The organism is Ureibacillus endophyticus, assembly GCF_003628435.1.
GTDB lineage: Bacteria > Bacillota > Bacilli > Bacillales_A > Planococcaceae > Ureibacillus > Ureibacillus endophyticus.
Genome location: NZ_RBZN01000001.1, coordinates 204,926 through 262,596, shown reverse-complemented (window position 1 = coordinate 262,596; position 57,671 = coordinate 204,926). Strand labels below are relative to the sequence as shown.

At 34.9% G+C, this 57,671-nt stretch carries 52 protein-coding genes, 2 pseudogenes and 3 other annotated features (1 of these 57 cut by a window edge); of the genes and pseudogenes, 6 read left to right on the top strand and 48 right to left on the bottom strand.

Features of this window, described 5'->3' with window-relative positions; all coding sequences use genetic code 11:
• Nucleotides 1-12 (bottom strand) — a binding site (T-box leader); it reaches 224 nt to the left of the window's first position.
• A gap of 195 nt (nucleotides 13-207) precedes the next feature.
• Nucleotides 208-1,854 carry an N-acetylmuramoyl-L-alanine amidase family protein gene (locus tag D8M03_RS01210; protein ID WP_121212852.1) on the top strand — a complete coding sequence of 549 codons (1,647 nt, stop codon included), beginning with the start codon at nucleotides 208-210 and terminating at the stop codon, nucleotides 1,852-1,854.
• Between the two features lie 54 nt (nucleotides 1,855-1,908).
• Here the strand turns inward: D8M03_RS01210 and dtd are convergent, their stop codons facing one another.
• The 6 genes from dtd to D8M03_RS01180 form a co-directional block, all read right to left on the bottom strand.
• Nucleotides 1,909-2,355: a D-aminoacyl-tRNA deacylase gene (dtd, locus tag D8M03_RS01205; RefSeq protein ID WP_121212851.1), complete on the bottom strand. Its 447-nt coding sequence runs from the start codon at nucleotides 2,353-2,355 to the stop codon at nucleotides 1,909-1,911.
• Nucleotides 2,356-2,373: 18 nt separating this feature from the next.
• Nucleotides 2,374-4,572 (bottom strand): RelA/SpoT family protein, encoded by a 2,199-nt coding sequence (locus tag D8M03_RS01200; RefSeq protein WP_121212850.1) that lies wholly within the window; start codon nucleotides 4,570-4,572, stop codon nucleotides 2,374-2,376.
• 201 nt (nucleotides 4,573-4,773) lie between these two features.
• Complete coding sequence (locus tag D8M03_RS01195; protein WP_121212849.1) at nucleotides 4,774-5,286, bottom strand: adenine phosphoribosyltransferase; 513 nt, start codon at nucleotides 5,284-5,286, stop codon at nucleotides 4,774-4,776.
• A gap of 16 nt (nucleotides 5,287-5,302) precedes the next feature.
• Nucleotides 5,303-7,636, bottom strand: a complete 2,334-nt coding sequence (recJ, locus tag D8M03_RS01190) for a single-stranded-DNA-specific exonuclease RecJ (protein ID WP_121212848.1) — start codon at nucleotides 7,634-7,636, stop codon at nucleotides 5,303-5,305.
• Nucleotides 7,637-7,784: 148 nt separating this feature from the next.
• Nucleotides 7,785-10,052: a protein translocase subunit SecDF gene (gene secDF / locus D8M03_RS01185; protein WP_121212847.1), complete on the bottom strand. Its 2,268-nt coding sequence runs from the start codon at nucleotides 10,050-10,052 to the stop codon at nucleotides 7,785-7,787.
• A gap of 173 nt (nucleotides 10,053-10,225) precedes the next feature.
• Complete coding sequence (locus tag D8M03_RS01180; protein WP_121212846.1) at nucleotides 10,226-10,552, bottom strand: post-transcriptional regulator; 327 nt, start codon at nucleotides 10,550-10,552, stop codon at nucleotides 10,226-10,228.
• A 91-nt stretch (nucleotides 10,553-10,643) separates the two neighbouring features.
• On the opposite strand from D8M03_RS01180, the gene D8M03_RS01175 reads away from it, so the two are divergent.
• Nucleotides 10,644-12,161 (top strand): putative polysaccharide biosynthesis protein, encoded by a 1,518-nt coding sequence (locus tag D8M03_RS01175; RefSeq protein ID WP_121212845.1) that lies wholly within the window; start codon nucleotides 10,644-10,646, stop codon nucleotides 12,159-12,161.
• On the opposite strand, the gene D8M03_RS01170 is transcribed toward D8M03_RS01175, so the two are convergent.
• The 8 genes from D8M03_RS01170 to D8M03_RS01135 form a co-directional block, all read right to left on the bottom strand.
• On the bottom strand, nucleotides 12,132-12,782 hold the full coding sequence (locus D8M03_RS01170; RefSeq protein ID WP_121212844.1) for a DUF421 domain-containing protein: 651 nt from the start codon (nucleotides 12,780-12,782) through the stop codon (nucleotides 12,132-12,134). The two genes, D8M03_RS01175 and D8M03_RS01170, sit on opposite strands and share 30 nt — an antisense overlap.
• A gap of 160 nt (nucleotides 12,783-12,942) precedes the next feature.
• Nucleotides 12,943-13,203, bottom strand: a complete 261-nt coding sequence (yajC, locus tag D8M03_RS01165; protein WP_121212843.1) for a preprotein translocase subunit YajC — start codon at nucleotides 13,201-13,203, stop codon at nucleotides 12,943-12,945.
• 126 nt (nucleotides 13,204-13,329) lie between these two features.
• Entirely contained in the window at nucleotides 13,330-14,475 is a 1,146-nt protein-coding gene (gene tgt, locus D8M03_RS01160; protein ID WP_121212842.1) for a tRNA guanosine(34) transglycosylase Tgt, read from the bottom strand.
• Between the two features lie 37 nt (nucleotides 14,476-14,512).
• The gene (queA, locus tag D8M03_RS01155) at nucleotides 14,513-15,550 is read right to left on the bottom strand and encodes a tRNA preQ1(34) S-adenosylmethionine ribosyltransferase-isomerase QueA (RefSeq protein WP_121212841.1); all 1,038 of its coding nucleotides are present in this window, start codon (nucleotides 15,548-15,550) and stop codon (nucleotides 14,513-14,515) included.
• A 15-nt stretch (nucleotides 15,551-15,565) separates the two neighbouring features.
• Entirely contained in the window at nucleotides 15,566-16,570 is a 1,005-nt protein-coding gene (gene ruvB / locus D8M03_RS01150; protein WP_121212840.1) for a Holliday junction branch migration DNA helicase RuvB, read from the bottom strand.
• A 12-nt stretch (nucleotides 16,571-16,582) separates the two neighbouring features.
• Nucleotides 16,583-17,203: a Holliday junction branch migration protein RuvA gene (gene ruvA, locus D8M03_RS01145; RefSeq protein ID WP_121212839.1), complete on the bottom strand. Its 621-nt coding sequence runs from the start codon at nucleotides 17,201-17,203 to the stop codon at nucleotides 16,583-16,585.
• Nucleotides 17,204-17,347: 144 nt separating this feature from the next.
• The gene (locus D8M03_RS01140; RefSeq protein ID WP_121212838.1) at nucleotides 17,348-18,199 is read right to left on the bottom strand and encodes a phosphotransferase; all 852 of its coding nucleotides are present in this window, start codon (nucleotides 18,197-18,199) and stop codon (nucleotides 17,348-17,350) included.
• Nucleotide 18,200: 1 nt separating this feature from the next.
• The gene (locus tag D8M03_RS01135; protein WP_170148362.1) at nucleotides 18,201-19,439 is read right to left on the bottom strand and encodes a LysM peptidoglycan-binding domain-containing protein; all 1,239 of its coding nucleotides are present in this window, start codon (nucleotides 19,437-19,439) and stop codon (nucleotides 18,201-18,203) included.
• 143 nt (nucleotides 19,440-19,582) lie between these two features.
• Between D8M03_RS01135 and D8M03_RS01130 the strand changes: the two genes are divergently transcribed.
• The gene (locus D8M03_RS01130; RefSeq protein ID WP_121212836.1) at nucleotides 19,583-20,113 is read left to right on the top strand and encodes a transcription repressor NadR; all 531 of its coding nucleotides are present in this window, start codon (nucleotides 19,583-19,585) and stop codon (nucleotides 20,111-20,113) included.
• Nucleotides 20,114-20,210: 97 nt separating this feature from the next.
• On the opposite strand, the gene D8M03_RS01125 is transcribed toward D8M03_RS01130, so the two are convergent.
• The 21 genes and pseudogenes from D8M03_RS01125 to D8M03_RS01025 all read right to left on the bottom strand — a co-directional run bounded on the left by D8M03_RS01125 (nucleotide 20,211) and on the right by D8M03_RS01025 (nucleotide 36,612).
• The gene (locus D8M03_RS01125; RefSeq protein ID WP_341943796.1) at nucleotides 20,211-20,597 is read right to left on the bottom strand and encodes a thiol-disulfide oxidoreductase DCC family protein; all 387 of its coding nucleotides are present in this window, start codon (nucleotides 20,595-20,597) and stop codon (nucleotides 20,211-20,213) included.
• A 13-nt stretch (nucleotides 20,598-20,610) separates the two neighbouring features.
• Nucleotides 20,611-21,483 carry a prephenate dehydratase gene (gene pheA, locus D8M03_RS01120; RefSeq protein ID WP_121212834.1) on the bottom strand — a complete coding sequence of 291 codons (873 nt, stop codon included), beginning with the start codon at nucleotides 21,481-21,483 and terminating at the stop codon, nucleotides 20,611-20,613.
• 124 nt (nucleotides 21,484-21,607) lie between these two features.
• The gene (locus D8M03_RS01115) at nucleotides 21,608-22,063 is read right to left on the bottom strand and encodes an ACT domain-containing protein (protein ID WP_121212833.1); all 456 of its coding nucleotides are present in this window, start codon (nucleotides 22,061-22,063) and stop codon (nucleotides 21,608-21,610) included.
• Between the two features lie 31 nt (nucleotides 22,064-22,094).
• Complete coding sequence (gene obgE, locus D8M03_RS01110; RefSeq protein ID WP_121212863.1) at nucleotides 22,095-23,384, bottom strand: GTPase ObgE; 1,290 nt, start codon at nucleotides 23,382-23,384, stop codon at nucleotides 22,095-22,097.
• A gap of 10 nt (nucleotides 23,385-23,394) precedes the next feature.
• Complete coding sequence (locus tag D8M03_RS01105) at nucleotides 23,395-23,922, bottom strand: Spo0B domain-containing protein (RefSeq protein ID WP_121212832.1); 528 nt, start codon at nucleotides 23,920-23,922, stop codon at nucleotides 23,395-23,397.
• A 265-nt stretch (nucleotides 23,923-24,187) separates the two neighbouring features.
• Nucleotides 24,188-24,487, bottom strand: a complete 300-nt coding sequence (gene rpmA / locus D8M03_RS01100; RefSeq protein ID WP_121212831.1) for a 50S ribosomal protein L27 — start codon at nucleotides 24,485-24,487, stop codon at nucleotides 24,188-24,190.
• Entirely contained in the window at nucleotides 24,484-24,840 is a 357-nt protein-coding gene (locus D8M03_RS01095) for a ribosomal-processing cysteine protease Prp (protein WP_121212830.1), read from the bottom strand. The genes rpmA and D8M03_RS01095 overlap by 4 nt, the downstream gene beginning before the upstream one ends.
• A 17-nt stretch (nucleotides 24,841-24,857) precedes the next feature.
• On the bottom strand, nucleotides 24,858-25,166 hold the full coding sequence (gene rplU, locus D8M03_RS01090) for a 50S ribosomal protein L21 (RefSeq protein ID WP_097072744.1): 309 nt from the start codon (nucleotides 25,164-25,166) through the stop codon (nucleotides 24,858-24,860).
• Nucleotides 25,167-25,180: 14 nt separating this feature from the next.
• Nucleotides 25,181-25,259 (bottom strand) — a sequence feature (ribosomal protein L21 leader region).
• A 39-nt stretch (nucleotides 25,260-25,298) separates the two neighbouring features.
• Nucleotides 25,299-25,937 (bottom strand): site-2 protease family protein, encoded by a 639-nt coding sequence (locus D8M03_RS17870; protein ID WP_245987380.1) that lies wholly within the window; start codon nucleotides 25,935-25,937, stop codon nucleotides 25,299-25,301.
• The gene (locus D8M03_RS01080; protein WP_170148361.1) at nucleotides 25,910-26,461 is read right to left on the bottom strand and encodes a M23 family metallopeptidase; all 552 of its coding nucleotides are present in this window, start codon (nucleotides 26,459-26,461) and stop codon (nucleotides 25,910-25,912) included. Before D8M03_RS01080 ends, D8M03_RS17870 begins: the two co-directional genes overlap by 28 nt.
• Before the next feature lie 226 nt (nucleotides 26,462-26,687).
• Entirely contained in the window at nucleotides 26,688-27,485 is a 798-nt protein-coding gene (gene minD / locus D8M03_RS01075) for a septum site-determining protein MinD (RefSeq protein ID WP_121212828.1), read from the bottom strand.
• 1 nt (nucleotide 27,486) lies between these two features.
• A complete protein-coding gene (locus D8M03_RS01070; protein WP_121212827.1) occupies nucleotides 27,487-28,155 on the bottom strand; it encodes a septum site-determining protein MinC in 669 nt (222 codons plus the stop codon).
• Nucleotides 28,156-28,181: 26 nt separating this feature from the next.
• Nucleotides 28,182-28,706: a rod shape-determining protein MreD gene (gene mreD, locus D8M03_RS01065; RefSeq protein WP_121212826.1), complete on the bottom strand. Its 525-nt coding sequence runs from the start codon at nucleotides 28,704-28,706 to the stop codon at nucleotides 28,182-28,184.
• A 3-nt stretch (nucleotides 28,707-28,709) separates the two neighbouring features.
• The gene (mreC, locus tag D8M03_RS01060) at nucleotides 28,710-29,630 is read right to left on the bottom strand and encodes a rod shape-determining protein MreC (protein ID WP_121212825.1); all 921 of its coding nucleotides are present in this window, start codon (nucleotides 29,628-29,630) and stop codon (nucleotides 28,710-28,712) included.
• 11 nt (nucleotides 29,631-29,641) lie between these two features.
• A complete protein-coding gene (locus D8M03_RS01055; RefSeq protein ID WP_121212824.1) occupies nucleotides 29,642-30,661 on the bottom strand; it encodes a rod shape-determining protein in 1,020 nt (339 codons plus the stop codon).
• 550 nt (nucleotides 30,662-31,211) lie between these two features.
• Nucleotides 31,212-31,352, bottom strand: a pseudogene (locus tag D8M03_RS01050) (JAB domain-containing protein); the annotation flags it as partial.
• Nucleotides 31,353-31,535: 183 nt separating this feature from the next.
• Nucleotides 31,536-32,738, bottom strand: a complete 1,203-nt coding sequence (locus D8M03_RS01045) for a reverse transcriptase/maturase family protein (protein ID WP_170148360.1) — start codon at nucleotides 32,736-32,738, stop codon at nucleotides 31,536-31,538.
• A 568-nt stretch (nucleotides 32,739-33,306) separates the two neighbouring features.
• A pseudogene (gene radC, locus D8M03_RS01040) lies at nucleotides 33,307-33,837 on the bottom strand (RadC family protein); the annotation flags it as partial.
• A 38-nt stretch (nucleotides 33,838-33,875) separates the two neighbouring features.
• A complete protein-coding gene (locus tag D8M03_RS01035; protein WP_121212821.1) occupies nucleotides 33,876-34,463 on the bottom strand; it encodes a Maf family protein in 588 nt (195 codons plus the stop codon).
• 95 nt (nucleotides 34,464-34,558) lie between these two features.
• Complete coding sequence (locus D8M03_RS01030; RefSeq protein WP_121212820.1) at nucleotides 34,559-35,203, bottom strand: hypothetical protein; 645 nt, start codon at nucleotides 35,201-35,203, stop codon at nucleotides 34,559-34,561.
• Between the two features lie 152 nt (nucleotides 35,204-35,355).
• Complete coding sequence (locus D8M03_RS01025) at nucleotides 35,356-36,612, bottom strand: bifunctional folylpolyglutamate synthase/dihydrofolate synthase (RefSeq protein ID WP_121212819.1); 1,257 nt, start codon at nucleotides 36,610-36,612, stop codon at nucleotides 35,356-35,358.
• A gap of 94 nt (nucleotides 36,613-36,706) precedes the next feature.
• On the opposite strand from D8M03_RS01025, the gene D8M03_RS01020 reads away from it, so the two are divergent.
• Together D8M03_RS01020 and D8M03_RS01015 are read left to right on the top strand one after the other, a co-directional pair.
• Nucleotides 36,707-37,576, top strand: a complete 870-nt coding sequence (locus D8M03_RS01020) for an ATP-grasp domain-containing protein (protein WP_121212818.1) — start codon at nucleotides 36,707-36,709, stop codon at nucleotides 37,574-37,576.
• Nucleotides 37,573-38,367: an ATP-grasp domain-containing protein gene (locus D8M03_RS01015; RefSeq protein WP_121212817.1), complete on the top strand. Its 795-nt coding sequence runs from the start codon at nucleotides 37,573-37,575 to the stop codon at nucleotides 38,365-38,367. The genes D8M03_RS01020 and D8M03_RS01015 overlap by 4 nt, the downstream gene beginning before the upstream one ends.
• 52 nt (nucleotides 38,368-38,419) lie before the next feature.
• On the opposite strand, the gene D8M03_RS01010 is transcribed toward D8M03_RS01015, so the two are convergent.
• The 3 genes from D8M03_RS01010 to D8M03_RS01000 all read right to left on the bottom strand — a co-directional run bounded on the left by D8M03_RS01010 (nucleotide 38,420) and on the right by D8M03_RS01000 (nucleotide 43,585).
• Nucleotides 38,420-39,064 carry a hypothetical protein gene (locus D8M03_RS01010; RefSeq protein ID WP_121212816.1) on the bottom strand — a complete coding sequence of 215 codons (645 nt, stop codon included), beginning with the start codon at nucleotides 39,062-39,064 and terminating at the stop codon, nucleotides 38,420-38,422.
• 9 nt (nucleotides 39,065-39,073) lie between these two features.
• Nucleotides 39,074-40,852, bottom strand: coding sequence for a hypothetical protein (locus tag D8M03_RS01005; RefSeq protein WP_121212815.1), 1,779 nt, complete (start codon nucleotides 40,850-40,852; stop codon nucleotides 39,074-39,076).
• 81 nt (nucleotides 40,853-40,933) lie between these two features.
• A complete protein-coding gene (locus D8M03_RS01000; protein ID WP_121212814.1) occupies nucleotides 40,934-43,585 on the bottom strand; it encodes a valine--tRNA ligase in 2,652 nt (883 codons plus the stop codon).
• A 42-nt stretch (nucleotides 43,586-43,627) separates the two neighbouring features.
• Nucleotides 43,628-43,877, bottom strand: a binding site (T-box leader).
• A gap of 166 nt (nucleotides 43,878-44,043) precedes the next feature.
• Here D8M03_RS01000 and D8M03_RS00995 point away from each other — a divergent pair.
• Nucleotides 44,044-44,253: a hypothetical protein gene (locus tag D8M03_RS00995; RefSeq protein WP_121212813.1), complete on the top strand. Its 210-nt coding sequence runs from the start codon at nucleotides 44,044-44,046 to the stop codon at nucleotides 44,251-44,253.
• Here the strand turns inward: D8M03_RS00995 and D8M03_RS00990 are convergent.
• The 10 genes from D8M03_RS00990 to clpX form a co-directional block, all read right to left on the bottom strand.
• Nucleotides 44,230-45,414 carry a hypothetical protein gene (locus tag D8M03_RS00990; protein ID WP_121212812.1) on the bottom strand — a complete coding sequence of 395 codons (1,185 nt, stop codon included), beginning with the start codon at nucleotides 45,412-45,414 and terminating at the stop codon, nucleotides 44,230-44,232. The genes D8M03_RS00995 and D8M03_RS00990 overlap by 24 nt on opposite strands.
• An 805-nt stretch (nucleotides 45,415-46,219) precedes the next feature.
• Nucleotides 46,220-47,509, bottom strand: a complete 1,290-nt coding sequence (gene hemL / locus D8M03_RS00985; protein WP_121212811.1) for a glutamate-1-semialdehyde 2,1-aminomutase — start codon at nucleotides 47,507-47,509, stop codon at nucleotides 46,220-46,222.
• A 1-nt stretch (nucleotide 47,510) separates the two neighbouring features.
• Nucleotides 47,511-48,491: a porphobilinogen synthase gene (gene hemB, locus D8M03_RS00980; RefSeq protein WP_121212810.1), complete on the bottom strand. Its 981-nt coding sequence runs from the start codon at nucleotides 48,489-48,491 to the stop codon at nucleotides 47,511-47,513.
• Nucleotides 48,488-49,249 (bottom strand): uroporphyrinogen-III synthase, encoded by a 762-nt coding sequence (locus D8M03_RS00975; protein WP_121212809.1) that lies wholly within the window; start codon nucleotides 49,247-49,249, stop codon nucleotides 48,488-48,490. Before D8M03_RS00975 ends, hemB begins: the two co-directional genes overlap by 4 nt.
• Complete coding sequence (hemC, locus tag D8M03_RS00970) at nucleotides 49,242-50,171, bottom strand: hydroxymethylbilane synthase (protein ID WP_121212808.1); 930 nt, start codon at nucleotides 50,169-50,171, stop codon at nucleotides 49,242-49,244. The genes D8M03_RS00975 and hemC overlap by 8 nt, the downstream gene beginning before the upstream one ends.
• Before the next feature lie 19 nt (nucleotides 50,172-50,190).
• A complete protein-coding gene (ccsA, locus tag D8M03_RS00965) occupies nucleotides 50,191-51,018 on the bottom strand; it encodes a cytochrome c biogenesis protein CcsA (RefSeq protein WP_121212807.1) in 828 nt (275 codons plus the stop codon).
• Between the two features lie 152 nt (nucleotides 51,019-51,170).
• Nucleotides 51,171-52,529, bottom strand: a complete 1,359-nt coding sequence (gene hemA / locus D8M03_RS00960) for a glutamyl-tRNA reductase (protein ID WP_121212806.1) — start codon at nucleotides 52,527-52,529, stop codon at nucleotides 51,171-51,173.
• A 461-nt stretch (nucleotides 52,530-52,990) separates the two neighbouring features.
• Nucleotides 52,991-53,575: a ribosome biogenesis GTP-binding protein YihA/YsxC gene (yihA, locus tag D8M03_RS00955; protein ID WP_121212805.1), complete on the bottom strand. Its 585-nt coding sequence runs from the start codon at nucleotides 53,573-53,575 to the stop codon at nucleotides 52,991-52,993.
• Nucleotides 53,576-55,897: an endopeptidase La gene (gene lon, locus D8M03_RS00950; protein WP_121212804.1), complete on the bottom strand. Its 2,322-nt coding sequence runs from the start codon at nucleotides 55,895-55,897 to the stop codon at nucleotides 53,576-53,578. It abuts the gene before it with no gap.
• Between the two features lie 289 nt (nucleotides 55,898-56,186).
• Nucleotides 56,187-57,455 (bottom strand): ATP-dependent protease ATP-binding subunit ClpX, encoded by a 1,269-nt coding sequence (gene clpX, locus D8M03_RS00945; protein WP_121212803.1) that lies wholly within the window; start codon nucleotides 57,453-57,455, stop codon nucleotides 56,187-56,189.
• Nucleotides 57,456-57,671 lie beyond the last annotated feature (216 nt).

Genomic DNA, 57,671 nt, shown 5'->3' with positions numbered 1-57,671 from the left:
CATAGGTGATTTAAATTTTTCACATTAAATTTATCTTAGTCAAGTAAATCATCATTGTCAACTACTTTTAAAATCCTACCAACTAATTCTTCTGGCCTAAAATAGATTAGTACAAATTAAGGGTGGTTTTAGCTTATAATTGAACTTACAATAAGTATTATATGTTAATTCCACTTTTTTTAACCAGTCAATAAAGGTAGGTAAAATATGAAAAAGAAAATAATACCTTTGATACTTACAAGTACTCTACTCTTTCCTACATTTTTCTATAATTCTCATCACACTAATATAGTATATGCAGAAGATAACGAAAATGCAGATTTAATTGTTTCTGCAGAAAAATTATATTTAAGAGAAGGACCCGGTCTATCCTACGCTATTCTTTCTACTTTAACAGAAGGACAAGAATTAGAATTTATTGAGAAACAAAATGATTGGTATCATGTTAAATTTCAAGGTAACGAAGGATGGGTCGCATCATGGCTAACATCATCAAAGGACAAAGTAGAGCAATCCTCTACTAACAAAACGATTATTTCACAAGTCAATCATTTAAATCTAAGGTCTGAACCTAATATTTCATCTCCTGTATTAGGTCAATTAAATATAGGGAATGAAGCAACTATCATTCAACAAAAAGACAACTGGCTTCAAGTTATTTTTAATGGAACAACTGGTTGGGTTTCTACTCAATATGTTTCAATTAATGATAACGACAATTTAATTGAAGAAGAACCTAAAGAGATTGAAAATGAAAATGATAACGATGATAACGAAAAAACACCTTCTGAAGTACAAGTTGAAATTGATCCAAATGCATTTACTATTACAGTCGATGCGGTAAATATCCGAAAGAAACCTGATCTGTCCTCAAAAAAAATTGGTATTGGGAAAAAAGGAGAACAATATGAGGTATTGGAACGGAACAATAATTGGGTAAAAATTCAATTTGGAAAGAAAAAAGGTTGGGTTTATAGTTTTTATGGAAGTTTTAATGTAAATAAAACAGAAACCTCCTCTTCTACCAGTGAAATTACTGATAACTCCCCAACAAGTAATTTTGTAACCATTATCTATAATGGGACAAACCTTCGTGAAGCACCGTCTACTTCATCAAATGTTGTAGTTCGTGCAGATGCAGGTGATACATTTAATATAATTGATACAGATGGTGATTGGTTCGAAGTTGATTTAACTGACGGTAGAACCGCATTTGTTGCAAATTGGGTTGTTTCTTTAAATGATGAAACTGCGAAAATGGAAAATGTAGAAAAGAAAAATAAAAAAGAGAAACGTAAAGAAGGAACATTAAAAGGAGTTACAATCGTTATCGATCCAGGTCATGGTGGAAATGATAAAGGAACTACTGGTGCTCGAGGAACTGAAGAAAAAGAGATTAATATGGAAACTGCTGAATTATTAACTTCTAAATTGAGAGCGAACGGTGCAGAAGTAATTCTTACTCGAGAATCGGATGTTTACGTTGATTTACGGAAGCGAGTATCGATTTCCCATCAATATGAAGCAGATGCATTTATCAGTATTCATTACGATGCAACAGATGATAGTTCAATATCTGGCTTCACAACCTATTATATAAACAATTATCAACAACCATTAGCTCAATTCGTCCATGAAGGTCTTGCTGAAAAAGTAAACTTGCGAGACCGTGGTGTACAACCTGGCAATTATTTAGTTTTACGGGAAAATAAACAAAATGCCATCTTAATTGAATTGGGTTATTTAAGTAATCCTAATGAAGAAAGAATCGTGACAACAGATATGTATCGTGAACAAGCAACACTGGGTATATATCAAGGGATATTAAATTATTTTGATAGTTTATTAGAGTAATGTAAAAGGCTGACTCCGATTTTTTTAGAGTCAGCCTTATTTATTGGATTAATTTTATTTACTTTTGGATTCTACGATAACAGTAACAGGACCGTCATTTACGAGTGATACATCCATCATTGCACCGAAAATACCCGTTTCAACTTTTAATCCGAATTTTCTTAGCTCCTCATTAAAGGCTTCCCATAAAGGCAAAGCCACTTCAGGACGTGCAGCATCGATAAAACTTGGTCTTCTACCTTTGCGAGTATCACCGTATAGCGTAAATTGCGACACTGAGAGTATGTCTCCCCCGTGTTCTATTATCGATTTATTCATTTTGCCCTCTTCATCTTCCCAAAGACGAATTTCAGCAACCTTTTTTGCAACATACTGTACGTCCTCTAACGTATCTGTATGTGTTAATCCAACCAATAATACATAACCATAATCGATGGCCCCTGTAACCTTGTCTTCAACAGTTACAGAAGCCTTTTTACTACGTTGTATAACAACTCTCATATTTATTACCTCAAAATTTTAATTGATAACTCGTTGAACAGAATAAATATCTGGTAACTGTTTAATTCGTTCAACCACTTTGTGTAAACCAGTAATATTTGAAATGCTGATAGTTAAATGAATTGTAGCAATTTTATCATGATCCGCTCTACCTGTTACAGCAAGAATATTCGTTTTTGCTTCTGTAACCGCATGCATAACATCGTTTAAAATTCCCGGACGATCAAAGGCAGATACTTCAATGTCAACTGGATATTCTTTTCGACTAGGTGATTCACTATGCTCCCACTCTACTTCAATAAGTCGGTCAGCTTGATCGCCTTCTTGTATGTTTGGACAATCTGCACGATGGACGGATACCCCACGACCTTTTGTGATAAAACCAACAATTTCATCCCCTGGTACAGGTGTACAGCAACGAGATAAGCGAATTAATAAATTATCGATTCCTTTTACAATAACGCCAGACTCTGCTCTACGCTTCTTCGCAGATGCATTTTGCATTTCTTTTACGATTTTTTCTAGAGCTTCTTCCTGTTCACGCTCTTTACGTTTCTTCTCTGCCAGGCGATTAACAATTTGTAAAGGAGTGATTCCGCCAACTCCTACAGCAGCATATAAATCTTCTTCGTTTGTATAATTTAATTTTTCTAAAACTCGTTTAATGTTTTCAGTAGATAAAACTTCTTTTAAATCATAATCTTGAGCTTTAATTTCTTTTTCAATCAGCTCTTTACCTTTTATGATATGTTCTTCGCGCAGATGCTTTTTGAAGAATTGTTTAATTTTATTTTTCGCTTGTGAACTTTGCGCAATTTTCAACCAATCACGGCTAGGTCCGAAAGATTGCTTAGAAGTTAAAATTTCAATAATATCGCCTGTTTTTAAAGGCGTATCAAGGGGAACCATTTTTCCATTTACCTTTGCCCCAATTGTTCGATTTCCAACTTCCGAGTGTACTCTATAGGCAAAATCGATAGGAACAGAACCTGCTGGAAGTTCGATTACTTCTCCCTTAGGCGTAAAGACATACACCATATCCGAGAATAAATCGAATTTTAATGATTCCATAAATTCTTCAGCATTTGACGATTCATTTTGGAATTCCAAAATTTCACGGAACCAAGTTAACTTTTGGTCAATACTTTCTTTATTGTTATTTACAGATTTTCCTTCTTTATATGCCCAGTGAGCAGCAATCCCGTATTCAGCGATTTGGTGCATCTCTTTTGTACGTATTTGCACTTCTAAAGGATCTCCATAAGGACCAATTACCGTAGTATGTAAAGATTGGTATAAATTTTGTTTTGGCATTGCAATGTAATCTTTAAAGCGGCCCGGCATTGGCTTCCAAAGGGTATGCACAATTCCAAGAACTGCATAACAATCTTTAATACTATCAACTAAGATACGGACAGCAAGTAAATCGTAAATTTCATTAAATTGTTTATTTTGTAAAACCATTTTTCGATAGATGCTATAAATATGCTTTGGTCGACCATATATTTCAGCATCTATTTCTACAGATTTCAATTGGGATTTTATTTCATCCATTACATTATCCAAATAAGCTTCTCGCTCAACTCTTTTACGTTTCATGAGGCTGACGATTCGGTAATATTGTTGTGGATTTAAATAACGTAGTGCTGTATCTTCAAGCTCCCATTTAACTTTAGAGATTCCTAGGCGATGAGCAAGTGGTGCAAAGATTTCTAATGTTTCATTGGAAATCCTACGTTGTTTTTCGGCAGATAAATGTTTTAATGTTCGCATATTATGAAGACGGTCTGCAAGTTTAATTAAGATAACTCGGATATCCTGCGCCATTGCAACGAACATTTTTCGGTGATTCTCAGCCTGTTGTTCTTTTTTCGATAAATATTTAATTTTCCCTAGCTTTGTAACCCCATCGACTAACATTGCAACTTCTTCGTTAAATTCCCGAACTAAATCTTCACGAGTTACAATTGTATCCTCTACAACATCGTGAAGAAAGCCTGCTGCTACAGTTTCAGGATCCATTTGTAGTTCTGCTAAAATCCCCGCTACTTGAATTGGATGGATAATATACGGTTCACCAGAACTACGGAGCTGTTCTTTATGTGCCTCATTCGCAACTTCGTAAGCCTTTTTTACGAAGGCGACATGTTCATCATTCATATAAGTTTTGACCTGCGCGAATACATCCTCGGGCGTCAAAATTTGCTCTTTCGCCATTAGTTGTCCACCTTGTTAAAAATAATTTTTCAAATTTGATATATAAACTTAATTGTATAAAAACTATGTATAAAAAGTAAAGACAAGTCATAAAATCATTTTGCGATTCCGACAATTTAGAACATTTTTCGAACTTTTTACTCTCTAGTTTATGAAAAACCTCTTTCAAAGTGATAAATATCATGAAAGAGGTTTTTGTAATTAATATTCAATTAATGTTTTTACTGGGAAATCACCAATTTTATTTCGACCGTTTAACTCTTTTAATTCAATAATAAATGCACAACCGGCAACAACACCACCTAATTTTTCAATTAGCTGAATTGTAGCATCAACTGTACCACCTGTTGCTAATAGGTCATCTACAATTAATGCCTTTTGACCAGGCTTAATTGCATCTTTATGCATCGTTAAAACGTCTGTACCGTATTCTAGTCCATATTCCACTTTTACAACTTCACGAGGTAGTTTTCCTTCTTTACGAACAGGTACAAAACCAACCTCTAATGCATAAGCAACAGGGCAACCGATAATGAAACCACGTGCTTCAGGACCAACAATAACATCTGCACCTACTTCTTTCGCGAATTTTACGATTTCATCTGCTGCATATTTGAAAGCAGGGCCGTTATCCATAATTGTTGTAATATCTTTGAAGCTAATACCTTCTTTCGGCCAATTTTCCACTGTTGTTACATATTGTTTTAAATCCATTATTTATTTGTCCTCCTTAGGAATAATTATATTCCTTCATTCGATCGTTAAACCATTGTTTCAATTCTAAGTATGGTGCGTATAAAAGGGTTTGTTCAATTGCAATTTGTTGCTCTCTTTTTTTATAGCACTGTGCTTCACTTAATGCCCGTTTTGGTGCATTACTATCTACAGTTGTCAGACCATTATCTATTTTAACAAATCCTAACTCAAAAAACACGTTTGTCATGAATTTTATTACTTCAGTATTTAAGCCAATATGTTTTGAGAGTTGATCGATATGTAGTCTTAAATTAAATGCTGGTCGTTTTTTTAAGAATGAATAATACCATGCAAAATGTTCTCGCGTTGGCATCCCGTTAAAGAACTTTGATTCCTGCACATGAAAAATTGCATACACTCGCTTTGGCTTAATTGACTGAATAACTTCTTCCAATTTCTCTAAACTATCAGGAAGATCGAGAAGTACGATGTATTGTGAGTTTACCAACATAGTATCTCCATCATTCAATAAATTAATTGAAGTTTGGATGATTGGTTGAAACATTTCAATTGTCGTTTCATTGAATGCAATAACTGAACATTTATTTAAAGGAATCGTATTCATCCATTTTTGTGCTAAACTCTTTCCACGATAATCAAACAATTGCCACTCATTCGATTGTACATCTTCTATCATAAATTGTGGCTTTTTCTTACCTTGCCATTCATTAATTTGTAAATCTCCTACAACAGAAATGTTTACTCCGTATGAAATTTCTTCATGTAAATAGCCTTTACTAAAACCAATGGCATCGATTGTTCCATATTTATCTTCTAACTCCATTTTCAAATGGTCTTCCCCTGCACCAATTTTACGCATAGAACGTACTTGAACATCCTGCAACGCAAAAATAGGTTTGGCAAAGCCCGTTCCAAATGGGCCCAGTTTTCGAATTTCTTCAATGGATTCTACTGTTATTTCATCTATTTCAACTGGAACATCAATGAATAATTTAGGGACAAGCATTTCCTCAGTTAAACATTCTTTAGCTTGTTTATGAAGGCGACTACGTAGTTCATCTACATATTCTAATGGGAATGTCATACCGGCTGCCATAGGATGTCCACCAAAATGCGGCAGTATTTCTCGATTTTTCGCTAATTCATTATATAAATGAAATCCTTCAATACTTCGACCTGAACCCTTTGCAGTACCTTTTTCAATATCAAGGGATAATACTATAGTGGGCTTATAATATTTTTCTACAAGTCTTGAAGCAACTATTCCTATAACTCCTGGATTCCAGCCTTCTTTCGCAACTACAAGTACAAGTGAATCCGAGATAACTTCATTTTTTTCAATCATTTCGATAGCTTGTTCTGTAATCTCACTGACAATTTCTTTTCGTTCAGTATTTTTAGAATTAAGCAGTTTAGCACCTTCTACTGCATCGATATCATTTTCACTCATTAAAAGCGCAACTCCAGGATCTGCATCTCCTAATCGACCAATCGCATTTAATCTCGGGCCGAAATAAAAACCGATGACCTCTTCGTTAATCTCGTTTTGTTTCACACCAGCAATATCGCATAATGATTTCACCCATGGATTAGGAGAAATTTTTAAATGCTTTATTCCTTGTTTAACAATATAACGATTCTCACCAACAAGTGGTACAAGGTCTGCTATTGTCCCTATTGCTGCAAACTCATATAGATGTTCAGGTACTTCACCATACAAAGCATGAGCTAATTTAAATGCAACCCCTACTCCTGCTAAATCTCCAAAAGGATAGTGTCCTTCTGGGACTCGAGGATGGATGATAATATCTGCCTCAGGTAATACGTCTCCTGCTTCATGATGGTCTGTTACGATTACGTCCATACCAAGTTCTTTTGCAATTCGAATCGGTTCGATGCCACTAATCCCATTATCAACCGTAATAATTAATTGTACCCCGTCTTCATATGCTTTTCGGAAAAGCTCTTCATGGGGACCATATCCATGAGTAAAACGATTCGGTATACAAAAATCTACGTCTGCACCTAAATCAAGTAGTACATTCATCATAATCGTTGTACTTGTAATTCCGTCTGCATCATAATCGCCGTAAACTAGTATTTTCTCACCATTATTTAATGCTTCTTCAATCCGCTCTACAGCTTCAGCCATCCCATTTAATAGGAATGGATCATGTAGCTGGTTTTCGTCCATTTGAAGGATTGATTTCGCTTTTGTCGGCGTTTCATAACCCCTTGCTATTAATATTTTAGCTGCAAGAGAAGATATATTTAATTCATTTTGTAATTGAGTGATAGTTTCTTCTTGTGGTTGATGAACAATCCACTGTTTTTTTGATTCGATCATTATGTCACTTCCTCAATGACTAATTATACAAAAAAATATCGTTCTCTACTAACTTATAAATCATTTAAAATATTAGAAATTCTTTTTTTGCTTATAAAAATAAAAAAAGACAAAGTGCAATAAACACTTTGCCTCTTTTCTAGAAAGTTTACACAACTGGCTCGTCTGAACCCCATTGTTGTTTTTCTTTTTTCTCTACAACAGTACCTTTTTTACCCATTTCACGAGTTTTTAAAGAGTACCAAATTTGAGCTGCAATACAAATTGATGAGTACATACCTGTAACTAAACCAACAAGCAATGCTATTGAGAAGTTACTAATTGCTGGAGCACCGAAAATTAATAACGCAACGACTACAATGATAACTGTTAGAACGGTATTAATTGAACGTGCCATTGTTTGACGAAGGGATTTGTTTACAATATCTGCAAGTTCTTCCTTCGATGTAATTTTACCTTTCCGGTCAATATTTTCACGAATTCGGTCAAAGGTAACAATTGTATCATTAATTGAGTAACCAACAATCGTTAAAATGGCCGCAATAAACGTAATATCTACTTCTATTCGGAATAAACTAAAGATTGCTACCATAAAGAATACGTCATGTAGTAATGAGATAATTGCCCCAATACCCATTCTCCATTCGAATCGGAAGGCAACGTAAATAATGATTCCTAAAGCTGCAATTGCAAGAGCTTTAATTGCGTTTTTAACCAACTCTCGCCCTACTGTTGGTGATACAGTACTTACACTCGGTTCATGACCATAATCTTTTAATACTGAAGCTTTTAAATCTAAAATCTCTTTTTGACTTAAATCTTCCTTATATCGAATGCTAGCATTATTTTGTTCCTCACCAGAAATAATTACATTTTCAGATGGGAAGCCAATCTTATCAATATACTCCGTTATCTCTTCTTGAGTAATTGATTTATCTGCTAAAATTTCTACTCGTGTACCACTAGAGAAGTCAATACCTAGGTTTAATTTGAATACACCTAAAATAATTGCCCCAACTAGTAAAATAATTATTGAAAACGAGTAAAATTTCTTACGATTATGAACGAAATCGAAACGATCGTAATTCGTTGATAAGTCTAATGATTCTAAACCTTCTGAAGCATCGTGAATTTTAGATTTGCGAACACCGTAAAAGAATGGACTATCGAAGTAACCACTTTTTACTAGTAAACCAAGTAAAATTCGTGATAACCATACAGCTGTTACGAAACTTAGAACAATTGATATCATTAAAGTTGTTGCAAAACCTTTAACTGAACTTGTCCCAAAGAAGAATAAAACCGCAGCAGCAAGTAATGTTGTTAATTGTGCATCCACAATGGCAGATAACGATTGTTTCATACCAAGATGGAATGCTTCTTTTGCCGTTTTACCTACACGTAATTCCTCACGAACACGCTCAGCACTTAGAATGTTTGCATCCACTGCCATACCGATTCCAAGTACAAGGGCAGCTATACCAGGTAAAGTTAGAACAGCATTAATACCATTAAAGACTAATAAAACTAAGTATGTAAATACCGATAATGTAATGATAGAAATAAACCCTGGTAAACGGTAATACAATAACATGAATACGAAGATAAGTAGAACACCAATCACACTTGCAAATACAGTACTTTTTAACGCTTGTTCACCAAATTGTGCACCGACAGATGTTGAATAAATTTCTGTTAATTTAACTGGTAGTGCACCAGCGTTTAAAACACTTGCAAAATCCTTTGTTTCTTGAACTGTAAAACTACCGCTAATCATAACATCCGTTGTGTTTAACACTTGACTAACTGTTGCAGCAGAAACAAATTTTGGATTTGGTTTTTGAGACTCAGCTGCGTATGAATCTACACCTTCTTGGAAATCAAGCCAAACTACTAAAAGATTTTGTCCAGCAGGCATTTGAGAAATTTTCCCAGTAACATCCGCAAATTTTGATGCATCTTTTAAAGTCAATGTTACGATTGGACGATTTTGTTGGTCGAATGAAGCTTTTGCTCCACCTTCTTTTAAATCTGTACCATCAAGTAACACATTGTCGTTAACATCACGGAAAGTTAAATTTGCCGTACTAGAAAGCAATTCCCGCGCAGATGATTGATCGTCAATCCCCGCAAGTTGAACACGGATTCGATTTTCTCCCTCAACCTGAATACTTGGTTCACTTACACCAAATTGGTTGATACGATTCGAAAGGGCTGTTGTCGTATCCGTCAAAACATCCTGAGTTATTTTTTGACCTTCTTTTAGAGGTTCAACTTCATATAAAACCTCAAATCCACCTTGTAAATCAAGCCCGAGTTTTACGTCCTTTAAAACTCCCTGTACTGTTGTTCCCATTGCTGCTAATATAACTACAACAACAAGGACAAAAGTAAAAATCCGGCTTTTTAATTTCATTTTAAAAATCCTCCTCAATACGTGTGTATAGTCCTCATATACACACAAACACGCATAAGCGAACTGCGCCAAAAAATGATTTTAATCCCACCTTGATTTGGAGGAAAGCCCAAATCAATACATTATGTAACATACTAATTATGAGTTACAGAGGCTAAACTGTCAAACCGTATCTATATGGAATTATCTTCATTTTTTGATGGGTTCGGCTTTAATAATTCATTTAATTCCTCACTACTAATTTCACTAAACCAATTCGCAACTTGAAATTGTTGAATTTGAAAATGACTAATAATTTCTGACGGTTTTATTGTAAATATGGTTGCGACCATTTCATGTAAATGAATCTCTTCAATTTTTTGTTTCCGCCATTTCTTTTGAATACAGAAGTTCCAAATATCTTCTATAGTGACGCTATTATACTCGTAATATCTGATTTCCTCCATTTTACTCTCTAATACTGGTAACACTTTTCTAAAAAGCTCTTCGTACTGAATCATAACATTCACCCCACCAGTAGTTTTAAGTCTCGTCCCCTTTGCATACAGTTATTGTAGCTGATATTTCTTTAAATGAGAAGGGATTGAATGAATGGGATCGTTCGTTAAAGGTACAATTTTTCTGACGTTTGTCATCTTCTTATCGAAGCTTTTTGGCTTTATATATAGGATGCAATTTATGCGCGTTGCAGGAGAAGAAGCGGTAGGAATTTACATGACATCCTATCCAGCTTTTGTTTTTTTTATTTCCCTCTTACAACTAGGCATTCCAATTGCTCTTGCTAAAATAGTGGCCGAGCTTCATGCAAAAAGACGTGATGGACAATTAAAATCTGTAATGCAAACAGCAACGCGATGGTCAATCGTATCAATAATTTTATTCGCACCAGTTCTTTATTTCTTTATTCCATTTTTAGCAGGTACTCTATTACATAATGAAGCAACCAAACTTACATTATATATTGCATTAGGTGCTGTTCCAATCGTTGTTTTCTCAGGATTAATTAGAGGATATTTACAAGGTATTGCTGTCATTTCAGCTACTGCTTGGTCTCAAATGTTAGAACAATTAGTACGCATCGGCTTAATTACAATTTTATTACCACTATTTGCAACACCAGATAACCCAGCACAAACTGCAGCCTATGCAATGGCAATTACTGCAGTAGGTGAATTAATATCTTTCATCTACTTATATATCCACTATTCATTTAAGAAAAAAAGACCAAAACAATCTGAAAATGTAAAGCCTTATCCTGCTATGCCAATGTTGCGTATTGCAGTTCCTTCAGCAGGAAGTCGATTGTTTGGTACATTTACTTGGTTTTTAGAACCTATTGTATTTTTAAAAGCATTAACTGTTTCGGGGTTAACAGCTGTTGGGGCAACAACTTTATATGGAATTATTTCTGGTGTCCATATTCCATTGTTATTATTCCCTTCATTTATTCCGAATGCTCTAGCGATTGTGTTAATACCAGCAGTTAGTGATGCTGTAGCAAGAAGCAATCATCAATTATTAAATGAACGAATTGGCGTTTCTTTGCGTTTATCATCTGTAATTGGATGTTATGCAGCAACTTTCTTCTTTTTACATGGAGACGAGCTGGCAATGAGACTATTCCATTTGGAAGAAAATCGAGGGTTTATGAGAGTATTAGCTCCAATTTTTTACTTTTACTATATCCAAAGTCCGCTACATTCCATTTTACAAGCAATGGATGAAGCTCGACCTGCCATGATGAATTCAATTTACGGGGGTCTCGGTAAATTATTTGTAATGTTTGTACTAGCCTCCCAACCATTTATCCAAGAATTTGGAGCAATTATTGCAATTGGTTTTGGCGTTTTAATTACGTCCTTCTTACACATTGCAACGTTACGCCAACATAAGATGATAGCAGCAGGCTTTAGATTTTTCGTCATTCCGTATGCAATGTTTATTCTAGTTTGTGTGGCTCAAACCTTTGCCCAACCTTATTTTGCTTTTGATTTTTGGACAAATTGTGCCATTACAATTCTTCTACTAACAATCATACTATTATTTACTAATCAACTTAAATGGCAAGACTTCAGCTACTTAAAGTCTATTATTTCCAGACGTTCTTAATTGCACGTGTATTTCGTTATTTTCATAACAACAATAAAAAATGTCTTCAATATCTTTATATCCCTTTTCAGCTAATTGTTGTAAAAGCCAATCTTTATCTTGATTTATATAATTCAAATGATTTTCTACAATATAGCCATCAACGATAAGTGGAAAAATCAATGGATCATCTTTTTTTAAAAAAATTGATAATTTCCCTGAAGGCTCAAGGAATGCATAAGCAATTTGCTGTACAGAAGGAATTCTCTCTTCACGCATCTGTTGGAATAAGTCATCGAGATTATATCGTTGCTTTCTCATCTCTTCCTGATTAATGACACCATTATGCACAATAATAGAAGGATCACCATCGATAAGATCGCGGACTTTTTTACTTTTCAACGTGATGAGAGAATTCAAATATTGAACTGCGAAAAGAATTACGATTGGAAAAACATTTTGTAATACTGGTTTTTCTACTTCATCAATTGCGAATGCAACACATTCCGCAATTAATACAAAAACGACTAAATCCATAATACTTAGTTCGCCAACTTCTCGTTTACCCATTAAACGGAAGACAATTAAAATAAATATATATAAAAAAATGGTACGTAAAAAAAGCACCCAATAAATTTCCACGCTGACTTACCTCCCTTTTCACCCATCATTTTAGGCACAACCAGGAGGGACTATTCAGATAAAATCACTTTCTCCTTTTTTGTTTCTTAAGTACTAGATACATTCAAAATAAAAAAGCTTACTATTGTCAGAACTTGTCCGACAATAGTAAGCTTTTAATTTACTCAGTAATAACGCGACCAATTGCTTGACGCTCGAATTTTAAACGTGTGTTTCCATCTACTTTAATAACAACAGTAGCATCTTCAATCGATTCAACTTCTCCATGAAGTCCACCAATTGTTACAACACGATCTCCTCGTTTTAAACTGTTTTGCATTTGAGCCGTTGCTTTTTGTCTTTTTTGTGCAGGACGAATTAAAATAAACCACATTGCAACGAACATAATAAGGATTGGTAGTAAGCCTGTAAGCGTATCCATGTATAAATCCCCCTTTCTAAATCTCACTTAAATAAGTATAGTATAAAATCAGTATAAAAAGCGATTTCAAAATACTATTTTTATGAAAGAAATGATAATTTTTATAATAGAACCAATATTTTCAACCTAGAAATTCTTTGCATCCGGTTTATTAAATCCGTATTTTTCGAAGAATTCTTCACGGAAGTCACCTAATCGGTCTTCACGAATTGCTTGTCTAACTTGTTCCATTAGTTTTAATAAGAAGTGTAAATTATGATAAGTCGTTAAACGGATACCGAATGTTTCTTCCGTACGAATTAAATGACGAATATATGCACGAGTATAATTTTTACATGTATAACAATCACAATTTGGATCTATTGGGCTAAAATCACGGGCATATTTCGCATTTTTTACCACTAAACGACCTTCAGATGTCATGAGTGTACCATTACGGGCAATACGAGTTGGTAATACGCAATCAAACATATCAACCCCACGAATTGCTCCATCAATTAATGAGTCTGGTGAACCGACACCCATTAAATAACGCGGTTTATTCGTTGGTAATAATGGTGTTGTAAATTCAAGTACACGGTTCATAATATCTTTTGGTTCTCCAACTGAAAGACCACCAATAGCATATCCTGGGAAATCTAGTTCTACTAATGCTTCTGCAGAACGTTTACGTAAATCCTCATATTCCCCACCTTGCACAATACCAAATAAACCTTGATCTTCCGGACGTTGATGCGCTTCTTTACAACGTTTTGCCCAACGAGTCGTACGATCAACAGATGCTAACATATAATCGTAAGTTGCTGGATATGGTGGACATTCGTCAAAAGCCATCATAATGTCTGAGCCTAAATCATTTTGAATTTCCATTGCTTTTTCTGGACTTAAGAAAAGCTTGTCCCCATTTAAATGATTTCTGAAATGAACCCCTTCTTCTTCAATTTTACGAAACTGGCTTAGTGAAAATACTTGGAAACCACCAGAATCCGTTAAAATTGGACGATCCCAGTTCATAAATTTATGAAGACCGCCTGCTTCTTTTACAATTTCGTTTCCTGGACGAAGCCATAAGTGGTATGTGTTCGATAAAATAATCCCGGCATTCATTTCTTTTAATTCTTCCGGTGACATCGTTTTGACTGTTGCTTGTGTTCCAACCGGCATAAATGCAGGCGTTTCAAATGATCCATGGGGTGTATGGACAATCCCTAGTCGAGCACCAGTTTGTTTACATGTTTTAATTAATTCATAAGTTACAGCTGGTTTTGTCATAAAAAATAATTTCCTCTCTGAAAAAAATCCTTTGAAGTTATCGAATTGGGCGAATAAACATTGCATCACCAAAACTGAAAAATCTATATTTTTCCTCTACTGCTTTATTATAAGCATTTAAAATAATTTCTCTAGAAGTAAGTGCACTCACTAACATAACTAGAGTCGATTTTGGCAAATGGAAGTTTGTAATTAGTCCATCAATAGCTTTGTATTCAAATCCTGGATAAATAAAAATGTTTGTCCATCCTTGTTCAGCTCGTATTTCTCCATCGTATTTTTGTGCAATTGTTTCAAGCGTACGTGTTGATGTTGTACCAACAGCAATAACTTTTCCGCCATTTGCTTTTGTACGATTAATTGTTTCTGCTGCACTTTCTGATACGCTATAAAACTCAGAATGCATATCATGATTTTCAATGGAGTCCACACTAACAGGACGGAATGTGCCTAAACCTACATGTAGTGTAATAAAAACTATTTCTACACCTTTTTGTTTAATTTGTTCTAAAATTTCATTTGTAAAGTGTAATCCGGCAGTTGGAGCAGCGGCAGAACCAATTTCTTTTGAATAAACTGTTTGATAGCGTTCACGGTCATCTAATTTTTCATGAATATATGGTGGAAGTGGCATTTCTCCTAATTTATCCAAAATTTCATAAAAAATTCCATCATATGAAAATTCAAATAATCTACCACCGTGATCAAGTTCACCGATACAAGTTGCTTTTAGTAATCCTTCACCAAATGAAATTACTGTACCAACCTTTACTCGTTTTGCAGGTTTTGCTAACGTTTCCCATACGTCACCTTCACCTTGCTTTAATAGGAGTAATTCAATATGGGCTCCTGTTTCTTCTTTTACACCCATAAGTCGTGCTGGCATTACTCGTGTATCGTTTAATACAAGGCAATCACCTTCATGTAATTCATCTACAATATGTTTGAAATAACTATGCTCCACTTCTCCAGTTTTTCGATCCACAATCATTAATCGACTTGATGTGCGATCCTCTAAAGGTGTTTGTGCAATAAGTTCTTCTGGTAAATGGAAATCAAAATCTTCTACTTTCATCGTTTTCTTCCTTTTTTATGTTTGTTCTGGATAAGTATAACCAAAATGTTCATATGCTATTTTCGTAGCAACACGGCCTCTTGGTGTACGTTGAATAAAACCAATTTGTAATAAATACGGCTCATAGACATCTTCGATTGTTATCCGTTCTTCACCAATCGATGCAGCTAGTGTATCAAGCCCCACTGGACCGCCTCTAAATGATTCTATCATGCTAATCATTAACTTATGATCTATATGGTCTAGTCCTTGCGGGTCAACTTGCAACAGTTCTAATGCTTGGTTAGCTAAAGCTAACGTTATCGAACCATCCCCAATTACTTGGGCATAATCTCGTACACGCTTTAATAAACGATTAGCAATACGGGGTGTCCCACGGGAACGCTTTGCAATTTCCCTTGCTGCTAGATGGTCAATTTCGACATCGAATAATTTGCTGCTACGAATAACAATCTCAGTTAATGCGTTTTCATCATAATATTCAAGTCGTAATAAAACGCCAAAACGGTCTCGTAATGGAGCGGATAATGAACCTGCTCTAGTTGTAGCACCGACAAGTGTAAATGGTGGTAAATCAAGACGAATAGAACGTGCTTCTGGTCCTTTTCCCACAACAATATCTAAACAAAAATCTTCCATCGCTGGATAAAGTACCTCTTCTATTGCCCGTGGTAGTCTATGAATTTCATCAATAAACAGTACATCACCAGGTTGAAGTGAGCTAACAATTGCAGCTAGATCACCGGGTCTTTCAATGGCTGGTCCACTTGTAAGTCGAATATTAACATCCATTTCATTGGCAATTATAGCTGCTAATGTCGTTTTCCCTAATCCAGGTGGTCCATAAAGCAAGACATGGTCAAGGCTCTCTTGTCGAAGTTTGGCAGCTTCTATAAAAATAGTTAGATTATCCTTTACCTTTTGTTGTCCAATATATTGTGATATTTTTGACGGTCGGAGTGAAAGTTCAAATTGTTCATCATATTCGTTTACTTCACTAGAAATGATACGATCAGACATTTCTCTCCCTCCTTACTTTGTTTTTAACAATAACTGAAGTGCATGTTTCATATAACTTTCCGTTGTTGTTAATTGTTCATTTTCTTCAAGTTTCGGCTTTATTTTTGCTAACTCTTTTTCTGAGTATCCTAAAGCCATAAGGGCAAGTAGCGATTCTTCTAGTTCATGCTTATTCGGATTTACCCCAAATAACGGCAGTTCATTTTCTGCACTTGGTAATTCAACTTGCTCTAGTAATGAACCTAGTTTTCCTTTTAAATCTAGTATCATTTGTCTCGCTGTTTTTTTACCAACACCAGGAAACTTTACTAAGAACGCTTCATCTTCTAATTCAATTGCTGAAATTACTTGGTTCGGATTTCCACTAGCTAAAATTGCTAATGCACCTTTAGGACCTATACCTGACACTTGAATTAACTTTCGGAACAATTCTCGTTCTTCTAATGTTTTAAAACCAAAAATCAATTGTGCATCTTCTCGAACATGCATATGTACAAAAATCTGTTGTATATCTTCTTTTATTCGAAAAGCAAATGGGTTAGGTGTAAAGATTTGCCAACCTATTCCTTGTTGCTCTAACACTACGTATTCTGGCGTAATTCTAGTAATTTTACCTATGATATAATCGTACATCGATCTCCCCCACATTTCACTTTTAAAATTATAGCATAACATAATCAGACCACGTACTAAACATTCCTTTTAAACAAATAGAAAGACCGCCTATTTCCTAGACGGTCAAAATTCATCTTATAATAGTTTAATAGTAACATAGTTTTATTTTGATTGTAATTTTTCAGTTTCAACAACTAATTGAGGCCAATGTCTTAATGCTTTTTCTGTAAATGGCATTAAATAGTCTAAGAAGGTTTCTTTTTCATAGTCACCTAATTGCAAAACATAAAGCCATTCTCTTAGGAGTTCGTTTGGGTATTGTAAATAAAACAGTTTTTGCCTACAAAGATCATATAAAAATGGATTTTCAGTAAAAAGCTTTTTAATATTGTAATTCATTGTTGGTAATGCTCGGTGCATCCATAGTATCATTTCTTCTGCGGAATCACCAACAACGGCTAAATCAAAATCAATTAATTTCATGGTTTGGTCTTCACAAATTAAGAAGTTATGGTGAACAACATCCCCATGAAGTAAAGTGATTTTCCCACTAACTCTCTGTCTTTTCCTACGCATTTGTTTTAACACCCTACTTGCGTAGAGAACTATGTCATAAAACCCTTCATTTAAATAGGGCAGTAATTCCTTTTCACTCAATATAAAACGTTCAAGTCGTGCATTCCATTTTTGGTATAAATGTTGTCGTGGAATGCGATAATCATTTTTCCAATCAATCAAGTTACTCGTATCATGTAACTCATTTAAAATTTTTAACGCTTGTTTTCGCTGATGTTCATTAGAGAAGTCTGCACTCAAGCTATTATTTTGCCAAACTTGAACGAGCAAATTAGGCTCTTTGCTCTTCTTTAATGGTATAACATATGGAAACTGGATAGATTCTAGTTTATTGTGTATCAGTTTTACTTTTTCATATACTGCATGATTTTCGTACTTTTTTATAAATAAAGTACCTTTAGTCGTCTCATGCTTCCATATATTGTTTTTTATTTGCATATTAATATTTCCAAGGTGTGTAATGTGGTGAATAAGGGTTCATATATGGATAGCTTTGACAGTTCGGATACATTTGTTGAGGCATCATGTTGTCATACATTGGTTGTTGTTGCATCGGCATCATATGGTGTGGCATATGCGGCATCATATGATGAGGACTGTCATAATGGCCATCATAAGCTTGAGACTTCGGTAAGAATTGACTATCTAACTCATACATCTCATGATATTCATCAGCTACTTTTGAATCGTCAAAAGCAAGGTCATGGTGTTCATCCTTCATTTCATCATATGCTCCCATTACCTGTTCAGACTGCTGCAGCTCAGTAGAATCTTTTAACCAATCTGGCAAACCACCTTGTTCTTCTTGTTGTGGGTAGTCCTCTTCCATAATAGGTGAAATATCATAATTTGGTTCGAAATATGGTACACCATAAGGCATCATTCCAGCACTTTGACTTCCACCACATCCGCATGGAGAAGGTTGCATATATTGTTGTTCATGTTGAACATATTGTTCTTGACATCCACATCCACATGGTGGTTTTTGATAATGATGTTGTTCATGGCAACCACACGGCGGCTCGTAATAGTGTTGTTCATGGCATCCGCATGGCATTGGATAGAAATGTGGCATTACTGGAACATAAATGATTTGTGGTTGTGGAACAGGTACATATTCAATTTCCTTTTCCTTATCCGTCACTGGTTGCATATGTGTATGTTGCATATGAATATCTGGCATCTCTATAAAAATTGGCTGTGGTTGAGGCATTGGCATTGGTTGTGGCTGTGGTTGTTGAAAATGCATTTGCGGTGCAAAATCTAAATGGAATTGTGGTGTCATATCAAATTGTGGCATTACAGGTTGTGGCATTGGTTGGACAGGTGCTGGCATTTCTTGTGTCATTTTTTCTTTTGGCGATGGTGGCATCTCCATTTGTGGCATTTCTTGTGTTACCATTTCCTTAGGTGCTGTTTGCATTTCCTTAGGCGCCGTTTGCATTTCTTTTGGTGCTGTTTGCATTTCTTTAGTTGGCATCGGTGCAGTTAGCTGTTCCTTTGTCATATTACTTTTTGTTGGTGTTGCAGAATCAGGTAAAATAATTTCCATACCAGGAACAATATAATCAGGGTTTGCTAAATGTGAATTTAAGCTTTTTAACTCATCGAGACCAATCCCGTATTGTTTAGCAATTCTCCAGAGTGTCTCACCTTTTTGTACAATATGAATTCGCACAAACATCCTCCTTTTCTCGTTTTATAATATGATAAGCAATTGAAAAGGACACAAAAAAATTCTAGGAATAAGTTCCTTCGTGATAAACTATGAATTAGGGAGTAATAGATATACATGAATTTCTCTTTGAAAGAGGTGTGAATATGAAGAAATTATTAGGTGAAGAACGACGTAATGAACTATTATCCTTATTAAAAAATGCAAAAAGACCAATTACAGGGACGGATCTTGCAAAACATTCAAATGTATCTCGGCAAGTAATTGTCAATGATATGAATTTATTAAAGGCACGTAATGAACCAATTATTGCCACTAGCCAAGGTTATTTTTATATGTATAAGGAAGACACTGCTTCAAACTACGAACGCAAAATTGTTTGTCTACATACTGCGGAGCAAGCAGAGGATGAGATGCTAACTATTGTAGATTGCGGTGTTACGTTAAAATCTGTTATCGTAGAACACCCTGTATATGGAGAAATCACTGCTTCTATGATGTTATCAAATCGAAATGATGTTCAAAACTTTATTGAACGTGTAAGTGAAACAAATGCAAATTATTTATCTGCTTTAACAAATGGTACCCATCTTCATGTTATTTCCGCTCCTACTATTGAACAATTGAATTTAGCCGAAGAAAAACTACGAGAAAAAGGTTACCTCGTGGAAGGATAACATTACGAGATCATTCCTCAAAAATAATACAATAGTATATGTGAGCAGATATTAACTAAGCACAAAAATTAGCTGTTAATATCTGCTCATTTTTTATCTAAATAAAACGATCCAAATCCTCTTTAGAAGGAATCATACATGCATTGTTTTGTTTTAATAGTTTGTGACGATTTTTTGCAATGATATCATAAATGATATTTCGTAAAGGTACTGGTACGAGTAAAAATACGTACAATAACTTCCAATATCGGTCAAGCCCTAAAGCAATTCTTAATACGGCCGAAGATTTAGTATAGGCACGATCATTGTCAACTAATACAACACTATCAATCGTTTTTGGAATGTTATGCTTTTCTACTAATTCTCTTCCACTTGTACTTTGAAGTGAAGCAAATTTGAATTGTTTCCTCTTATCACGCTTTATGATAAATTGAACACTTTGACTACAGAAATTACACTCACCATCAAACAGAACGACCTTCATAATAGACCTCTCCTCACTCAGGTGTTAAATATGTATAATATGTACCTAGCGACTTCACTGTACAACCAAGCGCACCTAGCTCCTCCACTGCCCCTTTTACCATTGGCTCATTTTCATCTGCTAATACATCAATAATAAAGAAGTAATCCCCTAAACCTGTTTTTAATGGTCTTGATTCAATTTTACTTAAATCAATTCGACGCCAAGCAAAAACAGAAAGCACTTGATGCAATGCACCGGATACATTTTCTGGTAGAGTTAGCATAAATGTCGTTTTTGATTTTCCTTCTGATGTCTCAATTGGTAGTCTAGAATTCTTTTTAGCTAATACAAAGAAACGTGTGTGGTTAAAATGGAAATCATGAATATTTCTTTCTACAATTTCTAAACCATATTTTTCTGCAGACGAAGTATTTCCTATTGCTGCAATACATTTATCTGGATTTTCTGCCACATATTTAGCCGCAGCTGCTGTTGAGGATGTTTGGTTTAATGGAACCGAACTAAAACGGTAAAACAAGTATTTATGACACTGTGCTAATGCATGGGAATGGGAATAAACCCCTTCAATATTTTGCCAGTTATTTACTTGTTCTTTATTTACCATAAGGTGTTGTTGAATTTTTGATAGCACTTCACCTACAACATATAAATCTGCCTCATGATATAAATAGTCAATTGTTAGCGTAACTGTTCCTTCTAGAGCATTTTCTACCGGAACAACGGCAAAATCAACACGATCATTCGAGACTGCTTCAATACAATCTGGTATTGTTGTAAACGGCATTAACCATTCATTTGGAAAAAGACCTTTAGTTGCTAAATATGTAAAAGAAGCTTCCGGTCCTAAATAGGCAATTCGTTTCTCCCATTGTTGATGTTTCACGTATAAGCCCCCTACTTTTTTAATTATTCAGTAATTTTATCATAAAAAAGAGTCCAATCATATAGACAAGATTACTCGGTTTAAATAAAAAAAGAGAGCAGACTATTTTGCTCTCTTTCCTCACTTATAACGCTCCAGAACTAATTACTTCTGCAGACTCAACAAACTCTAATTTTTTCAGCAATTGAATTAACTGATCTAATTCAATGGCCATACTTGTTACGTCTAGTGATAATGTAACGTTTGCACGTCCTTGAATTGGAATAGTTTGATGAATTGTAAGTACATTACAATGTGACTCTGAGATAATTTCTAACAACTTTGCTAATGCACCTTTTTCATCTTGTAACTGGATAAAGATCGTTAAAATTCTTTCTCTCACAATGGAGTGGAAAGGAAAAACGGCATCTCGATATTTGTAAAATGCGCTCCGTGATAAATCGACCTCTTTTACTGCATCCCATATAGAAGATACAGAACCACTTTGCAATAGATGCTTTGCTTGTAATGTTTTTTGCATTGCATCCGTTAATACATCTTCACGAACTAAATAATACCGTTGATTCGCAACGTTTTTCATACTCTCCCCCCAAAATCCCTAAAAACAAACTCTATTCGATAAATTCAAATTCAAATTCCATTAAACGAACAATGTCACCATCTGTTGCACCACGTTCACGTAATGCATCATCTACTCCCATTGCACGTAATTGTCTTGCAAAACGACGAATTCCATCTTCACGACTAAAGTCAGTCATTTTGAACAGACGCTCTATGCTGTAGCCAGATAAAACAAATGCTCCATCATCATCACGAGTAATTTCGAAGTCTTCTCCTTTTTTCTCGTGTTTATAAAGTACTGTTGTGTCGCTTTCTTCTTCGACTATTTCATGCAATTCGAACTCTGGTGTTACTTCTAGTAAATCTGCTATTTCAAATAATAAAGGCTTTAACCCTTGACGAGATATAGCTGAAACTGGGAATACTTTTACAGTATCGCCAACCTTTTCTTTAAATGCAATTAAATTTTCTTCTGCATCAGGCATGTCCATTTTGTTCGCCACAACAATTTGTGGACGTTCAGTAAGGCGTAAATTATATTGTTTTAGTTCTTCATTAATCGTAACATAATCTTCATATGGGTCACGACCTTCCATTCCGGACATATCGATTACATGGACAATAACTCTTGTGCGTTCGATATGACGTAGAAATTGCATACCTAAACCGACACCTTGGTGAGCACCTTCAATTAATCCAGGTAAGTCTGCCATTACAAAACTTCTGCCGTCTTCTGTTTCAACCATTCCTAAGTTCGGAACGATTGTTGTAAAGTGATAAGCTCCAATTTTTGGTTTTGCCGCTGATACAACAGATAACAAAGTGGATTTCCCCACACTTGGGAAACCTACTAAACCAACGTCAGCTAATACTTTTAATTCTAATATAACATTTAATTCTTGTCCTGGCTCCCCTTTTTCTGCAAGTTCTGGAGCAGGATTTGCAGGTGTTGCAAAACGCGAATTTCCACGTCCTCCACGACCACCACGTGCAATGATAGCAGTTTGACCATGTTCAACTAAATCTGCAATAACTGCTTTCGTTTCTTCATTTATTACCACTGTTCCAGGAGGCACTTTAATCACTGTATCTTCCGCATTTTTACCGTGCATGCCTTTACTCATTCCGTGTTCGCCACGTTGAGCTTTAAAATGACGTTTATAGCGGAAATCCATTAATGTTCTTAAACCTTCTTCTACTTGGAAGACTACATTCCCACCATGTCCTCCATCTCCACCTGCTGGACCACCATTCGGTACATATTTTTCTCTACGGAAAGCGACCATTCCATCGCCACCATCTCCGCCTTTCACATAAACCTTAACGTGATCGACAAACATACTCATACTATCACTCCTGTTCCAAGCTCAAAACATATTTCCATATCTTATTAGTTTGCTCATACGTTTGAACTTTCATATTCGGTAATTCTTGCTGTTTAAACTGTGGGGCTTCCCAATATCCTCTTAAGTCCAAAGTTAACTTGAATTCATTCTTATTAGATTCGACTTCGATAAATAGTTGTTGCTCTGTATATGGATCTAAATGATCATAAACATGAATAATTGTCTTTTCTAAGTATTCTACTATTTGCACATCTTTTTTCATATTAACAGGATGTTCTACATGACTTTTTAAATTAAAGTCTATGGAAGGATATCTCCATTGAAATGTTTGTAGCCACTCTACCGTTTTTGGTAAATTAAGTTTATTTAAATTCGATAAGGTTTTGCAGTTTTCCGAAATATTTTCAATCGTATTTTTTGCTTCGTCTACCTTACCTAATTCTAAATACATTTTAATCAATTGTAGATGGTTCATAAAATCGTGATTTGCAAACCTTATAACTTCACTATTAGAGAGAGAATGAATCTTCATTTTGAACCTCCAAACTAACTTAAAAAACTACTACTATTATCTTTCTAAGTATAACAGTTTTTCTTATATTTTCCTCTCTAACATTCTAAAAGAATTAATACTTTGAGAAAATTTCAATTATCCAGTATACAGATACTCATTTCGTACTAGGAAGTACTCTAATTGTTAATCCTTCTAAATTAGTATGGTACTTATTCCGTACCTTTTAGCATTAAAATCATAAAAAAGGACTGCTGGCTAGCAGTCCTTTTGCATTCGTATAATATTAAGCTTCTTGAGCAACTGGGTATACACTTACTTTTTTCTTGTCGCGACCTAAACGTTCGAATTTAACAACGCCGTCAACTTTAGCGAAAAGTGTGTCATCACCACCGCGGCCTACGTTTGTACCTGGGTAAATTTTTGTACCGCGTTGACGGTAAAGAATTGAACCACCAGTTACGAATTGACCATCAGCACGTTTAGCACCAAGGCGTTTTGCTTCAGAGTCACGTCCGTTCTTTGTAGAACCTACCCCTTTTTTCGAAGCGAAAAATTGAAGGTCTAAAGATAATAACAATTTCATTTCGTTCCACCTCCTACTTGATTGTAGTTGATTCGAATATATTGTCCATAGTTTTGAACCATCGAGTAAACTTGAGCAGTCATAACTTGGACAATAAGCTGTAATTTTGCATCAATATCAGCATCTAATTTAGTAGGAAGATCTACTCGTAAGTAACCTCCACCTTCAGTTGCTTGATCAACTTCCGGTTCAATATTTAAAAGTGCGTAGATAGCATTTACTGTACCAATGGCAATAGTAGATGCACCAGCACATACTAAATCTCTACCAGTTTGATCATATTCAGCATGACCTGAAAATTCAAATGCAGATACATGTCTATTTTCATCGTGATGAATCGTAACCGTAATCATTCGGTTCACCTCATTAATTAAGCGTTGATTGATTCAACAACTAATTTTGTGTATGGTTGACGGTGACCTTGTTTACGACGGTAGTTTTTCTTCGCTTTGTATTTGAATACAGTGATTTTTTTAGCGCGACCTTCTTTAACAACTTTCGCTGTTACAGTAGCACCTTCAACAGTAGGAGCACCTACTTTTACTGTTTCGCCACCTACGAATAAAACTTTATCAAATGTTACTACTTCGTCAGCTTGAACACCTAGTTTTTCAACATAGATTTCTTGTCCAGCTTCTACTTTGATTTGTTTTCCACCAGTTTCGATAATTGCGTACATTTACCTGCACCTCCTCTTAGACTCAGACTCGCCTGTAATGAAAGGTGATCTTAACGATACTTAATAACCTTCCCAGAGCGGTTGTAGCACGGGTGCTACAAACAACATTAAAATACTAACATATATATTTTTTCAAGTCAACCGTTTCATTACATGTTTCTCAAATGCTAGACGATATTTCCTATATCTCCATTCACTTACTAATCTTAAGAAAATAAAAATTGATAACACTAATAAAAATAACGTTTTTGGTAACAAAATAAAAGTAATAATCATTGTTAATATTGTCAAAATAAGTGATATGGATAAGTACATTTCATAAAAACGTGCTTTCGGATAAATCAATAATATTAACGATAGAATAATTCTTCCACCATCAAGGGGCCAAATTGGAATTAAATTAATGCCAAGTAAAATTAATTGGATTTTTAATAAAGGGTCGGCCAATAACGGATCGAGGAAAGGGACAACACATAAACAAAGCAGGGTAGCCATAGGACCTCCAATAGCAATAATAAGCTGCTTGTTTGGCGATAATGAAATCCCACCCTGTAATTCAATTTCACCACCATAAGGCATAATTACACAACGCTCTACCTTAACTTTACATAAAAAAGCAGCAACAATATGCCCTAACTCATGGATTATTAACGATGTTAAGATAAGTGCATAATATGAAACATTCCCAGATAAGATCATTGAAAACAAAATAGGCAAAAATAATGGATGAATTGTCATCCGCATCATGGTTGCGTATGCTCTTTCATCCATTGTAATGTTTCTTCAAGATTTAAAACTCGCCCATCTTGTTCAATTTTCAAATATAGATCCCCTGGTTCTTTATTGGCAATCGTACTACCTCTTTCAATCGAAGTATAAGGTAAGAGAGAAAATGAGTCCACATTTCCATAAGTCACTGTTGTATTATCTTCATAATAAACCGAAATTGTTTTACCTGTTGTCTTAGAATGTCCAGTATAAACAACCAAGCCATTTTCAATAGCAAGAATTGGAATTGTCTCTTCGAAGCTTAATAAATAGCCATTATCATAGGGTTTGATAGCAACAAAAGAAAGCAATTCTTGATTTACTGGCTCAGATGACACAGTAATTTTTGCATCTGATTCTTCACCAAAAATTTCTCGAAGAACATTACGCATTACCGTCAAATCCTCAGAGCTATATACAATTTTCTTTACATCGATATTGATTTGTCCCCGTTCCTGCATCCCATTGCCAATCAAGACAAGTGCACATAGAAGAAAGGCTGCAATCCATTTCCACTTTTTGTTCACTACCTCATCCATTCTGCATTTTTCATAGTATATGAAAAATATGAAAATACGATTCAATGAGATTTAGAAAAATATTAAAATAGTCAACGAGAATGATGCAACCATCGCAGGTCCAAAGAGTTTTAACTTTTTTGGATACCCTCATTCAACTTATAACTAAACAAAGAGAGATGCCTCAGTAACCGTTGAGACACCTCCTAAATTGTTTGTTATTAAACTTTCACTCTTATTTTGAAAAGATAGAAATTAATTTTTTAAACATCCCTTTTTGCTGATCTTCTAAAGTCATAAGCGGGACGGATTCACCTAAAATTCTTCTAGCGATATTGCGATATCCCAAAGAAGCTTTGTTGTTTGGATCCATTACAATTGGTTCACCTTTATTGGATGAACTAATAACCTCTTCGTTATCTATGATTATTCCTAATAAATCAATAGATAAATGAGTTGTGATTTCTGTAATGTCCATTGTATCCCCATTCTTCATTAAATCTTTTCGAATGCGGTTAATAATTAATTTTGGCGGTTCGATCGCCTCTTTTTCTAACAACCCAATAATTCGGTCTGCATCTCGAACAGCAGAGATTTCCGGAGTTGTCACAACGATAGCACGATCAGCACCTGCTACTGCATTTTTATATCCTTGTTCAATCCCTGCAGGACAATCGATTAATACATAATCATATTCACGTTTTAATTCATCTATTAAACTCTTCATTTGCTCAGGCGTAACAGCATTTTTATCTGTTGTTTGAGCAGCCGGTAATAAAAATAGTTTCTCATCTACTCGTTTATCACGAACGAGCGCTTGATGTACTTTACAGCGGCCATTAATAACATCAACTAAATCATAGATTATACGATTATCTAATCCTAAAACTAAGTCTAAGTTTCGTAAGCCGATATCAGTATCAACTAAACATACTTTCTTCCCTTGAAGAGCCAATGCAGTTCCCAGATTGGCAGTTGTTGTTGTTTTACCTACCCCGCCTTTACCTGAAGTTATTACGATTGCTTCACCCACATCAGCTTCCTCCTTTTACCTTATTAAAAAATGGACGTATTTTTCTTACTTCTTGTAAACGTTCATACGAAATTATGCCGTCTCTATTAAGGTATGCAAACAATTGTTCTGAGCTGTTTTGCACAACAGGACTTTCATTTGACATAATTTCAATAGAGTCAGCAATTAAAACGTGGGTAGGTTTAAATTGTGATGCAGCAACAATTGCATCACGATTTCCTTCAATTCCAGCGTGTACTATACCTCTTAAATTTCCTAACACATAAATATTTCCGACTGCCTCTACTTGACCATTCGGATTAACATCACCAATAACTATGATGTCGCCAGCTGATTTCAATACTTGGCCTGAACGAACAATTCCGACATATGTATCGTACTGTTCCGTTATTAGTTTTTCATTACTCTCTATTATTGGTATTACATCACTATGCAATTTTGCAACTTGCATACTACCAGAGTTTTCTACAATATTAATTAGTTCAACTTGCTGTTCATTAGAGAGGTAACGATTCCCTAAATGGAGTTGTACATCTACTATCCCATCAATACTACCTTCTGAAACTTTATGACTAAGTTCCTCTACTAAATCTGCGTAGGCGCACTGATCATCAAGCCGAAGTACTAACCCTTCTTTTGTCCCTTTAATATGGACAAGCTGTTTTTTCATAAAAAGCGACACCTCACGCCATCAAATTAAGAAGCATCTCGGGCATGCTGAATTACTCGCGCATTAATTAAATACTTAAAAGCCCACCCAAGCATACTTAAAAACAATAAATTTGCAATAATTGTTGGAAGTAAACGATTACTTAAAAAACTTGTTAAAGGTATCGTTGTTAGATTAATAAAAGAGAAAAAATAGTATAGTACTAATTCCATAATTGCCACTAAAAATAAAGACAATATAGTTGTTACGCTTAGATGTTGATGAATAAATTTAATCGCAGATCCAGCAACGAAGCAAACAAGTGGATATAAAAAGGAATATAATCCAATAATATCAATGTAAAAGACATCATACAAGAGTCCAAAAAACAAACCGTACAAACATGCACGTTTGCGACTATAGTAAATCGATATAAAAATTAAATATAAGATAAGAAAGCGGGGTACTAAATATAAAATATCGTCCCCCCACTGTATAGGAGAAAACAGTGCAAATTCAGGCTCCAATAAAAATAAAACTACGGCTACAAAAGGAATTAAAAAGCGAATCATATTTTATTCTTCCCCTTCACCTGTAGACTCGTCAACATCATTTGTTAAGTCTGCATTCGTTCCATTTCCATCAGATCCGTCTACTTCATTAATATTTCTTTTAGCAATAATAACATCCTCCAGCATTGAAAAATCTGCTGCAGGTTTGATATAAGCCATTTTTGTTAAACCAAAATCATCTGTTGTTACTTCTGTTACTTCTCCAATTAAAATCCCTTTAGGGAATATCCCTCCTAGTCCAGAGGTTACAACTTGTTCACCTTCATTTACATCTAAGCTAGAATCAATTCGTTTTAATATTAATTCATTACGTTCAGTGTCATATCCTTCTAACAAACCAAAAATATCCTTTTTCTTTCCATGAACAATGGCAGATACTCGGAAATTTGGATTGTTTGTTTGTAATAATTCAACTTCAGAAGTAAATGGAGTAACAAGACTAATTTTCCCAATTAATCCTTTAGCTGTCATTACAGCCATGTTTAATTTTACACCATGAGAAGATCCTCTGTTGAGGATGATTTTTTCTTCCCATTGATCCGGATTTCTCGCAATCACCGTTGCCTTAAGTGGATTAAAATCTTTTAAACTACTTTCTTTTTTCACTAGCTCTTTTAAAGATTCATTTTCTGATTGCAATGTATTAACTTCTGCTTGAAGCACGGCAAAATCTTCCAAACGCATTTTTAAACGTTTATTTTCTTCGTACGTATTTAATAAAGAATTAATATCATTAAAAATACCAGTTATGTAATTAGCTGGCTTAGCAACAATAGATTGTGCAAAGCCAACTGTGTCTTTAATAAATTGTTCGGGAAGATTAGCATTTTGTCGATCACGTAATGAGAAGCTAATCAATGCCACAAGGAAAATTATACCAACTAGGAGCAGTATTAATTTCTTGTTTGAAAAAAACTGTGGCATTGCTATCCCCCCTATTTTTTCATTTGCTGTGAACGAACTAAATCAATATGTTCTAAAGCTTTACCTGTTCCGATTGCAACACAGTCTAGTGGATTTTCTGCGATAAATACAGGCATATTCGTTTCGTCACTGATTACTTTATCAAGATTACGTAAAAGTGCTCCACCACCTGTTAATACAATCCCTCGTTCCATAACGTCTGCAGAAAGTTCAGGAGGTGTTTGCTCTAATGTTTTCTTAACTCCATCAGTAATTGCAGAAATTGCTTCACGTAATGATTCAGAAATTTCTTCTGATGAAATTTCGATTGTTTTTGGTAGTCCTGTTAAAAGGTCACGTCCACGGATTTCCATTTTTTCATTACTGTCATCTACTCGAGCTGTACCAATTTCAATCTTAATTTTCTCAGCTGTACGTTCACCAATTGTTAAGTTATATGTTTTTCTAATATAACTAATAATTGATTGATCCATTGCGTCGCCACCAATGCGAACTGATTCACTAGTAACGATACCGCCTAAAGAAATTACGGCAACCTCAGTTGTTCCTCCACCGATGTCTACAACCATAGAACCAGTTGGATCCCATACTGGCAAATCAGCTCCAATCGCTGCTGCGAACGGTTCTTCAATGGTAAACGCTTCTTTAGCTCCAGCTTGTCTTGATGCATCGATTACTGCTCGCTGCTCAACTGAAGTAATGCCATAAGGAACACAAATCATTACATTTGGTTTTTTCCAATTTGAACCTGAATTTTTTAATGCTTGTTTTAAATAATATTGTATCATTGCAGTTGTGATATCAAAATCTGCAATAACCCCATCTTTCATTGGACGAATTGCAACAATCGACCCTGGTGTACGTCCAATCATATTTTTCGCATCATTACCAACAGCAACGATGTCTCCAGTTTTAGTATTTTTTGCGACAACAGAAGGCTCGCGTAAAACGATACCTTTTCCTTTAATAAATACAAGTGTATTTGCTGTGCCAAGATCAATCCCGACATCTTTATTTCCTAATCCAAACAATTTTGTACTCCCTTTCTCTTTTTAGACCATTCTCATTCCAATGCCTAAAATCATAAAATTTATTATAGCTGAAAAGCTCGAAAAATTATAGTATCACATGTACTGTTCTACCACATTTGTCTATTGACAATCAATTTTAATCGACATTTTTCATTGTATTTCGATTGTGGCTTTGAAACAAATAAAATAAATATGTAAGTTTTTACAATCGTGTAACAACTTCACCATTCAAATGACGAAATTTAAAAGAAATGGTTCGATGAAATAATACAGTAATAAAATTAATTTTCAAATCTTAATTTTACTCCTTTTAAGGAAATATTAGTAATGTTTTTAACATCGATTTGTTACTTTATTTTTACTTTAATTTACCCAAATTTGAAGGGAAAATCCGTCTTAATAAAAAAGTAAGAAAGATTCCATCAAAAATGGACGTCTCAAAGTTCTTGAGGCGTCCATTTTCCTTCTAACTATTACTTCATCATTATAAGTATACGTAAAAACATTCAAATTTACGAATCCTAATTTGAAAAAATTCAAGTTCTAACAATTACATATATCCTTTTTCTTTTAAGCTGATAAATTGATGATCACCAATTATGACATGATCAATCAATTCAATGCCTATGATATATCCCGCTTCTTGCAAACGTTTTGTTACATCAATGTCCTCTGGGCTTGGTGTAGCATTGTAGTGTAGAAATGATGCGCCGTGTTATGTTACCATAACCGGTTTCAAAATTCCCCACTCAGAACCGTACGTACACTTTTCAATGTATACGGCTCGCCAGTTGTTTAACCAGGAATTACTTCTCGTAGTATGTTTGCTATGGGTCCATTTCTAGCGGCCAGATTTCGTATTTGCCAATTACCACTACTTTTTTAAATCTTTTAGTTTAAGGAATGTATGTACTATTTGATTACCTTGCTTGTGCTGAACTAAACATAAACGCCCTTGTTGATATCGTCTCATCCTCATTGCAACCTTTTTAGAAGTACTTCTTCTTTTAAAGGCAATAGTTTTAAGAAAACTGCGTTCTGCTAAATAAAATAATTTGTTTAATATGTGAAAGTTATCTGCTAGTTTATAATAATTTGCGATTATTTCTAGCTCTTTATTATAAGTTAACAAAATTTCGGTATCAGAAAGATTTGTTAGTTTTCTTCTGGGCTCCACCGTGAAATTTTGTAAATTCCCATAACCATTTTTTGATGCAAAGGTTTGTATACTTTTAGCAGGTATTTTTATCATAATAGATTGGTTCCATTGTTTGTTTAAAGTAAATTCATATCCTAAAAATGGTATTTCCTTTTCAATGTGAGTGATTAGAGTCTTTTCTTCACTAAGATGTAACTTGTCCATTAGAAATTCACTAATTAAAAATTGTATCTTTCGAGCACTTTCCTTTGTACCAACAATCCCAATTACAAAAATATTAGCAAATCTTACATGTTTTACATTTAAATGGTACCCTATAAACGAATCAAATTCATGTAGATAAATATTTAAAAGCAATTTTGAAAAGTTGCTAGTTTGTGTTTCATTTATTTTCCAACCATTTAGAACACCACATTTAAGGGCATCGTGAATAAGTAATAAAAAACGTCGATCTTCTATTTTTTGGCCTAATAAGTTCAATAATATTTGAAAATGAATTGGACTCCAATTTCCCCCAATTTCACCATGAATACACCAAGTTATCCCTCTCCAATTATCTTTAATATCAAGTAATGCCGTATGGTAGTTGCGATTTTTTATTGAACAATGTGAATGCTCGCTGAAAATTGGTTCATATATTTTTTGAAGCATCATATTCAAAACCTCAAACATTAATCTATCTTGAAAATTTATTTGACTTGTTTGTCGAATTGGGAAGAAGCGGTATGTACCATGTCGTAATCTTTCAATGATATTTTCGATAATTTTTTCATCAATATTAGTGTTTGGATAAAGGTTAGTATATGCTTTGTTCCACAATTCTTTGTGATAAAGTAGACGATAACAATCTTTTAACTTTTTATTTTTACGAGAAATTTTCAAGTAAACGTCTAACTGTTGAAATGGATTTGATGCCATGTTCATGACTCCTTCCAGCCTAAACGTTTAAGAAACAACCTGTCTTCCTTCCCCTTGCTAAACTCATTACAAGCAAACGTTGAGTACTATGAAGACTCCGTTGCCATATGTGATTTTCAAATACCAATATATTATAGCCAATAAGGCACTCACACTTAGGCAATCCCTGCATTACATATAAATTCAGTTTCGTGATGGTTAGGTATCCCTTTCGACATTTTCCTCTACCAGAGGATTGAAGGATAAATCTCACTATGGATAGGAAAGCGGAAAATTCCAATAGACTTTAATTGTCACCCATTTTATCCTCATTACCTGTTAGCTATCGTAGGCAATGGCACACCCAACACTCATCTGTCTAGGATTCAGGCAGTATAGCTTTTACCATACATCACTTGGTCTGAAGAACTGATTCAATGTTGATAGCTACATTGTCTATTCTCCTTTTCACGTCATGCTATGTTCCCTTTATAAGTTTCCTTGCAAGGTAAGACGCTGACCATAGAACATTGTGAGAAGTTCTAGTTTTCTTTTGAAAACGCTGAATTTATATACATTACAGGCGCACTCCGCTTGGGTGATTATGTGCACATATAATTGATGCTGCTGATCGTTTAACGGCTTCACGGAATATTTCGCGTGGATGGACGATACTTGAATTTAAGCTTCCGATAAATATTGTTTGTTTGTGCAATACTTGATTTTTAACATTTAAGAAAAGAACTACAAAATGTTCTTGTTGAAGCGAGGACATTTCAGGCATTAGGAACGTAGCAGCATCTTGTGGAGATCGGATGGTAAAGCGCGAATCTACTTGTTTTTGGGCTAATCTTCTTCCGAGTTCAATGGCTGCAAGAAGTTGTACAGCCTTTGCTTCACCAATCCCTTTAATCGAGACTATCTCTTCTAAAGTAGCGTGTTTTAACCCATGTAATTTTTCAAAATAATTTAAAACGCGATTAGCAAGAGTTAACACTGACTCTTGCTTTGTACCAGTACGTAATAAAATCGCGATTAGTTCTTGATTAGATAAACTTTGAGCACCTTGATTGATTAACCTTTCCCTCGGTCGATCGTCTACATGGACATCACGAATCATCAACTCTGGAAATGGAATCGTCATCCCTACCACTTCCCTTATATTTTAATAATATCTAGTTCAACTAATTTTTCGAATAGACTAGCTAAAGGGAGTCCTACGACATTGTTATAATCACCATTAATATGGTCGACAAATAAAACACCGTCAGTTTGAATTCCATAACCTCCTGCTTTATCAAAAGGGTCACCAGTATCAACATAGGCTTCAATTAATTTTTGCGACAGATTTTTAAAGTACACTTCTGTAACTTCTACAAAAGTAAATTCTGTACTATCCTGCTGAATGATTGCAACACCTGTCATTACCTGGTGATGGTTGTTAGATAACTTTTGTAAGTGAGTTATAGCTTCTTCACGTGTTTTAGGTTTATGTAGTAGTATGTCTTCAAAAACAACTATCGTATCAGCCCCAATAATTGTTTTCCCCACTACTTTTTTTGCCACGTCACGAGTTTTTAACAAAGCTACATCCCGAACATAATCTAACATCGTATTAGCAGTTACCGTTGTCTCAATAACATCACTTGTTATAACCTCAAAAGGAATTCCTAGTTTTTCAAATAGTTCTTTCCTTCTTGGTGATGCTGAAGCTAAAATAATTTGTTCATCAGTAGTAAAATTCATTTCCATTCCTCCTAACTATATAATAGCTTAGGAAGTGCATTTTGAAAAATTTCGAGGAATTCCCTAAATCCTCTTTTTACCCCAAAAACGACCTATTATAATTTAATTTTCATACAGTCGTTTTCATTAAAATAATGTGTAATTAGGTGTAATCTCACAACACTTAAATCACCTGAAATGCTTGATAATGCTGAAGTTATGGAATCCCAATCAGATGGAATACTGTCAGGTTCTTTCGTATCTTCAAAATAAAATTTTGACGGATTATTACTTTGCAAATGTGTTGGTAAAGATTGTAACGCGGGGTTAGAACAAGCTGAACCGGAAAAAGTAAAAGATTTAGCAAAAGATGTCGGATTGTCTGAAATTACAAGTTCCTCTTTTACAGGTGTAACAGAAGACCAAACGTAAAAGTTCCCATCTATTTCAACGATTGCGCTCGTATTTAATGAGGCGTAACCAGCGATAAAATCCAAAGCTGATTTATGACTTGAGAATACACCATGTTGGTTTGCGAAAAATTCCACTGCCATTTTGTCTACTTTTGGTTCTTCAGATGATTGAACTGGTATTACTTCTTCTTCCTCAACTTGATTCGTTGCCTGTTGCTGTTGTTGTTCATTAGAATCCATTGAACTTAGTAATAATATGAAAAATAGAACACCTGCTAAGCCTGCAACTGATCCAATTATCGCCGCATGCATTAGATCTCTTTTTCCTATAACATTTGGAAATTTCATTCGCTTCACCTCATATTAACCGTATCAAAAATAGAACGAAAAAAAGCGAAACTAATGTCGCCTCGCTTAAAAAATAATTCGCAAATAGTACTATTAAACGATAAATTCCAACATTATTACTTATCACTATTTGCATATTTTTTTGTTTTCAATCATTCAATGTTTAAAATCTCTTTTCTTAAATCCGTTAATAAATAAAGTGATCCCGTGACAATTGTTTTCCCTGGTAATTTTGTGCAACTTTTAATGAAACCTTCCCTATCTTTCAACACGTTTTTCTTTGTTGCATTAGAAAGTTTCAACATCTGCTCAGCATTCATTGCGCGTGAATTTGAAAAATCAACAAAATAAAATTCATCACTTACCGTCTCCAGAATAGCAAGCACATTTTTAACGTCCTTATCCGCTAACATGCCAATGATGAAACGGATATATTCATTGGGAAATTGTTGTTTAATAGTGCTCACTAGCATTTGTGAACTTGCAGGATTATGTGCTCCATCAAAATAAACATTTTGCAGCACTTCCTCAAATCTACCTTGCAGTTTAGAATTGTGCACACCTTCCTTAATTTTTTCAGCGTCTACTTTTACTGAAAAATGTTTTGCCACTTCTAAAAACGCGGTTATTGCCAAAGTCATGTTTTCACCTTGATGATCACCTGGAAGAGTTCTGTTTAAATGAGAAATATCAATTCCTAGAATTTCATTTAAATAGCGGTCTCCATTAGTAGAAGGTATCACATAAATTTGTCTACCCAGAACATACAAGGGCGAATTTTTTTCAGAGGCTTCGTCTTCAATAACATTCATAGCATCCTCAGGTAATACCCCCACTACAACAGGCTTTTCATGTTTTATAATTCCAGCTTTATGCTTTGCAATACTTGAAATGTCAGATCCTAAAAATTTGGTATGTTCCAACGAAATACTTGTTATTACAGAGACGATCGGAGTGACAACATTTGTACAATCTTCTCGCCCTCCCATCCCTGTTTCAAGTAAAACTAAATCGACTTTTTTATTGACGAAATAAAGAAATGCCGCGCATGTTAAAAGTTCGAAATCTGTTAGTTTCCCACTTAATCCAGCACGTTGCATTCGTTCAAAGATTTGATTGAATTCTTGCTCTGTAATTGATTCACCATTTGATTGAATCTGGTCATGTACATCAACAATACATGGCGACATAAATTTGCCCACATTTAATCCATGGTGCATTGCGATTTGTTCAATAAACGTTAATGTAGAGCCCTTTCCATTCGTCCCTGCAATATGGACAACAGAAAGTTTATCCTGTGGATTATCTAATAAGTTTAATGCATGTTTAATTGCATCTAATCCTGGTTTAATTTCATTACTACTTTTTATATTCCATTCGTTTTTATACTTATCCAATCCTACGATCAACACAATACACCCTTTAACATTTAATTAAGTTACGTTCAATTATAACATTATCAAATACTTATTAGAGTGTTAAACTATACTCAAGGAGGTTCTTATGACAAACTGTTGGATTATTTATAATGGAAGTCTTATATCAGAAAAATTTGTTGACCAAGCTAATTTAATGGCTGAAGCCGTAAAAAAATATAATGTGGAACCTGTTGTATTAAAAAACTGTGATGTAATGATGAATTTACAAATTGACTTAGAAGATCGACCAGATTTTGTCATTTTCCTCGACAAGGACGTTTTATTAGGCCAATTTCTAAAACAACAAGGTATACCAGTATTTAATGACCCGGATATTATTGAAACATGTGATAATAAAGCAAAACAATACTTAAAATTATCCCAAGCTAACATACCAATTCCGAAAACAATTATTGCTCCAAAAATTTATAAAAATTTCTCAATAAAACAAACCGGTTATTTTGAAAAAGTAATCGCACAACTAAAATTGCCAATGATTATTAAAGAAGGACATGGCTCTTTTGGGATGAAAGTATATTTAATTGAGACAGAAGAACAATTTTATGAAAAAGTTGAGGAATTAAATGGTGTAGACTTTGTGTTCCAAGAGTTCATTGCATCAAGCAAAGGCCGAGATATACGAGTAAACATAGTTGGCGAAGAAGTAGTAGCTGCTATGTATCGCCATTCTGAAACAGATTTCCGCGCAAATATTACAAATGGCGGTACTGCAGAGCGTGTCGAACTTACAGAAAAACAAATTAACATTGCCAAACAAGCTGCGAAAGCATTAGGAGCAGAGTATGCAGGTGTAGACTTGTTATTCGGGAAAAATGAAGAACCTATTGTATGTGAGGTTAATGCAGCTGCCCATATTCGAAACATTTATAATGTGACAGGTGTAAATGTTGGAGAAAAATTAACAGAATATATATTAAGGAAGCTTGCACTATGACAGTGGGATGGTTATTTTACTCTGAACAAGATGCTAAGAAAAACAAATCGTTTATTGATGAACTTATCGCTGAAGCACGTACACAACAAATTGAACTAATATTAAAATTTGAACACGAATATAATTTACATCACCACTTCGACATAGATTTTGTTTGGAACCGTACACGAAATTACAAAGTAGCCCTTTATTTTGAACAACAAAACATTAAAACCTTTAATAATCATTTAGTTAATAAGTTAGCAAATAATAAATGGGATACTTATCAATTTGCAAAAAAATTGAACATTCCTTCCATCCCATCTTGGAAAGCATTACCTGAACAAATCACTTATCCCGTGGTTGTAAAATCTGTATCCGGGCATGGTGGACAAGAAGTTGTACTTTGTAAGACGGAACAAGAAGTAAATCAGTACATAAACCAATTTGGTAAGGACTCATCAATCATTCAACCTTTTATGCCATCGAATAACCAAGATATTCGAGTGTGGATGCTTGGTGAACAAATACTTGGTTCAGTATTAAGAACTGGTTCAGATAATTTTAAATCCAACTACACACTAGGGGGAACAATTGAGCATTTTCTTATACCAGAAAATTTAAAAAGTTATCTTTACAAAATTACCCGCGAACTTAAAAGTGACTATATTGGTATTGATTTTATAAAAAGCGATGGTGTTTATTACTTAAATGAATTAGAAGATCCTGTTGGTGCACGATCATTCTATAACCTATATGATGTCAATTTACCTCAAGTCTTAATTTCATATATTAAAAAGATGCTATCTTAGAAATTGAAAGCTCATCAATTCCATTCCCAATGGTTTTGATGAGCTTCTTGATTCACTGATCTTTTAAAATTTTTAAAATACTATTCGTTAGTGAATCTATTACCCCTTGAACTTGATGATTAGGTGAAGCTAAATCAAGTAATCTCCAATTTATTTCAATTTGAATGCAAGGGATTCCAACTGTCTTTGAGACTTCTGAAGAAACTGTATTTTTATAACCACCAGTAAAGAGCTCGTCTATAATCACTGGTGTTATATTTTGACTTTCAAACGATTCTTTAATAATGCCCGCATATTGGGGATTGTTAAAAACATTTTTTCCGTTACCGGTTCCAATTTCAATCGCACTCGGTCGTTTACTAGACATAATATGCAAATCAAATAAATACTTAAGATTGAACTCTGTTACCACTTTTTTTATAACTTCTTTATATGGATGAAAACCATCGTAATTCGGATCAGTCAAATCATTTTTCGTTTTCGTAATGGCAAAACAATTTAACCTTTTTTGAAGGATCTTCACTAATGCCCCTGTCATGAATTCACCTTGTTTTATCTTGCCCTCTCGAAAATGTGTAACACTATGAGGGCTAGATAAAATAATAGGAAGCTCTCCTTTAAGTATTTCAAATGATTCAGGGAAATCTTCTTTGATATAGGCTTTTTCCAAACCCATTATTTCTTCAATGAGATCCATATTTTCCTCCTAAAGTTTAGGTATTTTCTCACGCACTGCTGATAATGTTAGATAACTAGATAAAGGAACGATAATAATAATCATAGCAACCTTTATCCACCAATCATCAATCTTTAACTGCGTGATAGTAAAAATCGTAGCAAGGACTGGCAAAAACTGTGTGTTCACACTTTTTCTAAATAAATAGAAGAGGTCCCTTTCAACATCACAAATCTTACCAATTTGTTTAATCCCCAACTTATCTCTTAAATGTGCTGGTATCCCTATGGAGATGTTGATACTACTTTCATTTGAAATTATATTTGTTTCTTTAATTAATTCAGTAGATGCAAGTTCAAGTACAGGTACAGTTATTGTTCTTCCACGATAATGAAGAGTAATTAAATCATTTTCAGCTATCCCCAATAAACTCATCACACTTTTTGACACACGTACAATATTACTCGATTCATCTGTACTGTATGGACGAATTACTTTCAACTTTACTGAAGAAGGACGAATTGACCATCGCAGGTAAAAATAAAACAGTTTTTGTAACGGATTTAATTTCTTCCTTCTCCGCTTCTCAGGCAATGGATAAATCACCGCTCGATTATATCCAACTTTTTGAAGAAGTTTCTTAGCCTTTACTTTCTCCTCATATGTATCAATCTTATGTACTTTATTATGACTATAGTGTTCTGCTAAAAAGTTCAATTGCTCATCAGTTAGTTCAGGTGTACTACTAAATAATTGGTAATAATAATCAGATAGTGTATCAGGTGGATGTTCAAAATTTAAAAATTCCCGCTGTAAGTAACTTAATCTGATTGTTCCAGCATCTAAAGAACTATCTAATATAATTTTGGAACGCTCCAAATCGATAGATGCGGAAGTTGCCCTATTTACAATTTCAAAATGTGATGTACCGATTTCATTAACCTTTTGGAAAATATCATCAGATACAGTAATACTGCCGTCAGCAATCTTTTTTACCGCCTGAATTTGGATTTTCGAACTAATAATTTTCTTTAAAGGATGGAACACGATTGCAGATGGTAGTTCTAATTTTTTCTTAATTGAAAAACTTAAAATAATTTCATCAGCCATCGATTTCTTTGAGCTTTTAATGCATCCTATGGCAAATTTGCTATTCATTGGATTATATATAACAACATAATCATTCTCTTGTAAATTCAATTGTTCCAATACTGAAGGATTTAGCTCAACTCGATTAAAAGGAATGTTCTGCCCTACTTTTTTCCCACTCACACGATATATCTTACTTTCCCTATGTTCTAATGATAATTTAGGATGTAAGTGAATATAGGAAGTAAAGAAGGCAAAAAATCGATGATAATTTTTTATCTGACCAATTTTAATTAAAGAAGTAAAACGGCTTGTCCTAAACGTTTTTACATCTTCCTTATTCAAATTAACTTGCTGTTCATTATTGGTTGATAGTGATTCTGATAAAAAAGAGTACAAACTATCATCTTCTGTTGAAATAACAATCCCCTTATTAGTAGCTTCTATATCAACTACAATTACCGAGGCAATATTGTTTTTATTTATATAAGAATCGATTTTTTGAGAATGAAATAACGTTACTGCTAAAACATGAACATTATAAATTTTATGTAGTTTTCTCGCCCAAAACTTTGCTCTGTTTTTATTTTGGGTATCTTTCACAACAATTAAAATTTCCTTTTCACCTTTATACATACTTTTTGAAAAGGAAAAAGACTGTTTTTGTTCGTAAACAAATAAGTGATTTATTTCATTTTCGAACGATGGATTGCTTGCCATCAATTTACCTCCTAATATGAGGGCATTTTATATTAAAAAAGGAGAAGTAATTAGAACCTAATTACTTCTCCTCATATTTTATTACATATTACGTAACTCTGCTAAACGTTTTTCAACTGCTTCATGCTTTTCTTGATAATCTGCTAATTTTTCACGTTCTTTAGCAACTAGGGCTTCTGGTGCTTTTGAAACGAATTTTTCATTTGAAAGCTTACCAGATACTAATTTCACTTCTTTTGCCCATTTTTCTAATTCTTTTTCAAGACGAGCAATTTCTTCATCTAAGTTGATTAAACCAGCAAGTGGTAAGAATAATTCAGCTCCAGTAACAACTGCTGACATTGATTGGCCTGGTGCTTCTAAGTTTACACCAATATTTAAATTCTCTGGATTACAGAATTTTTCAATGTAAGCACGATTGTCTTCTAAAATGCCTGCTGTTTCTGGATCTTTAGCTGCAATGTATAATGGAACTTTTTTACTCATTGGTGTGTTTACTTCTGCACGAATGTTACGCACTGAACGTATAATGTCCATGAGTAGTTTCATACTTGTAGCTTCTTGTGCAAAATTAAATTCTTCTTTCACTGTTGGCCATGCAGCTACTGTAATTGATTCTCCTTCGTGTGGAAGGTGTTGCCAAATTTCCTCTGTAATAAATGGCATGAATGGATGTAATAGGCGCATTGTTTGATCTAATACATATGCTAATACTGAACGTGTTGTTTTCTTAGCCGCTTCATCTTCACCATAAAGAGGAAGTTTCGCCATTTCAATATACCAAGAACAGAAATCATCCCAAATGAAGTTATATAATTCGCGACCAACTTCACCAAATTCATAACGTTCTGCAAGATCTGTTACACGTGCAATTGTTTCATTTAATCGAGTTAAAATCCATTTATCAGCAACATTTAAATTACCTGTTAAATCGATTTCTTCAAATGTAAGACCTTCCATATTCATTAATGCAAAACGTGAAGCATTCCAAATTTTATTCGCAAAATTCCATACAGCCTCTACTTTTTCAGTTGTATAACGTAAATCTTGACCAGGTGACGAACCAGTAGCTAAGAAGTAACGTAGGGAGTCAGCTCCGTATTGTTCGATAACTTCCATTGGGTCTACACCGTTACCAAGAGATTTACTCATTTTACGGCCTTCACCATCACGAACTAAACCATGGATTAATACATCTTTAAATGGACGTACGCCAGTAAATTCTTTACCTTGGAAAATCATACGACTTACCCAGAAGAAGATGATATCATAACCCGTTACTAATGTGTTTGTTGGGTAGTAACGTTTAAATTCTTCGTTTTCAGTATCTGGCCAGCCCATTGTTGAAAATGGCCATAATGCTGATGAGAACCAAGTATCAAGAACGTCTTCATCTTGTGTCCAGTTTTCGCTATCTTCTGGAGCTTCTTTCCCAACATAAATTTCGCCTGTATCGTTATGATACCAAGCTGGGATTTGGTGACCCCACCATAATTGACGTGAAATACACCAGTCATGAATATTTTCCATCCAACGATTGTACGTATTTTCAAAACGATTTGGTACGAAGTTTACTTTCTCGTCTTCATTTTTTTGAATTGCTAGTGCCTGTTCTGCAAGAGGTCCCATCTTAACGAACCATTGTGCTGAAAGGTACGGTTCAACCACCGCTCCTGAACGTTCAGAGTGACCTACTTGATGCGTATGTGGTTCGATTTCAACAAGTACACCAGCTTCTTGTAAGTCTTTTACAATTTGTTTACGGCATTCAAAACGATCCATACCAGCATATTTGCCAGCTAAATCATTCATAGTACCGTCTTCGTTCATTACTAAAATACGTTCTAAATTATGACGATTACCTACTTCAAAGTCGTTAGGGTCATGAGCAGGAGTCATTTTTACTACACCTGTACCGAATTCCATATCTACATATTCATCTGCAACGATTGGAATTTCACGACCTACGATTGGTAAAATGACAGTTTTACCAATTAAGTGTTTATAACGTTCATCTTCAGGGTGAACGGCAACCCCTGAGTCACCTAGCATTGTTTCAGGACGTGTAGTTGCAACACGTAGTTTACCTGAACCATCTGCTAATGGGTATTCCATATGGTAGAATGCACCTTCTACTTCTTTATGGATTACTTCGATATCAGATAATGCTGTTTTTGCTGCAGGGTCCCAGTTAATGATACGTTCCCCACGATAGATTAACCCTTTTTCATATAATTTTACGAATACTTCTTTAACTGCATCCGATAAACCTTTATCAAGAGTGAAACGTTCACGTGTATAGTCTAGACCTAACCCTAATTTAGCCCATTGTTGACGGATATGACCTGCATACTCTTCTTTCCATTCCCAAGTTTTTTCTAGGAATTTCTCACGACCAAGGTCATATCGAGTAACGCCCTCTTCACGAAGTTTTGCTTCTACTTTTGCTTGTGTTGCGATACCAGCGTGGTCCATACCAGGTAACCAAAGCGCATCATAACCCTGCATGCGTTTCATACGGATAATAATATCTTGTAATGTTGTATCCCAAGCATGACCTAAGTGTAATTTACCTGTAACGTTTGGCGGTGGAATTACGATTGAATACGGTTGTTTTCCACTTTCAGGTTGTGCTTCAAAATACTTGCCTTGTAGCCACCATTCATAACGACCAGCTTCAATATTTTGTGGATCGTATTTCGTTGGCATTGAAATGTTTTGTTGTTCTGTCATGATTGTTTTCCTCCTTAGAAAATAAAAAAACTCCATTCGTCAAAAAAGGACGAAGGAGTTTATATAAAATTCGCGGTACCACCTTTATTCCAAATTAACTTAAATAATCAAGTTGTATTTAAGAAAACTTGGCACTTATTAGGGTAACGGTTTTACCGGCATTTTGCTACTAACGTTCACAAAAGCTGCTCCTAGGCTACCTTCAAATGAGCACATGCAGAAACTTTTCAGCTACCGTTTCCTCTCTTTTGCATGTAAGAATCATTTTACTCTTCCTATTCATAGCATCAACTATTCATTTTCACTTGAAACACAGCTGTCTCGGAGCAAAAGGAATTTAATCCTTATCGCTTCCCTATTCATAGGATAGGGAACCAAAATGCTACTGTATACATTGTATAATATTACAACAACTGTTTTCAAGTTACAACGAATATCCCGAAAGGTGTGTGAACAAATTGAAAAAAAAGGGCTTCCAAGGTAGAGGCTATAATCCATATTTATTGCCACCATGGCTAAGGAAAACAAGATTTTTCTGTAAACAAATCATTATTCCAATTACTGTTTTTCAGGGAATACGAACAATCATCATACCAACGACAGGTGACATTATTTTTCTATTAATTTTAGCTGGGTTATGCTATTTATTCATTACGGATTTTATTTGATATATTTAAAATCGTATAGGACTCTTTCAAATCATTATAAAAATCATCAGCATCTGTTGGGAAATATTGATTGGAGTGAATTATTTTCTCTTTCTTTTGTGGTTCTTCAACTTGAGAATAAACCTGGTTTTCATCACTATCTTGAACGATTGTACCTCTGTTAACTACAACATCTGTAGCAAGGTCTAAAATATTACTATCACTCTCATCAAACGTATTTAGATGAACTTCTTTGATTGCTGTATTTTTTGTTTTTGGTGCTTCTTCTTGCAATTCAACTGGTTGTATCGTTTGTTCATCCACTGGAGTTGGTTGAACTGCTGGGGCTACATTTTGAACTGGGGCTACTTCATTTATAGATTCCTCTTGTTGCAATGGTACTGCTTCTTGAATTGGTTCCACTTGTTCTTTTGGAACTACTTCATTTACAGGTACCTCTTGTTGTTGAGGAACTGCTTCTTTTATCGGTTCCATTTGCACTGGAGCAATATCATCAATTGGTGCTACATTTTGTTCTGGGGCTACTTCTTGTGAGGGTGAATAGTCTTCAGTACTTGATGGAGTTCCTTCAAAAGTTTGTCCATCCTGAATAGTTTCTGTTACATCTAGTACTGGGAAATCGCCAAAGTTTGGCTCTTCAGGGAAAATGGCATCATGACCGAAACGAATTTCCTGAGTTATATCTTGTTGTGGTTCCTCAGCTCGATAATCGATAATTGGAGGTTCATTTACCGGTTCATGATTAAATAATGCCCCATGTACTGGTTCTTCAAAGGCACAGTTTACTTCCCATTTAAATGTACAACTGCAACCATCGTAAACTAAAAATTGAATGTTATCTACAGCTATTTCCGGTTTGTTATCTTGAGCAACTTTCTCACGGGGTAAATCTACATTTAAAGGCAATGCATATTCAAAATAGCCATTATTTCCATCAAACTCTAACTCTTCTATTAACGTACCTTCACTATATTGTGGCAATTCATGTGGGTTAAAACGAGCAACTGCCGTAATATGATAGATTCCATGAAGTTGAATCGAATCTTCTGTTTCAATTTGTTGCCAACGAGGTATGATATTGCACGAAATAACTTCTTCGACTAAGCCTAATTCTTCTGGAAAAACAAATTGTGTCATCATATCCCAATTAATATTTTGCATATGATATCCCTCCCGTATCTACCATATGCGCAAAAAATTGAAGTATACCAAGAAAAGCGGAGCGCGTTCGGTCAGCCGTGAACGAAACTGGCCGACAAAAACGCCACATCCTGTAGCATTGTCGGCACTTGTACTTCCTTGTACTTCGGAGACTTCTGACAAGTGTGCTAGCACACGTAGGAAGAAGTTGAAGTTTCCGAACGGCTAACGCGCGCAGCTGGACATTAGAAAAGCGGAGGCGGCTCGTTTAGCTCCGATAGAAACTGGAGGCTTCTGACAAGTGTGTTTACACACGCAGGAGGAAGGCGAAGTTTCCGAGGAGCTAGCCGCCAAAGCTAGACAATAGAAATGCGGAGAACGCTCGCCCTGCTCCGACAACAACTGGAAGAATCGGCAAAAGGGCGCTTTTTACCCTTGAAGACGATTCTGAAGTTGTCGAGGAGCAAGCGTTCGGAGCTAGACAACTAGAAAAGCGGAGGCGGCTCGTTCAGGCTCGACACGCGCTGGAGACTTCGACTAGAAGGCGCTCTTTGCCTTCGTAGGAGAAGTCGAAGCGTCGCGAGAGCCTAGCCGCCGTAACTGGACATTAGAAATGCGGAGGCGGCTCGTTCAGGCTCGACACGCGCTGGAGACTTCGACTAGAAGGCGCTCTTTGCCTTCGTAGGAGAAGTCGAAGCGTCGCGAGAGCCTAGCCGCCGTAGCTGGACATTAGAAATGCGGAGGCGGCTCAGATCGGAAAACACAATATCCAAAACAAATAAAGGCAATCATGAAATGAAAATCATGATTGCCTTTTATATTTTACTTATCGAGCTAATTTCGCAAACACTTTATGGAAAGCATCTACTGTTTTTGCAATATGCTCTTCTGTATGTGCAGTAGAAATGAATAATCCTTCAAATTGAGATGGTGGTAAATATACCCCTTCTTCAGCCATCAATTTAAAGTATTCTGCAAATAGCGCAAGATCAGAAGTTTTCGCAGTTTCAAAATCCACTACGTCTTCATTTGTTAAGAATAAACCAATCATTGAACCTGCACGATTTACTGTGTGTGGAATGTTATATTTCGTAGCAGCTTCACGAATACCAGCTTCTAATTGATCTCCTAACTTTTTGAAATACTCATAGCTTTCAGGAGTTAGACGAGATAAAGTTTCAATACCTGCTGTCATCGCAAGAGGATTTCCTGATAATGTACCTGCTTGGTATACTGGTCCAGCTGGTGCAATATGCTCCATAATTTCACGTTTACCGGCAAAAGCACCTACTGGAAGTCCTCCACCAACAACCTTACCTAAACATGTTAAGTCAGGATTAATGCCGAAATACCCTTGAGCACAATGATAGTCAACACGGAAACCTGTCATTACTTCATCAAAGATTAATAATGCACCGTGGTCTTCTGTTAACTTTCTTAATCCTTCTAAGAAACCTGGCTTAGGTGGAACAACTCCCATATTACCTGCAACTGGCTCTACGATAACACCGGCGATTTTGTCTCCTAACTTCTCAAATACCGTTTGAACAGCTTCTAAATCGTTATAAGCAACTGTTAATGTATTCTTCGCAATATCTGCTGGAACTCCTGGGCTATCTGGTAAACCTAGTGTAGCAACACCAGAACCAGCTTTAATTAATAAAGAATCTCCATGGCCATGATATGAACCTTCAAATTTTAAAATGATATCACGGCCAGTGTATCCACGAGCTAAACGTAATGCGGCCATCGTTGCTTCAGTACCAGATGAAACGAAACGAACCATTTCAATAGAAGGTACACGTTCAATAATAATTTGTGCTAATTTTGTTTCTAATAAAGTCGGTGCTCCAAAAGAAGAACCTTTTGCTGCTTGTTCTTGGATTGCTTTTACCACTTCAGGATGAGAATGACCTAAAATAAGTGGTCCCCAACTTAATACATAATCGATGTATTCGTTCCCATCAATATCTTTAATAATAGCACCAGAGCCAGACTCCATAAATATTGGATCTGCATTTACCGATTTAAATGCACGAACAGGGCTATTTACCCCACCTGGCATTAAGTGGATACTTTCTGAAAATGCTTGAATGGATTTGTCATAACGATTCATATTATTTTCCCTCCAACCAACGAGCAACATCTTTTGCATGGTAAGTTAAAATTAAATCTGCACCTGCACGTTTCATACCTAGTAAAGTTTCCAGTACTACTGGTTTTTCTTCAATCCAGCCATTTTGTGCAGCTGCTTTAATCATCGCGTACTCACCAGATACGTTATAAGCAACAATCGGTAAATGATAATTGTTGCGGACATCTCGAATAATATCTAAATAAGATAATGCTGGTTTCACGATTAAGAAATCTGCACCTTCTTCAATATCTGATTCAGCTTCACGGAATGCTTCTAAACGGTTAGCAGGGTCCATTTGATACGTTTTACGGTCGCCAAATTTTGGAGCACCTTCTGCAGCTTCACGGAATGGACCATAATAGCCAGAAGCGTATTTTACTGCATATGACATAATTGGAACATCTTCAAAACCTGCTTCATCTAATGCAACACGAATTGCAGCAACAAAACCATCCATCATATTAGAAGGAGCAATAATATCAGCACCAGCTTTTGCTTGAGAGACTGCTGTACGTGCCAAGATATCTAATGAAGGGTCATTTAAAATCTTCTCACCTTCAACTACCCCACAATGTCCATGATCTGTAAATTCGCAAAGACAAGTATCTGCAATTACAAGTAACTCAGGGTGACGCTCTTTAATTAAGCGAGTTGCTTCTTGAACAATCCCGTGATCATGAAAAGCACCTGTTCCAACAGCATCTTTTTCTGCAGGGATACCGAATAAAATAACAGATGGAATTCCTAATGAAACAACTTCATCAATTTCTTCCTCTAATTTATCTAAAGAGAATTGGAAAACACCAGGCATTGATTTTACTGGGTTCTTAATATTTTCCCCTTCCACTACGAAAATAGGGTAAATTAAGTCCTCTTTATGAAGATATGTTTCTTTTACCATTGAACGCATTGTAGCAGATGAGCGTAAACGGCGATGTCTTTTAAAGTTTAAATTTGTCATTGATTCGCATCCTCTTTCTTTACTATTTCTTCAATAACAGATTCCATTGTATAAGTTTTTGGTTTATATGTAACGTCCAAGCCATTGCGATGTAATGCAGCCTCCGTAATATGACCAATTGCTGCATATTTAACATTTTGGTCCTTAGTAAATGGAGCTATATGTTGTGCATAAACATCTACAGCAGACGGACTTGCAAAAATAATTATTGGCCTTTCAACAGTTTGAATTAAGTGCATTAGTGGATCCACTGTTGCAAGGTTTTCAACTGTTTCATATACATTCCATTCTTTTATGCGAAAAGGTAACCCTTTTTTCAAAGTATCTTTTGCTTTCTTCCCACGCACAAACAAACATCGAGGGTTATTGCCTGCGATATCAGGGAACTCTTTTACAAATACATCCGCACTATATACTGAAGGCATGAAATTTACTTGAAAACCATGATATTCAAGTAATTCTGCTGTTTTTTTACCGACAGCTGCGATTTTACCTTTAAATTCAGTTGGTTTAACGCTGTTTCGCCTTAATTTATCAATAAAGACTTTAACTGCATTTTGACTAGTAAAAATAAGCCAATCTAGGTTTCTTGCCATTTGTATTTGAATATGATCATATGGTTCTATAATTTCTTTCGTATCAATAAGTGGATAGGCAAGCGCCTCTCCACCTAATGAATGAACTTTTGAAAGGATTGAAGTTGTTATTTTAGTACCTGTTACAACAACCGTAATTCCTCTTAAAGGGAAATTATGCATTTTCTTCAGCCTTCACTTTTTGAATGAGATCAAAGGCTCCTTGCTCTGTTAAAATCTTCGCTAGTTCTTTTCCTAATTCTTCAGGGTTATTACCTTTTATCGTTTCTTTATAAATGATAGATGCATCAGGAGCAGCTACTAAACCTGTTAATGTAATTTCATCACCATTTGTCGTAGCATATCCAGCAATAGGAACTTGACATCCACCATCCATTGCAGCTAAAAATGCGCGCTCAGCATGGGCTTCGTTCCAAGTTGTTTGATCTGTAATTTTCGCAAGAGCTGCTAATAATTCTTCATCATCAGCTCGGCATTCAATCCCTAAAGTACCTTGAGCTACAGCTGGTAAACAAATATCGACATCTAGATATTCAGTCACAACGTCATCATTCCAACCAAGACGTTTTAAACCTGCTGCTGCTAAAATAATCGCATCATAATCTTCATTCTCTAATTTTGCTAATCGAGTATCAACGTTTCCGCGAATCCATTTAATCTCAAGGTCAGGTCTAGCCTGTAAAAGTTGCGCACTACGTCTTAATGAGCTTGTTCCAACAACAGCACCATTTGGAAGATCGGCAAATTTAACATGATTTTTTGAGATAAATGCATCACGAGCATCTTCGCGTGGAGGAATACAACCAATTACTAACCCTTCAGGCAAAATGGCAGGCATATCTTTCATTGAGTGAACAGCAAAATCAATTTCTTTATCGTAAAGGGCTTGTTCAATTTCTTTAACAAATAACCCTTTTCCACCTACTTTAGATAATTGAACGTCTAAAATACGGTCACCTTTTGTCACGATTTCTTTTACTTCGAATTCAAAAGGAGCACCTGCATTTTTTAATTCATTAATAAACCAATTTGTTTGTGTTAACGCTAATTTACTTTTTCTTGATCCTACGATGATTTTTCGCAATGTAAATCCTACCTTTCTGCTAATACCAAATGTGGAAGTTTGAAAGCTTGCTTCCTAAGAAGAAATTTATAACTACAAGTAAAAATGTATATATTTGAGCCCATGCAAAATTCAATCCTGTTAATTTTCCACTTCGATGTAAAACTAAAACGATTAAATAAATAACCATTATTACAAAGGAACCAATGATTTTAGTATCAAGTATAGATAACCCTTCTAATTTTAAATAAGCCCACTCTAAACCCAATAATAAGCTTATAAAGATAATTGGTATCCCAACGACAATTGAATACGTCATCCATTGACCCATTTGATGTAAGCTTGGTAATCGAGACCACATTTTGGGAAACTTTTTCTTTTTCAAAATATTGTACAAGATTAAATACAACAATGAAAAAACAAAGGAAAGTGTGAACGCTGCATAGGATAAAATAGCAAATGAAATATGAATAAACAGCATTTCTGATTCTAAAGATTCTACTAAAGGATTTCTTACTTGATTTGGAGCAAACAAATGAATTGTTACAAAGATAAAACCTAAAGCATTTATGAAAAATACAGGTAAATCGACCCGTACAATACAATGCAAAATAATAGAAATCGTAACTAACAACCAAGCATAAAAATATATACCTTCAGATAGTGAAAGAATTGGAAAACGCTTTGTTACCAAAATGTTCAACAAAAAGAAAGAAGTTTGTAAAATCCATACGACCGAAACAAACCAAAAGGCTACCCGTCGTACTTTTACTTGTTTAAAGAAAAAATCAATAAAATAACAAACAATCCCGATTGCATATAGGACAACCATTATTTCATAAAGTCTAGCCATCACTATTTGTGTCATGTAGCAACCCTTCTTTATCTTTAACAACTTTTACTACAGTAATACGAAACATTTAGAATTTCAGTAAAATTTATGTAAAATCCCAAAAGAATAAGCGTTTACGTATCTATAGTTTACCATACAGATACGAAAACGCCTCACATTCTTTCTCCTTAATATGACAATTTTCGATTTAAAATTGTCTCTTTTTGTGAACTTACTGCTTGTACAACTTCTCGGTTTTGTTGTTGAACCTCTTCTTGTACATCCTCTTCAATTCCAAATATTTGTTGGAACAATTGAAGTTGTTGGCTAGCCTTTGGTGAGTTTGCCAATTCTTTTGCTTGTAAAATTGGTTCCTTTAATAATTGGTTAATAATCGATTTCGTATGTTTGTTTAATATTTTACGTTCACGTTCAGTTAAATTCGGCATTTTGTTTTCAATACTAACCATTGTTTCTTGCTGAATTTTATTTGCTTTTTTACGTAACGCAGAGATAACAGGGACAACGCCTAAAGTGGCAAACCAATCTTTGAATTGTACCACTTCTTGTCCAATCATATCAGTAATTTGTCTTGCAGCCTGCTCCCGTTCAGCTAAGTTTGCTTCTACAATTCCTTGTAAATCATCAATGTCGTATAAGAAAACATTTGGTAAATCACCAATGCGTGGATCTAAATCACGTGGAACAGCAATATCAACCATGAATAATGGCTTACCTTTACGCAAACGTTCTACAAATTGCATTAATTCGTAATCAATTACATAATCCGTTGAACCAGTTGAACTAATGAGAATATCAGCTTCAAGTAGTACACATTGTAATTCTTGCATTGATTTTGCATTACCTTCAAATTTAGATGCAAGGTGTTTTGCTTTTTCAAAAGTACGGTTAACAACGGTTACTTTACCAACACCATTCCCGTATAAGTTTTGAATCGCAAGTTCCCCCATCTTACCAGCACCCAAAATTACTACATGTTTATGTTTTAAGGAACCAAAGATTTTTTTCGCTAATTCTACTGCGGCATATGAAACAGATACTGCGTTTTCATTGATAGTTGTTTCACTATGTGCACGTTTTGCAAACGTAACTGCTTGCTTAAATAATTGGTTATAAATAGTACCAGTTGTCCCTACTTCTTGAGCTTCTAAAAAGCTTTTCTTAACTTGTCCAAGAATTTGAGTTTCACCTAATACCATTGAATCAATTCCCGCTGTCACACGGAACAAATGATGTAGAGAGTCGTCATCTTCACGGATATAAAGATGTGTATCAAATTGATCGACTGGAATATTAAACCATTTAGATAAGAATTGCTTAATATAATAACGACCTGTATTTAACTGATCGACAACGGCATATATTTCAGTTCGATTACAAGTTGATACAATGACGTCTTCCAATATGCTTTTTTCTTTTTTCAACGCTGCCATTGCATCCGGTAATTCGCTTTCAATAAACGACAATTTTTCTCGAATTTCGACTGGCGCAGTTTTATAATTCAAGCCTACTACAAGTGTATGCATGAACTTTACACCTCACACGTTCTTTTTCATAAATTCTATTCTAACACAAAGATTGCATAAACCAAACTTTAATTATGAATAAGTTATGACGACATTTACAAATTAGAATAATTCTAAAGTAAGTCTAACAAATATCTATAGTACTTTCAATGAAATTCACTCAGATGTCGAATTTAAAGAAGTATTTCATATACATATTTATATTGTAATACATAATACGACAGAAATAAACTACTTATTGATATTTAGTTTTTCTTATTAGTGGTGATATATTCCGGAAAAAATAAATTTTGTGCTTTGTATGAGGATTTCAAAGAATTAAGTAGAGCAATACATTTGATTAAAGCCTTTCTAGATAGATTTATAGTTTCTTACCTCACAATAATAAAAAAGATGCTTTATTAAAACCGACTAAAAAGCCAGTATTAATAAACCATCTTTAATAAAGAAGTATGTAGAAATTAGCCCATGCGTTTTTCAATTTCTGCCCAAGCTTGGTCAAAGCCATGACCAGTTTCAGATGAAAAGACAACAAGTGGATCATTTTTATCCATTTGCAATGTTTCTTTTACTACCTTCTTATGCTTGTCTAATTTACCCTTTGGAATTTTATCTGCCTTCGTTGCAATAACAATACTTGGAATATTGTAGTATTTTAAGAAATCATACATCATTACATCATCATTTGTAGGTGCGTGTCGTAAATCAACAATAAGGATAACAGCACGTAACTCTTTACGCGCTGTTATATATTTTTCAATCATTTTTCCCCAGGCTTCACGTTCTGTTTTTGATACTTTTGCATAACCATATCCTGGAACGTCTACAAAAAATAATTGATCCTCAATTTTATAAAAGTTCAATGTTTGAGTTTTACCTGGCTTTGATGAAATTCTCGCCATTGATTTACGACCAATCATCTTATTAATAAACGATGATTTTCCCACATTTGATCTTCCTGCTAAAGCGAATTCTGGCAGTCCATCTTCTGGATATTGTTCTGGTTTAACAGCACTGATGACCATTTCTACGTTGTGGACTTTCATTTATTCAAAACCTCCAACAAGTGCTATTTTAAGCACTTCTTCTGCCGATGACACCGGTTTAAAAGTAAGCTGTTCGCGAATACTTTCCGGAATTTCATCAATATCCTTTTCATTATCTTTTGGAATAATAATTGTAGTTAATCCAGCACGGTGAGCACCTAATGATTTTTCTTTTAAACCACCAATTGCTAATACTCTTCCACGTAATGTGATTTCACCAGTCATACCAATCTCACGTTTTATTGCTTTATTTGCAATTGCTGATACTAATGCCGTCATCATCGTAATACCTGCTGAAGGACCATCTTTCGGTACTGCACCTTCTGGAACGTGAATATGAATATCATGTTGTTCAAAGTAATCTGAATCAATTGCTAGTTTGTCGGATAATGAACGAACATAACTCAATGCAGTTTGAGCAGATTCTTTCATTACTTCTCCAAGCTTACCTGTTAGCATCAGTTTACCTTTTCCTGGAGTTAGTGACACTTCGATTTGTAAAGTATCTCCTCCTACAGTTGTATAAGCTAAACCTGTTGCTACACCGACTTGGTTTTCAGTTTCCGCTTGACCGTAATGGTAACGATGTTTTCCAAGCATTTCTTCTAACACTTTTGAATTCACCGTAACTCGTTTTTTATCTCCAGAAACAATGATTTTTGCAGCTTTACGACATAATGCTGCAATTTGGCGTTGTAAGTTACGAACCCCAGCCTCACGAGTATAATAACGTATTAAATCAATAATTGCTTCATCTTTTATAGTCAGTTGGGATTTCTTTAAGCCATTTTCTTCAATTTGTTTCGGGATTAAATGATTTTTCGTAATTAAAGTTTTCTCAATTTCAGTATACCCTGGAATTGTGATTACTTCCATTCGGTCAAGTAACGGTCCAGGAATTGTACTTAAATCGTTTGCAGTCGCTATAAACATAACTTGAGATAAGTCGTAAGGTTCTTCAATATAATGATCGCTAAATGAATTGTTTTGCTCTGGGTCTAAAACTTCTAGCATCGCTGCTGAAGGATCTCCACGGAAATCATTAGACATTTTATCGATTTCGTCTAAAAGGAATACTGGGTTAATCGTTCCAGCTTTTTTCATACCTTGAATAATACGCCCAGGCATAGCCCCTACATACGTGCGACGGTGACCACGAATTTCAGACTCATCACGAACTCCACCTAATGAAATACGAACAAAATTACGGTCTAAACTTTCTGCAACCGAACGCGCTAAGGACGTTTTACCAACCCCTGGTGGACCAACAAGACATAAAATCGGACCACGTACTGAATTCATGAGTTGACGAACAGATAAATACTCTAAAATACGTTCTTTTACTTTTTCAAGACCATCATGATCTCGATTTAATATTTCTTCAGCGTGGTGTATGTCAAGTCGGTCTGTAGTTGTTTTTGTCCATGGAATCGTAATTAGCCATTCGATATAGTTTCGAATAACACCACTTTCAGCACTTGCTGCAGGTAGTTTTTCATAACGATCTAATTCTTTTAATGCCGTCTTTTTAACTGATTCTGGCATTCCTGTTTCATCAATACGTTTTCGTAAATCTGCTACTTCACCAGTCTTACCTTCTCTGTCACCTAACTCCGCCTGAATCGCTTTCATTTGTTCACGCAAATAGTATTCCTTCTGCGTGCGTTCCATTGCTTGCTTCACTTTTGAGTTAATTTTCTTTTCAAGATTCAATACTTCTTGCTCATCATGAAGTCGGATAATTAAATGATCTAATCGTTTTTTAATATTAAAAATGCTTAATACTTCTTGTTTTTCAGCAACTTTAAATGGTAAATGGGAAGCGATGATATCTGCTAAACGGCCAGGTTCATCAATGTCTACAACAGAATCAATTGTTTCTGTTGTAATTTTGTTCGAAGACTTTGCATACTTCTCGAAATAACTTATTAGTGTCCGCATTAAAGCTTCGATTTCTACATCTTTCGTTGTATCATCTTCATGTAGTTCTAAATCAACTACAGTGAAATCTTTTTCTTCTGTGTAATTTGTAATTTTTGCTCGGCTAATACCTTCAACTAAGATTCGTAAAGTACCATTCGGTAACTTTAACATTTGTTTTACATTCACCAGTGTACCGATTGAATATAATTCTTCTTGTTTAGGTTGTTCTACACGTAAGTCTTTTTGCGTTGCTAAGAATATTAAATTTTCATTCATCATTGCGTGCTCTAATGCAGCAACAGAACGAGCTCTACCAACATCAATATGTAAAACCATTGAAGGGTATACTAATAAGCCACGTAAAGGTAACAATGGAATATTTGTTTTCGTATTGCTCATGCGGGCGTTCACCTCCATCCAGATTTTCCGTATTAACCCGCGTCCATAGTATGTGATAAAAACAAAACATTTCACTTACATAATCATAGTAATTTTTGCAAATTTTAATTTCAAATTCTTCGTTAAAAAAAGATGGTATTACTATTTATTATGTAAAGAAAAAAATAATATTTGTATGTAAATCTTGGTAATGAAGAAATTTGAAAAAAAACTGACTTACGACCTAGCGGATTAACGCATGTTCGAAGTCAGCTTATTACTGTTTTATTCAACGCTGAACTTAAGCTATTTATGCTGAAGTTTTTTTGCCTTTTTTATTCAATTCAGTACCATCAGCAAGAATCAACTTTGGTGTAGCTTTTTCAGTAATCGTTTCTTCCGTTACGATACATTTTGCAATATCATCACGAGAAGGAAGTTCATACATCATATCTAACATTGTTGACTCAATAATAGAGCGTAAACCACGTGCACCTGTCTTACGTTCGATTGCTTCTTTAGCAATAGCTTTTAATGCCTCTTCTTCAAATTCTAACTCCACTTTATCAAGTTCAAGCATTTTTTGATATTGTTTCACCAAAGCATTTTTTGGCTCAGTTAAAATTCTCACTAATGCTTCTTCATTTAATTGTTCTAAGGATGCTAATACTGGTAAACGTCCAATAAACTCTGGAATTAAACCGAATTTTAGTAAATCCTCAGGAATTAATTGAGAAAGTAATGATACATTGTCATCATCTTGTTTTGTTGGATTAGAACCGAAACCAATTACTTTTCGACCTTGACGACGTTTAATAATCTGTTCAATACCGTCAAATGCTCCACCAACAATAAATAAGATATTTGTTGTATCTATTTGTAAAAATTCTTGATGAGGGTGTTTACGTCCACCTTGTGGAGGAACACTTGCTACAGTACCCTCAAGAATTTTAAGTAATGCTTGCTGTACACCTTCACCTGATACATCACGAGTGATTGAAGGATTCTCAGATTTACGTGCTACTTTATCGATCTCATCGATATAAATAATTCCTTTTTCCGCACGTTCAATATCATAATCTGCAGCTTGAATCAGTTTTAATAAGATGTTCTCTACATCTTCACCAACATAACCTGCTTCTGTTAGAGATGTCGCATCGGCAATTGCAAATGGCACATTCAAAATACGTGCTAATGTTTGTGCTAATAAAGTTTTACCACTACCAGTTGGTCCGATTAAAACAATATTTGATTTTGCTAACTCTACATCATCTATTTTACTGTTTGAATTTATACGCTTATAGTGATTGTACACAGCTACGGCTAGTGCTTTTTTGGCGCGCTCTTGTCCAATAACATATTCATCTAAAATTGATAATATTTCTTTTGGTTTTGGAATATCTTGAAAATCGATTTCTTCTTCTACTCCAAGTTCTTCAACTACGATTTCAGAACATAGCTCTATACATTCATCACAAATATATACACCTGGTCCAGCTACTAATTTACGTACTTGTTCTTGCGGTTTTCCACAAAAAGAGCACTTTAAATTGCCTTTTTCATCATTAAATTTGAACAATTTGCTTCACCCCTATTCAAGCAACAATCTTACAAGATTCTTAAGCCTTAATCAAATAGATTGTTTCGAGTTTGCTCATAATATAATTATTATAAGCAATTTATGTTTATGTATTAGTATGTTAAAACAAGGCACGGTAAAACGCCGTACCTTGTTTTACATGAATTTTATTGTAACATTATTTCAAAATTCTACTAGTATTTTGAATTGGTTTAG

Coding starts and splice junctions, on each gene's coding strand:
- D8M03_RS01210 (WP_121212852.1), top strand. CDS start 208: ATGAAAAAGAAAATAATACCTTTGATACTTACAAGTACTCTACTCTTT.
- dtd (WP_121212851.1), bottom strand. CDS start 2,355: ATGAGAGTTGTTATACAACGTAGTAAAAAGGCTTCTGTAACTGTTGAA.
- D8M03_RS01200 (WP_121212850.1), bottom strand. CDS start 4,572: ATGGCGAAAGAGCAAATTTTGACGCCCGAGGATGTATTCGCGCAGGTC.
- D8M03_RS01195 (WP_121212849.1), bottom strand. CDS start 5,286: ATGGATTTAAAACAATATGTAACAACAGTGGAAAATTGGCCGAAAGAA.
- recJ (WP_121212848.1), bottom strand. CDS start 7,636: ATGATCGAATCAAAAAAACAGTGGATTGTTCATCAACCACAAGAAGAA.
- secDF (WP_121212847.1), bottom strand. CDS start 10,052: ATGAAATTAAAAAGCCGGATTTTTACTTTTGTCCTTGTTGTTGTAGTT.
- D8M03_RS01180 (WP_121212846.1), bottom strand. CDS start 10,552: ATGATTCAGTACGAAGAGCTTTTTAGAAAAGTGTTACCAGTATTAGAG.
- D8M03_RS01175 (WP_121212845.1), top strand. CDS start 10,644: ATGGGATCGTTCGTTAAAGGTACAATTTTTCTGACGTTTGTCATCTTC.
- yajC (WP_121212843.1), bottom strand. CDS start 13,203: ATGGATACGCTTACAGGCTTACTACCAATCCTTATTATGTTCGTTGCA.
- tgt (WP_121212842.1), bottom strand. CDS start 14,475: ATGACAAAACCAGCTGTAACTTATGAATTAATTAAAACATGTAAACAA.
- queA (WP_121212841.1), bottom strand. CDS start 15,550: ATGAAAGTAGAAGATTTTGATTTCCATTTACCAGAAGAACTTATTGCA.
- ruvB (WP_121212840.1), bottom strand. CDS start 16,570: ATGTCTGATCGTATCATTTCTAGTGAAGTAAACGAATATGATGAACAA.
- ruvA (WP_121212839.1), bottom strand. CDS start 17,203: ATGTACGATTATATCATAGGTAAAATTACTAGAATTACGCCAGAATAC.
- D8M03_RS01140 (WP_121212838.1), bottom strand. CDS start 18,199: ATGCAAATAAAAAACAATATATGGAAGCATGAGACGACTAAAGGTACT.
- D8M03_RS01130 (WP_121212836.1), top strand. CDS start 19,583: ATGAAGAAATTATTAGGTGAAGAACGACGTAATGAACTATTATCCTTA.
- D8M03_RS01125 (WP_341943796.1), bottom strand. CDS start 20,597: ATGAAGGTCGTTCTGTTTGATGGTGAGTGTAATTTCTGTAGTCAAAGT.
- D8M03_RS01115 (WP_121212833.1), bottom strand. CDS start 22,063: ATGAAAAACGTTGCGAATCAACGGTATTATTTAGTTCGTGAAGATGTA.
- obgE (WP_121212863.1), bottom strand. CDS start 23,384: ATGTTTGTCGATCACGTTAAGGTTTATGTGAAAGGCGGAGATGGTGGC.
- D8M03_RS01105 (WP_121212832.1), bottom strand. CDS start 23,922: ATGAAGATTCATTCTCTCTCTAATAGTGAAGTTATAAGGTTTGCAAAT.
- rpmA (WP_121212831.1), bottom strand. CDS start 24,487: ATGAAATTGTTATTATCTTTAGACCTTCAATTTTTCGCTTCGAAAAAA.
- D8M03_RS01095 (WP_121212830.1), bottom strand. CDS start 24,840: ATGATTACGGTTACGATTCATCACGATGAAAATAGACATGTATCTGCA.
- rplU (WP_097072744.1), bottom strand. CDS start 25,166: ATGTACGCAATTATCGAAACTGGTGGAAAACAAATCAAAGTAGAAGCT.
- D8M03_RS17870 (WP_245987380.1), bottom strand. CDS start 25,937: ATGGATGAAAGAGCATACGCAACCATGATGCGGATGACAATTCATCCA.
- D8M03_RS01070 (WP_121212827.1), bottom strand. CDS start 28,155: ATGAAAAAACAGCTTGTCCATATTAAAGGGACAAAAGAAGGGTTAGTA.
- mreD (WP_121212826.1), bottom strand. CDS start 28,706: ATGATTCGCTTTTTAATTCCTTTTGTAGCCGTAGTTTTATTTTTATTG.
- mreC (WP_121212825.1), bottom strand. CDS start 29,630: ATGCCACAGTTTTTTTCAAACAAGAAATTAATACTGCTCCTAGTTGGT.
- D8M03_RS01045 (WP_170148360.1), bottom strand. CDS start 32,738: ATGGCATCAAATCCATTTCAACAGTTAGACGTTTACTTGAAAATTTCT.
- D8M03_RS01035 (WP_121212821.1), bottom strand. CDS start 34,463: ATGAATTTTACTACTGATGAACAAATTATTTTAGCTTCAGCATCACCA.
- D8M03_RS01030 (WP_121212820.1), bottom strand. CDS start 35,203: ATGAAATTTCCAAATGTTATAGGAAAAAGAGATCTAATGCATGCGGCG.
- D8M03_RS01020 (WP_121212818.1), top strand. CDS start 36,707: ATGACAAACTGTTGGATTATTTATAATGGAAGTCTTATATCAGAAAAA.
- D8M03_RS01015 (WP_121212817.1), top strand. CDS start 37,573: ATGACAGTGGGATGGTTATTTTACTCTGAACAAGATGCTAAGAAAAAC.
- D8M03_RS01010 (WP_121212816.1), bottom strand. CDS start 39,064: ATGGATCTCATTGAAGAAATAATGGGTTTGGAAAAAGCCTATATCAAA.
- D8M03_RS01005 (WP_121212815.1), bottom strand. CDS start 40,852: ATGGCAAGCAATCCATCGTTCGAAAATGAAATAAATCACTTATTTGTT.
- D8M03_RS01000 (WP_121212814.1), bottom strand. CDS start 43,585: ATGACAGAACAACAAAACATTTCAATGCCAACGAAATACGATCCACAA.
- D8M03_RS00990 (WP_121212812.1), bottom strand. CDS start 45,414: ATGCAAAATATTAATTGGGATATGATGACACAATTTGTTTTTCCAGAA.
- hemL (WP_121212811.1), bottom strand. CDS start 47,509: ATGAATCGTTATGACAAATCCATTCAAGCATTTTCAGAAAGTATCCAC.
- hemB (WP_121212810.1), bottom strand. CDS start 48,491: ATGACAAATTTAAACTTTAAAAGACATCGCCGTTTACGCTCATCTGCT.
- D8M03_RS00975 (WP_121212809.1), bottom strand. CDS start 49,249: ATGCATAATTTCCCTTTAAGAGGAATTACGGTTGTTGTAACAGGTACT.
- ccsA (WP_121212807.1), bottom strand. CDS start 51,018: ATGACACAAATAGTGATGGCTAGACTTTATGAAATAATGGTTGTCCTA.
- hemA (WP_121212806.1), bottom strand. CDS start 52,529: ATGCATACACTTGTAGTAGGCTTGAATTATAAAACTGCGCCAGTCGAA.
- yihA (WP_121212805.1), bottom strand. CDS start 53,575: ATGAAAGTCCACAACGTAGAAATGGTCATCAGTGCTGTTAAACCAGAA.
- lon (WP_121212804.1), bottom strand. CDS start 55,897: ATGAGCAATACGAAAACAAATATTCCATTGTTACCTTTACGTGGCTTA.